Origin of the sequence: Paraburkholderia sediminicola (assembly GCF_046026895.1) — a bacterium.
GTDB classification, from domain to species: domain Bacteria; phylum Pseudomonadota; class Gammaproteobacteria; order Burkholderiales; family Burkholderiaceae; genus Paraburkholderia; species Paraburkholderia sediminicola_C.
Genome location: NZ_JAQQEU010000012.1, coordinates 113,862 through 162,310, shown reverse-complemented (window position 1 = coordinate 162,310; position 48,449 = coordinate 113,862). Strand labels below are relative to the sequence as shown.

Annotated in this window: 40 protein-coding genes and 5 pseudogenes (1 of these 45 only partly in view); 22 read left to right on the top strand and 23 right to left on the bottom strand. The window is 62.3% G+C overall.

Annotated features, from left to right (window positions below):
- From PQR02_RS11735 to PQR02_RS11715, 5 genes and pseudogenes are all read right to left on the bottom strand, one after another.
- Positions 1-938 (bottom strand): YihY/virulence factor BrkB family protein (locus tag PQR02_RS11735; RefSeq protein WP_408230054.1); only part of this gene is annotated, 938 nt, incomplete at its 3' end.
- Between the two features lie 647 nt (positions 939-1,585).
- Positions 1,586-1,759, bottom strand: a complete 174-nt coding sequence (locus PQR02_RS11730; protein ID WP_408230051.1) for a hypothetical protein — start codon at positions 1,757-1,759, stop codon at positions 1,586-1,588.
- Positions 1,760-1,903: 144 nt separating this feature from the next.
- Positions 1,904-2,356, bottom strand: coding sequence for a DUF3597 domain-containing protein (locus PQR02_RS11725; protein WP_408230048.1), 453 nt, complete (start codon positions 2,354-2,356; stop codon positions 1,904-1,906).
- 610 nt (positions 2,357-2,966) lie between these two features.
- Positions 2,967-3,884, bottom strand: a complete 918-nt coding sequence (locus PQR02_RS11720; protein WP_408230045.1) for a DUF72 domain-containing protein — start codon at positions 3,882-3,884, stop codon at positions 2,967-2,969.
- Between the two features lie 153 nt (positions 3,885-4,037).
- A pseudogene (locus PQR02_RS11715) lies at positions 4,038-4,756 on the bottom strand (haloacid dehalogenase type II); the annotation flags it as partial.
- A gap of 1,011 nt (positions 4,757-5,767) precedes the next feature.
- Here PQR02_RS11715 and PQR02_RS11710 point away from each other — a divergent pair.
- A complete protein-coding gene (locus PQR02_RS11710) occupies positions 5,768-6,202 on the top strand; it encodes a hypothetical protein (RefSeq protein ID WP_408230042.1) in 435 nt (144 codons plus the stop codon).
- Between the two features lie 19 nt (positions 6,203-6,221).
- Here the strand turns inward: PQR02_RS11710 and PQR02_RS11705 are convergent, their stop codons facing one another.
- Positions 6,222-6,590 (bottom strand): hypothetical protein, encoded by a 369-nt coding sequence (locus PQR02_RS11705; RefSeq protein WP_408230039.1) that lies wholly within the window; start codon positions 6,588-6,590, stop codon positions 6,222-6,224.
- A 300-nt stretch (positions 6,591-6,890) separates the two neighbouring features.
- Entirely contained in the window at positions 6,891-7,601 is a 711-nt protein-coding gene (locus PQR02_RS11700; RefSeq protein ID WP_408230036.1) for an IclR family transcriptional regulator, read from the bottom strand.
- Positions 7,602-7,767: 166 nt separating this feature from the next.
- Between PQR02_RS11700 and PQR02_RS11695 the strand changes: the two genes are divergently transcribed.
- From PQR02_RS11695 to PQR02_RS11635, 13 genes and pseudogenes are all read left to right on the top strand, one after another.
- Positions 7,768-8,466, top strand: a complete 699-nt coding sequence (locus tag PQR02_RS11695) for an RraA family protein (protein ID WP_408230033.1) — start codon at positions 7,768-7,770, stop codon at positions 8,464-8,466.
- The gene (locus PQR02_RS11690) at positions 8,466-9,413 is read left to right on the top strand and encodes a hydroxyacid dehydrogenase (RefSeq protein WP_408230030.1); all 948 of its coding nucleotides are present in this window, start codon (positions 8,466-8,468) and stop codon (positions 9,411-9,413) included. Before PQR02_RS11695 ends, PQR02_RS11690 begins: the two co-directional genes overlap by 1 nt.
- A gap of 25 nt (positions 9,414-9,438) precedes the next feature.
- A complete protein-coding gene (locus tag PQR02_RS11685; RefSeq protein WP_408230027.1) occupies positions 9,439-10,368 on the top strand; it encodes an SMP-30/gluconolactonase/LRE family protein in 930 nt (309 codons plus the stop codon).
- A 79-nt stretch (positions 10,369-10,447) separates the two neighbouring features.
- Positions 10,448-11,821, top strand: a complete 1,374-nt coding sequence (locus PQR02_RS11680; RefSeq protein ID WP_408230024.1) for an MFS transporter — start codon at positions 10,448-10,450, stop codon at positions 11,819-11,821.
- A 54-nt stretch (positions 11,822-11,875) separates the two neighbouring features.
- A complete protein-coding gene (locus tag PQR02_RS11675) occupies positions 11,876-13,024 on the top strand; it encodes a porin (protein WP_408230021.1) in 1,149 nt (382 codons plus the stop codon).
- Between the two features lie 15 nt (positions 13,025-13,039).
- A pseudogene (locus PQR02_RS11670) lies at positions 13,040-14,085 on the top strand (amidohydrolase family protein).
- Entirely contained in the window at positions 14,082-15,377 is a 1,296-nt protein-coding gene (locus PQR02_RS11665; protein WP_408230018.1) for an MFS transporter, read from the top strand. The pseudogene PQR02_RS11670 and the gene PQR02_RS11665 overlap by 4 nt, the downstream one beginning before the upstream one ends.
- The gene (locus PQR02_RS11660; protein ID WP_408230015.1) at positions 15,374-16,615 is read left to right on the top strand and encodes an MFS transporter; all 1,242 of its coding nucleotides are present in this window, start codon (positions 15,374-15,376) and stop codon (positions 16,613-16,615) included. The genes PQR02_RS11665 and PQR02_RS11660 overlap by 4 nt, the downstream gene beginning before the upstream one ends.
- 15 nt (positions 16,616-16,630) lie before the next feature.
- The gene (locus PQR02_RS11655; protein WP_408230012.1) at positions 16,631-17,956 is read left to right on the top strand and encodes an MFS transporter; all 1,326 of its coding nucleotides are present in this window, start codon (positions 16,631-16,633) and stop codon (positions 17,954-17,956) included.
- A 2-nt stretch (positions 17,957-17,958) separates the two neighbouring features.
- Positions 17,959-18,891 (top strand): amidohydrolase family protein, encoded by a 933-nt coding sequence (locus PQR02_RS11650; RefSeq protein WP_408230009.1) that lies wholly within the window; start codon positions 17,959-17,961, stop codon positions 18,889-18,891.
- Positions 18,892-19,076: 185 nt separating this feature from the next.
- Positions 19,077-19,163 (top strand): annotated as a pseudogene (locus PQR02_RS11645) ((R)-mandelonitrile lyase); the annotation flags it as partial.
- 195 nt (positions 19,164-19,358) lie between these two features.
- Positions 19,359-19,565: pseudogene (locus tag PQR02_RS11640) on the top strand (IS256 family transposase); the annotation flags it as partial.
- Between the two features lie 1,239 nt (positions 19,566-20,804).
- Entirely contained in the window at positions 20,805-21,074 is a 270-nt protein-coding gene (locus tag PQR02_RS11635) for a hypothetical protein (protein WP_408230006.1), read from the top strand.
- 562 nt (positions 21,075-21,636) lie between these two features.
- Here the strand turns inward: PQR02_RS11635 and PQR02_RS11630 are convergent.
- The 3 genes and pseudogenes from PQR02_RS11630 to PQR02_RS11620 form a co-directional block, all read right to left on the bottom strand.
- Positions 21,637-22,248 (bottom strand): annotated as a pseudogene (locus PQR02_RS11630) (glutamate synthase-related protein); the annotation flags it as partial.
- A gap of 278 nt (positions 22,249-22,526) precedes the next feature.
- Positions 22,527-23,696, bottom strand: coding sequence for a tRNA 2-thiouridine(34) synthase MnmA (gene mnmA / locus PQR02_RS11625; protein ID WP_408230003.1), 1,170 nt, complete (start codon positions 23,694-23,696; stop codon positions 22,527-22,529).
- Between the two features lie 78 nt (positions 23,697-23,774).
- On the bottom strand, positions 23,775-24,266 hold the full coding sequence (locus tag PQR02_RS11620; protein WP_408230000.1) for an NUDIX hydrolase: 492 nt from the start codon (positions 24,264-24,266) through the stop codon (positions 23,775-23,777).
- Positions 24,267-24,470: 204 nt separating this feature from the next.
- Here PQR02_RS11620 and PQR02_RS11615 point away from each other — a divergent pair, with 204 nt between their 5' ends.
- The 3 genes from PQR02_RS11615 (at position 24,471) to PQR02_RS11605 (ending at position 27,472) form a co-directional block, all read left to right on the top strand.
- On the top strand, positions 24,471-25,613 hold the full coding sequence (locus PQR02_RS11615) for a Re/Si-specific NAD(P)(+) transhydrogenase subunit alpha (RefSeq protein ID WP_408229997.1): 1,143 nt from the start codon (positions 24,471-24,473) through the stop codon (positions 25,611-25,613).
- A gap of 78 nt (positions 25,614-25,691) precedes the next feature.
- The gene (locus PQR02_RS11610; protein WP_149672885.1) at positions 25,692-26,018 is read left to right on the top strand and encodes an NAD(P) transhydrogenase subunit alpha part 2; all 327 of its coding nucleotides are present in this window, start codon (positions 25,692-25,694) and stop codon (positions 26,016-26,018) included.
- A complete protein-coding gene (locus PQR02_RS11605; protein ID WP_408229993.1) occupies positions 26,018-27,472 on the top strand; it encodes an NAD(P)(+) transhydrogenase (Re/Si-specific) subunit beta in 1,455 nt (484 codons plus the stop codon). The genes PQR02_RS11610 and PQR02_RS11605 overlap by 1 nt, the downstream gene beginning before the upstream one ends.
- A 70-nt stretch (positions 27,473-27,542) precedes the next feature.
- Here the strand turns inward: PQR02_RS11605 and PQR02_RS11600 are convergent, their stop codons facing one another.
- The 8 genes from PQR02_RS11600 to PQR02_RS11565 all read right to left on the bottom strand — a co-directional run bounded on the left by PQR02_RS11600 (position 27,543) and on the right by PQR02_RS11565 (position 36,811).
- Positions 27,543-28,283 carry a helix-turn-helix transcriptional regulator gene (locus tag PQR02_RS11600; protein ID WP_408229990.1) on the bottom strand — a complete coding sequence of 247 codons (741 nt, stop codon included), beginning with the start codon at positions 28,281-28,283 and terminating at the stop codon, positions 27,543-27,545.
- 102 nt (positions 28,284-28,385) lie between these two features.
- Entirely contained in the window at positions 28,386-28,769 is a 384-nt protein-coding gene (locus tag PQR02_RS11595) for a VOC family protein (RefSeq protein ID WP_408229987.1), read from the bottom strand.
- A 216-nt stretch (positions 28,770-28,985) separates the two neighbouring features.
- Positions 28,986-30,275, bottom strand: a complete 1,290-nt coding sequence (locus tag PQR02_RS11590) for a THUMP domain-containing class I SAM-dependent RNA methyltransferase (protein ID WP_408229984.1) — start codon at positions 30,273-30,275, stop codon at positions 28,986-28,988.
- A 120-nt stretch (positions 30,276-30,395) separates the two neighbouring features.
- Positions 30,396-32,561 (bottom strand): site-specific recombinase, encoded by a 2,166-nt coding sequence (locus tag PQR02_RS11585; RefSeq protein WP_408229981.1) that lies wholly within the window; start codon positions 32,559-32,561, stop codon positions 30,396-30,398.
- Between the two features lie 430 nt (positions 32,562-32,991).
- A complete protein-coding gene (locus PQR02_RS11580) occupies positions 32,992-33,723 on the bottom strand; it encodes a PqiC family protein (protein ID WP_408229978.1) in 732 nt (243 codons plus the stop codon).
- The gene (locus PQR02_RS11575) at positions 33,720-35,381 is read right to left on the bottom strand and encodes a PqiB family protein (RefSeq protein WP_408229975.1); all 1,662 of its coding nucleotides are present in this window, start codon (positions 35,379-35,381) and stop codon (positions 33,720-33,722) included. The genes PQR02_RS11580 and PQR02_RS11575 overlap by 4 nt, the downstream gene beginning before the upstream one ends.
- Entirely contained in the window at positions 35,374-36,024 is a 651-nt protein-coding gene (locus tag PQR02_RS11570) for a paraquat-inducible protein A (RefSeq protein WP_408229972.1), read from the bottom strand. Before PQR02_RS11570 ends, PQR02_RS11575 begins: the two co-directional genes overlap by 8 nt.
- A 7-nt stretch (positions 36,025-36,031) precedes the next feature.
- Positions 36,032-36,811 (bottom strand): paraquat-inducible protein A, encoded by a 780-nt coding sequence (locus tag PQR02_RS11565; protein WP_408229969.1) that lies wholly within the window; start codon positions 36,809-36,811, stop codon positions 36,032-36,034.
- A gap of 421 nt (positions 36,812-37,232) precedes the next feature.
- Here PQR02_RS11565 and PQR02_RS11560 point away from each other — a divergent pair, with 421 nt between their 5' ends.
- From PQR02_RS11560 to PQR02_RS11545, 4 genes are all read left to right on the top strand, one after another.
- A complete protein-coding gene (locus PQR02_RS11560; RefSeq protein ID WP_408229966.1) occupies positions 37,233-37,793 on the top strand; it encodes a cytochrome b in 561 nt (186 codons plus the stop codon).
- An 8-nt stretch (positions 37,794-37,801) separates the two neighbouring features.
- Positions 37,802-38,365 carry a YceI family protein gene (locus PQR02_RS11555; RefSeq protein ID WP_408229963.1) on the top strand — a complete coding sequence of 188 codons (564 nt, stop codon included), beginning with the start codon at positions 37,802-37,804 and terminating at the stop codon, positions 38,363-38,365.
- Between the two features lie 85 nt (positions 38,366-38,450).
- Positions 38,451-39,017 carry a YceI family protein gene (locus PQR02_RS11550; protein ID WP_408230066.1) on the top strand — a complete coding sequence of 189 codons (567 nt, stop codon included), beginning with the start codon at positions 38,451-38,453 and terminating at the stop codon, positions 39,015-39,017.
- A 288-nt stretch (positions 39,018-39,305) separates the two neighbouring features.
- Positions 39,306-40,583 carry an MFS transporter gene (locus tag PQR02_RS11545; RefSeq protein WP_408229960.1) on the top strand — a complete coding sequence of 426 codons (1,278 nt, stop codon included), beginning with the start codon at positions 39,306-39,308 and terminating at the stop codon, positions 40,581-40,583.
- Positions 40,584-40,670: 87 nt separating this feature from the next.
- On the opposite strand, the gene secF is transcribed toward PQR02_RS11545, so the two are convergent.
- The 5 genes from secF to queA all read right to left on the bottom strand — a co-directional run bounded on the left by secF (position 40,671) and on the right by queA (position 46,750).
- Positions 40,671-41,621 carry a protein translocase subunit SecF gene (gene secF / locus PQR02_RS11540; protein WP_408229957.1) on the bottom strand — a complete coding sequence of 317 codons (951 nt, stop codon included), beginning with the start codon at positions 41,619-41,621 and terminating at the stop codon, positions 40,671-40,673.
- An 18-nt stretch (positions 41,622-41,639) separates the two neighbouring features.
- Entirely contained in the window at positions 41,640-43,700 is a 2,061-nt protein-coding gene (secD, locus tag PQR02_RS11535; RefSeq protein WP_408229954.1) for a protein translocase subunit SecD, read from the bottom strand.
- A gap of 118 nt (positions 43,701-43,818) precedes the next feature.
- Positions 43,819-44,148: a preprotein translocase subunit YajC gene (gene yajC, locus PQR02_RS11530; protein WP_149672900.1), complete on the bottom strand. Its 330-nt coding sequence runs from the start codon at positions 44,146-44,148 to the stop codon at positions 43,819-43,821.
- 197 nt (positions 44,149-44,345) lie between these two features.
- Positions 44,346-45,539, bottom strand: coding sequence for a tRNA guanosine(34) transglycosylase Tgt (gene tgt, locus PQR02_RS11525; RefSeq protein ID WP_408229950.1), 1,194 nt, complete (start codon positions 45,537-45,539; stop codon positions 44,346-44,348).
- A 161-nt stretch (positions 45,540-45,700) separates the two neighbouring features.
- Positions 45,701-46,750: a tRNA preQ1(34) S-adenosylmethionine ribosyltransferase-isomerase QueA gene (gene queA, locus PQR02_RS11520; RefSeq protein ID WP_408229947.1), complete on the bottom strand. Its 1,050-nt coding sequence runs from the start codon at positions 46,748-46,750 to the stop codon at positions 45,701-45,703.
- Between the two features lie 148 nt (positions 46,751-46,898).
- On the opposite strand from queA, the gene recG reads away from it, so the two are divergent.
- On the top strand, positions 46,899-48,449 hold the 5' portion of the coding sequence (gene recG / locus PQR02_RS11515) for an ATP-dependent DNA helicase RecG (RefSeq protein ID WP_408229944.1). Its footprint extends 810 nt past the window's final position; 1,551 of the gene's 2,361 nt are visible here — the first part of the coding sequence; it begins with the start codon at positions 46,899-46,901; the stop codon falls past the right edge of the window.

The window sequence follows — 48,449 nt, the reverse complement described above, 5'->3', positions numbered from 1 at the left end:
TTGCGACCGGCGTGATTGAACGTGCTTGCGCCGTGCTTCGGCGGGGAATGTTCAGCAGTATTTTCGCCCCTTACTTGCGACGCGTCCCTGATACAGGCGGAAATTTCCGAGCCGAACAAGAAAACGATGGCTGAAAAATATAGCCACATCATCAGCACGGCAAGAGAGCCGGCCGCACCGAACGAGTTAGCGGTGCCGGCGTGAGCAAGATAAAACCCGAAGAGATGCCTCCCGGCCGTGAAGAGCACCGATGCGGTCATGCCGCCGATGAGCGCGTGACGAAAATGCACCTTTGCATCTGGCAGCCACTTAATAAGGGCAGCAAACCCAATCGCGAGTATCACCAGTCCGAAGACTGATTCACCTACCGCCGCGAGCACGACCAGCTTGGAATCACCAAAAACGGCATGGCCGGCAAACTGTATGGCCGCGTCCAGTACAAGAGACACGACCAGCAGGAAACCCAGTCCCATGACCATCCCGAAGGAAACGAGACGCGCGCGCAGCAGGAGCGCTAGTCCGGCGATACCTTTGGGCGACTCGGCGGCAAACACGACATCCAGAGCGGTATTGAGCGACGAAAATGTTGCCGACGCACCGACAGCTACAAGGACAAGGGATAGTGCAGCCGCGACACCGCTTCCGTTCGCCCGATGCGCGTGCTCAACAAGGGTCTGCATTGCGCTCGCAGCATCGCTGCCAAGGACGCCTTTGACCTGGTCAAAGAGCCTTCCCCTGGCAGCGTCCGGACCGAAGAACCAACCGGCGACGGCAAGAACGATAAGAAGGGTTGGGGCGAGCGAAAATGCGGAAAAGAAGCCAATACTTGCGCCCATCATGGAGCAGCGGTCATCCGAGAATTTGCTGATTGCGGTCCGCACAATAGCCATTAACGTTGGCTTGCGCGGGACGGCCTGATTCTTCACTTCACGCAACATATACAACCTCTCACGCTAAACCTACCAGGCTGCCAGAAGAAGTTTGACCAACCAGGCTCCTGCTCGACCAGCAGTCAGCGGATTCGGCTCATCGCAATCATCGCGCTATCAGCATTCCGATAATGATGCCGCCGAGCGCCGCAAAGGTAATGGACTTCCATGGACTGCCGTGCGCGAATTCGTCGGTAGAGGCGGAGACGGTTCGGTATCCGCTGGATACGGCCGATATAGCGCCGGTGAACGCATCCTTCACTAGGTCGAGCGCCGGTTTGGGAGCTTCGACAGCCGCTCGAGACTCTGTACTTCCGGAACGCGCTTCCGGAACTGAGTTACTAAGGACAGGCGGTTGCGCGAGCACGACCGGCCCGTCGAGCAAATCATACTTCGTGGATGGGGATAGGGCCGGCACACTACTAGGCACTGAGCTCGACGTGTCCGATGCTTGCGGCGGTGCGAAACCACTCGGCGTGTTTTCGTTGCTTCCATTTGTGTCCATGACTGTTTCCGTGTACTACCTGTCAAAGCTGCCCGCGAACGCTGCCTACTAATCCCCCGAGGCTTGGTGATGTACGGGACCGGCGCATCGCCCCGCTTACCAGCAGTATTCAGAGTTCAGAGCGTCGACACATGTTCTCGCCTGTATGCGATTACTGCGGATTAGGCCCGTCTTCGTCAGCTTCTTCGCCGTCCTCCGACTCAATCCGGGTTGTTCCACCTGTTGCAGGTGGGTCGCTGGCCGGAAATGTGTCTTCAACCGCCTTGTCAAGGTCCTCCTCGGACTTATCACTTGCGGGGTTCTGCTGCTTTGGGGTGGTAGCCATGCGAGTCTCCGGCTGGGTGGAATGATTTGATACGAGCAAGGGGTATTCCGCGAGCGGGGGAGCGGGCGCAAATTTCTTGCGATGGCGTAGCGAGCCGCAGACCCATCTGCGGCATCGCTCTCGTGAGCCCCCTTCCTACGCAGTTCAATTCTTGAGGTTCTCGGGCACCTTGCCGCCATTCTGTGCGAGCTTTTGCATGACCTCCCGATGCAACCAGACATTCATGGCCGCAGAGTCCTCGGCGTTGCCGGTGTAATGTAGCTCGGCGGCCAATTCCTTTCGCGCCTCGAGACTACTGTCGAGTCCCAGCAGCTTGAGCAGGTCGACAATGGATGTTCGCCAGTTCAGCTGTTGGCCGTTACCTGCCTGCATCTGGGTCAGGACGGCCTCAACGTCCACCTCCGGCATCGCAGTAGCCGCTGGCTGCGATGGTTGTGCCCCGGCGGTGGATGGCCTCGATGCAGGTCCTGCGGGTATTGCCGCGCTGCCCGGCGCGGGCGATGCAGGTGCCGTCGGCGACGCTGTCATGCCGGCGGTCGCATTGGCCGGATGGTCATGAGGAAAAATTTTGTTCAGGATGGTCGAAAATATGCTCATTTGTCGCTCCTTGGGCCGAACCGCCCACGCAGGCGGCATTGGGTCGGCGCAACGGCCATGCCTAGGGAGAACGCGTCCTACAGGCGCCCCGCATGGCGCCGCGTCCCGTAAACGAATTCCCAGCGCGGTGTTTGTAGGATAGGGAGATTCATGAGTTCGCGCGCCTGTTCTTCGAACGTGCGGAGGGCGGGAAGAGGGCAAAGATACCGGAGGCGATAGAAGACTCTTTTGCGGAGCCGTAAACGGACGCAGAGCGCGAAATCAGCACTCTCATCGACCGGTTCGATGCCGAGCAAATATCCAAGCTTGAACAAGAGCTGTTCAAGCAGCGGAAACGTCTTGCGGACGCTGACCGGTCACTTCAGTCAAAAAATGACCAAGCCGCAACGGAGAGTCAGCGAATAGCCACCAGCAAAATCGCGTGCACCCTCGGCAAACTTGATGACATCCAACGAACAGAGACTAAACAGCGCGACTCGCGGATTTTTCCGGGTCACTACGCGGCCGCGATGGTCATGGAGAACGGCCGGCGCGTCGTTAAGCCAATGCCAATGCCGCATTGCTCGACCGCACACGAATCGATTGTCGGCCATCGCGGCCGATAAATTTTTTAACATTCAGGATGCCGCTGATTGAATTTCCCAAGTATATCCATAAGAGTGCGCGCGTTTCGCTGGCCCTGGTCTTCACGGCAGTTATTGAAAATCACGTGCGTCTTTACCACCCGGCTCGAGATGTCGCGGATTGGTTCAGATAACTCCGTCAGTTCGTCGTCGCTGTAGTCGTAGTCGAAGCGCGCCGAGGCAGCTGCGCCCCCGGCCGCACTCCATGTATCTGCATTGCGACCATGCAGTCGCACGAACGCCAAGTCGGGATTGGTCACTTCCCACACCGTGTGCGCACGGTTGGTGACCCCTCCAGGAGCATCCATGATTACGTGTACGAGCCTATATTGCCTGAGCAACTCCAATGTACTGGAGGCTTGCTTGTCATTCAGCCACGAACTGTTGCGAAACTCTACCGCGACCGTGTATCCCTGCATTCGGTTTGCGCACTCTTCGACATGGGCGTTTCCTTCAGGGCCGCAGGTCAGCCACGGAGCAAACTGAAAAAGAACTGCACCAAGTTTGCCGGCGTGCCGTAATGGCTCAAGCGCCTCGCGGTAACGCCGCCAGAGTTCATCAAGGACCTCAGCCGGGATATCGCGGTAGTAAAGGTTCTTTTTGCCGGTCTCCGGAATCGCCATCGCGATGTCCTTCGGCAGAGCCTCTCGCACGGTCTGATGGGCCGTCAGCAGTCGGAACGCCTTGATATCGAACGTGAAGTCGCCAGGCGTGCGTTCCGCCCACAACGCTGAATTCGACGCAGAAGGCATTCCGTAGTAGCTGGAGTCGACCTCAACCAGTGGGAACTGCGAAGCATAGAACCGTAGCCGCGCCTCGGCGCTCCTGCAGTCTGTCGGATAGAAACGCTTGCACGCGATAAGCGTCTTGTCAGTCCAGCCGGCGGACCCGCAGAGTATATTCACGACGCCTCCGAATCCGAGCAGACTACACCCTTATAATCTATTCACACTCGCGCGCAAACTAGCCCAGTGCCCCAACTGCGGAATAGTCGTCTGGATGTCGCTGAACACAGCCCCGAGAGCGAGGCCGTAGTGATTGGCTCCGAACCAGGTCTGGCAACCGAGCCTTGTGGCCAATTCATTCAGGTCCACAACCTCATAATCCCAAGCTTGCTCAGCATGTAGGTCGCTCTGTTGTGCCGGCCCACGTTCGACTGGTCTGACGACGAATGCGGTTTTAAGCCCGCACCGACGTGCTGCTGCCAGGTCGCCGTTACGGGCGGCAACCATGCAAACCTCTGCGGGGTTTAGACCAAGGATTTGACCGTGTCGACGCAGACCCAGGGTGACGGTTTGTATGCCCGAACGACTTCAGCACCGAGGATGGCGTCCCAAGGAAGCGCGGCCCTTTTGGCCATGTTTAGCATCAGCTTGATGTTTCCGTTCGATAGCGGGGCAACTATGAACTGACGCTTGAGTCGCAACAGCCCTTCAACGGAGTCGGGCCACGGGTCAAGGCGATGCCAAGTGTGATTCAGCTCGTCGAGTTCGTACCCAGAAATTGAACCGATATCGACACCGTAGTCAGTCAAGACCTTGAGCAGGTTTTCTTTATGCAGCACGTCAAGCCGGGCAAATGGTCGCCGCCCGCTACGAATCTCCTCCGTTGCTGGTGAGTATTTGCGGCGCCATGCGTCAGCGAACTCGAAAGCGTCAATCGACACAGCATGGCGGTTGAGAAATTGACCTACATCGCGAGCGACACCGATTCGCCAATCAACGACTGTCCCAAAGACATCGAACAGCAGAGCTTTGATTCGGGAGCTATCAGGCATGTCACAAACCCATAAATAACCTGTTGCGGTGCGGAACGTGCCAGTTGACCAGCGCCGGGCAGCGCCTCCCCTCTAGTCCCGAGTGTTGCAAATCGCAAAATGCCAAAACTACGGCGCATTTGTCTGATTTTCCTGCTGTCATTGGTCTATAACTGACTGAGCAACGCAATCTTTTTGCCGTTGCAGACCCACAAGGTCATAACGTGCAGACTTCCGTGCGACCCTTCAGCACCTATCTGCCAGCGCTAATCAGCTACATACGTATTTAGCGACGCAGCACCCTCATCCACACGGTCGAACTCGTGTCGCGGCAATCTCGCGTCGATTCACCGACAACATTGCTCCGCATTCCCCCACAAGACCGCGTTTTCGAGTTTCTTCCCCCTTCACCGACGGGTGGGTGGCATGCCGATGTTCAGAACGGCACCGGGCGGCCGAACACGATACGGTGCGCCCTGTAATGGGGGGACGTTCTGTGATATTTACCACGGAAATTAACCGGGCCGCCGTGCCTGGTGCTTACGAGAAAGAGGTGACGAGATGAAAGTGCAACTTTTCGCTGTAATCAGTGCGGTATCACTGCTCGCTGCGGGAGCCGCCCATTCGCAGGACATGCAACCTTCGGGCACCGGCGGCCCCTCAGCTTCCCCGCAACCCCTGACAACTGCACAGCCGGCCACGACTATGGACCGCACCCCTGACCTGGGATACGGACCCCAGCCCGGCGGAAGCAGCGGCAGTGGCAGAGCGAGAAACGGTGCCCCGTGCGTGGTGGGGCTGTCCTGCGATATCTATCAGGGCAGCTAGCCTGCATGAATTTTCATGGCCAATCGACGGCGCCCAGTTACCTACATCGATAGGTAACTGGGCCTCCGCAGCTGCCGGTGGGCAACGGCGAATGTTCCGCTTGCGCCAGCATGAGGCTACAAGGCAGCCCCGCCTATTTTTTAAGCGACTCGTCCCGGCCGCCAACCAAAACAGTGATGCAAACTCATCGCGGAGGTGCGCATCATGGAAACATGGCTAGACAATTACTTTGACAATCCTCAGCAGGTGGGCATGCGGCTGGCAGCAATGACAGCGACGTTCGGACATGAACTGGACGAGCCGCAGTTCCTCTTCTACCTCCAGGCGAACATGAGTTATCACCCTCGGCAAGCGCGTCGAGGGCCACCTTGGATACTACTGGCGCCGCGCTATGCGACTCAAAGCATTCAGTGGGAAAAGAAGATTGACCTCGTGAACGGTGGGTTCGAATTGTCGAACCTCATTCAGCACGTTGAAATTGTCCGAAACTTTGATGGCGGTTATCTCGTGAAGGTAGGCATTCAAGGCAGCCCACGGGTCTTTGTGCCCAATTTCACGACGGACATGCGATTTTCCGGACTCGACGAGGGCGCGTGGCATTACGACGTTGTCGTAAGCCAACCATTCACGGAGCCTTGAGGTGATTGCGTCGAGACAGTTACTGTGGCGACAAATCCTCGACCATCTTTGGCCACGTCAGAGCCCTTTGACGCGTATCGCCGACGATGCTGCTGACGAGCAGAATTGCTAGCGAGCTTGCTTCGTGCCACCAATGATTTCCGATTTTAGCGAGTCTGTCTGTGTCTTTTTCGCGTAGCGGGACTGACAGGGGGAGACTGTGCATCGTGCTGAACGTAACCTGAATCGCGGTGCCGGTTCGGGCGGTCCAGTTTTCGGGCACGTAACGCTTGTCCTTCCGATAACGGCCGAGAACAAAAACAGTGAGCTTGCCGTCGCGCCCGGGCGGAATCGTCCCGTCGCGCAATCCACGGTACAGTTCTGCGAGGTAATGATGGATGCGTTTCACCGGCGCAGCTCGTCGCCGCCGCGCATAACAATGACGCATCCATTACGTAAGCCTGAGAACGTCGACCGACGGTTGAGTCCAGATTGTTCGTGTTAGTGGCACAGGCGCGATACTCGACAACAAGTTCGACGGGCCATCCTATGAGCGCAGGATGCCTGCGTGAGCTGCATTGAACGCTGCACCCCGACTGTACCAGGGCAGCACAATCAGGGGTCTTCGTCAGCGGGCAGTATCAGGCTTTGCTAACGGCAGGCGAACTTTCCGTAGATGCGATATTTTCGAACCAAGGTGTCAGCCAAATCAGGCGCCATACATCTTTTCGCAAAAAGCAGCACTTGCGCCAAGTTTCCGAGACAACTCGGAAGCAGCGTCCAACTGGAGACGGTCGAGTGCACCCGATGTCCGCGCGGCGTCGAGCCTAGACCGTACGCCAGTCAAGCTAAGTGCTGCTTTAAACGTATCGCCCTCGCCAAATACCGGCGTAGCAAAGCCCGCTGTGTGTTGGTCGCGAGCACCGGAAGTAAATAGCGGCAGCGACGGAGGGGTGTCGAACAAGTGCTCCCTCAGCCCCCAAAACCGGAGCACCTGGCTGATAGCCGCGTCATCAAGCGGAAATGACGTCCCTGGCAGGCGGGTTTCCCTCAGTCCTTCGGATGGCTCAGCCCTGAACAGGCACAGACGCTGACCGTTGTCGATAACGTAGTACGATGCGCTTTCTCGCGTCTCGGAAGCCAGCTTATGCAGTATCGGTTCAACGAGCGACGCAAGATGAAACGATTGCTCGTACAGTTTGCCGAGGTAGAGCACTCGCGGTCCGAGCGAGTACATACCGGTCTCCGAGCGTACGACGTAGTTCATCCGCTCGAGCGAATTCATCAAGCGGTACACCGTCGTCTTGTGCATCCCGGACAACTGAGCGAGTGCAGCCAGCGGTAATGCCTCGGCCCCCGGCTTGAAGCAATCCAGCAACGACAGCGCCTTTTCCACGGCCGCCACCCCTTCATTTCCCATTCTTGTCTCCCGTTTGTCCGTCCGGGAAATTGTACACAGTAAAACGGTGGTTTACCAGATAAAAGGGCAAACGCCAGTGGATTTCATCGCTCCTTGCAAGCTATAGTGATTTCACACAGTACACCACAGTTGTACATAATACAACGCAACTTGCAGAGGTAACGTCATGAGCACCACTTCGAATGGTTCATCGCCGGTCTCCCGTGACATCGAGCGCGTGTCGCCCGAACTCGTCGCGCAGGCTTTCAAATTCCAGGCAGCCATCCTCGCGGATGTCGGTGGTCGTCGCGGCACGCTGAACGGGCGGGTAAAGCCGCTGTCGCCCAAGATGAAAGTGGCGGGTCCTGCCATCACCGTTGAAGTGCGTCCGGGCGATAACCTGGCAATCCACGCGGCACTCGCCATCGCCAAGCCGGGTGACGTGATTGTGGTCGATGGCAAGGGCGACCAGACCTGCGCACTGATTGGCGAAATCATGGCCACGCAAGCCCACGCTACGGGCATCGCGGGCTTCGTTATCGATGCGGCCGTGCGCGATTCACATGAGCTCGCAAGCGGCGACTTTCCGGTTTTCTCGGCTGGACTTAACCCATGCGGCCCGACGAAGAGCGTAGCCGGTCGTGTGAACTTTCCCATCTCCGCCGGCGGGACGACCGTCAACCCCGGTGACCTCATCGTGGGTGATGCCGACGGAGTTGTCGTCGTGCCGCGGGCTGACGTGGCGAGGATTCTCGAACTGGCGCAAAGAAAGGTCGATGCCGAGGCGAAGCGCATTGCAGCAATCAAGAGTGGCGACACCCGTGCCACCTGGCTCGAAAAAGAACTGCGTGCAGTCGGCATGCTGGCTGAAGGCGAGGCACTGTGATGCAAGCTAACCAGCAAAAGCCAGTTGTTCTGGTCACCGCTGCCGACCTGGCTCCTCAGGCGCTAGAGATGTTGAGCAGCTTTGAAGTGGTATTCGCAGGCAAGCAGCCCACCGAGGACGAGGTCGTGGCGCTCTGCGCTGCGCACAGGCCCGTGGCTATCATCGTTCGCTACGGCAAGGTCAACGCGCGAATCATGGACGCCGCCGGCCAGCTTCAGGTCATCTCTAAACATGGCAGCGGCATTGACGTCATCGACCAGGACGCGGCGGCGCAGCGCGGAATTGCCGTACGCGCGGCAGTTGGTGCCAATGCAGCAGCTGTCTCCGAACACGCGTGGGCTTTGATACTTGCGTGTGCCAAGTCAGTTAATCAACTGGATGTCCGCATGCGCGCGGGACATTGGGACAAGGCAACTCACAAGTCCGTGGAACTTGACGGACGGACGCTTGGTCTCGTCGGCCTCGGTTCAATCGGACGGCGGGTAGCGGCTGCTGGCGTCGCATTCGGAATGAAGGTTATTGCCTACGACCCGTTCGCGAACGTGGCCCCAGACGGTGTGACGCTTGTAGAGCTTGACGCGCTCTACTCGAGTTCGGACATTGTCTCCCTTCATTGCCCGCTGACTGCGGAAAACCGCCAGATGCTGAACCGCGAGACTTTTGCGCGCTTCAGGCGTGGGGCGATTCTGGTGAATACGGCACGCGGTGGACTCATCGATGAAGCGGCCCTCGTTGAAGCACTCGCTGACGGTCAACTGCGCTGTGCCGGCCTCGATAGCTTTGATGTTGAACCTATGCCGTCCCCCCATCCGTTCCAAAGCCTCTCCAATCTCATCCTGTCACCGCATATTGGCGGTGTTAGCGACGCCGCCTACGTGAACATGGGTAAGGGCGCCGCAGCCAATGTACTGGCCGTGCTCGAAGAGCTGGCTCGGACAGCAGCTTGATTTGTCTCGGAAGCTAGAGGTCGACATGTTTTTGCTTAACTCACCTGAAGTGCGCTCAGCGGAAGTCTTCGCGCGCATGCCCGAGAAATACAGAAAGCCGAACGTCCAGACGGACTGGGCGCGAGCGAACCGAGGTGGTCAGAGCACAGACTCGTTTCTCGAAGGGCCAGTGTGGAGTCCGGACGGGTTTCTTTACGTGACGGACATTCCTCACGGCCGGGTGTTTCGTATTGCACACACGGGCAATTGGGACCTTGTCGTTGAGTACGACGGCGAGCCAAATGGGATGAAGCTTGCAGATGACAGTCACCTGCTCATTACCGACTATCGCAATGGATTAATGTTGCTCGACATAGAACGAGGTGAGGTCCGCCCATATCTTGAGCGCCGGAATACCGAACGCTTCCGCGGCGTCAACGACCTGACCTTCGATTCCGCCGGCAACCTGTACTTCACGGACCAAGGCCAGACGGGCCTGCATGACCCGACGGGGCGCGTCTACCGGCTGAACCGGGAAGGCAAGCTCGACATGCTGCTCGGTAATTGCCCCAGCCCAAACGGGCTGGTGCTTTCGCCCGACGAGAAAGTGCTGTACGTCGCCATGACGCGCGGCAACTGCGTGTGGCGAGTTCCGTTGCAGGCCGACGGCTCGGTCAGCAAGGTCGGCCAGTTTTTCACCTCGTACGGACCGAGCGGCCCCGACGGTTTAACCATTGACACAGAGGGGCGCCTCTTTGTTGCCAACCCTGGCCTTGGCCGCGCCTGGGTCCTCAATCACCGTGCAGAGCCTGTCGTGGTGTTGACGAGTCCGGAGGGTGCGTCACTGACGAACCTCTGTTTTGGCGGTGCCGACATGAAGACTCTGTTTATGACCGAATCGGTCAGTGGCACCGTCCTCGTCGCTCATATGGATGTTGCAGGCGTGCTTCCCAAGCAGGCGAGACCCCGCATCTGAAGCGCGGACCCGCGCGGTGGGATTTGCCGCGAACCAGATTACGAGTCGCGTTCCATGAAACGCGATGGAGGAGCACATCATGCAAATCTCTCACACCCTGACCGGCGTGACATTAAAGGCGGAGGCACAAGACGTCGCCGATGCGGCAGCACTTTCTGAAGAGCACGCCGCTAGCGAACGCACGCTTGCCAAGGTGTTTCGTCGCATCCTGCCGTTCATCTTCGCATGCTATGTCATCAGTTATCTGGACCGCACGAACGTAGGCTTTGCCGCGCTCACCATGAACCATGACCTGGGACTGACCGCCGAGCAGTTCGGTTGGGGCGCAGGGCTCTTCTTCATCGGGTATTTCATATTCGAAATACCGAGCAATCTGATTATGCAGAAAGTTGGTGCACGCGTATGGATTGCGCGAATCATGATTACCTGGGGCGTTTTCTCGATGCTGACGGCTTTCGTGGTTGGCCCCAAAAGTTTTGCAGCAGCCCGTTTCATGCTTGGCGTCGCTGAGGCTGGCTTTACGCCCGGCATTTACCTCTACTTCACGCACTGGTTTCCTGGCAAATGGCGCGCGAAGGTGACGGCTGCATTCCTTGTCGGTATTCCTGTCGCGAACATGATTGGTTCGCCCGTTTCGGGTGCCCTGCTTCAACTCGGCGGGATGCATGGCTTGCATAGCTGGCAGTGGCTCTTGCTGATTGAAGGTGTGCCCGCAGTCATCCTCGGCATTGCGTGTCTCTTTGTGCTGGCTGACCGTCCAGAAAAAGCAAAATGGCTGAGCGACGAAGAGAAGGCCATTCTGGCTCGCCGTCTCGCTGCAGAGCAGAAAGGCATCGCTACAAAGCACGGGGCGAAGCTGCGCGATGCAATGACCAACTGGCGCGTGTTCGTTCTCGCATTCGTTAATTTCTGCGGAATCGTTGGCTCCATCGGCGTCGGACTCTGGATGCCGCAAATCATCAAACAGTTCGGAGTTAGCCATGCCGTGGTTGGCGGACTGACTGCTGTGCCCTACGCCATCGGCGCGGTGGTGATGCTCCTGTGGGCACGACTAGCTAATCGAGCAAGCAATCGCATTCCTTATGTCGCAGGAGCGCTTGTCATTGCCGCAGTAGCGCTGACGGCAAGTGTGATGACTGAGGTTCCGGCGCTCAAGCTGGTCGCGTTGTGCTTCACGGTCAGTGGAATTCTCGCATTTCAGGCCACCTACTGGGCTATTCCCTCAAGCTTTCTGACCGGCCGGGCAGCTGCTGGTGGCCTCGCGCTCATCGTATCGGTCGGCAATCTTGGGGGCTTCGTTGGGCCCTCAATGATTGGTGTCATCAAGCAGATGTCGAACGGCTTCACCGCGCCGCTGATGGCGGTGTCCGCTGTGCTGCTGGTTGGGGCCGCGACGATTGCTTGGCTCGGTGACCCCGGCGCGGACACGGAAGAGACAGTCGCGGGCCACTAAAGGTCCGATTACAAAAGCTGTACCCCAACAACTACAACTCAGTTTGGAGCCGTCATGTTGTTCAACAAAACCAATAAGAATTTTCGCATCAAGCCGCTGGTTGCATTCGGCGCAACAGCAGCGGTCGGAATGTCGCTTGCAACCGCATCGCATGCGCAGAGCAGCGTGACGTTGTACGGCATCGTTGATGTCGGAGTGGAGCACATCAACAACACGACTACCGGTGGCGGGCAGACCCGGGAAGTGTCCGGCAACCTGTCCGGCTCGCGTTGGGGACTGAGGGGCGTGGAAGACCTCGGCGGCGGGCTGTCTGCCATCTTCGTGCTCGAAAACGGCTTCAACGTTAACGACGGCACTACCGGACAGTCCACTAAGGGTATCGGTGCGAATGCGACGACGACTTCGCGCCTGTGGGGACGCCAGTCATTTGTTGGTCTTGCCGGCAAAGGCCAGCAGCTCACGTTAGGCCGGCAGAACTCTCTGCTGTATGACCAGGCTGTTCCGTTCGACCCGATGGGTGCCTCGTCGCGCTACTCGACACTGTCGCTCGACTACGCGATGGCTGCACGAATTGATGATTCCGCGAAGTACGTCGGTACTTTCGGTCCCGTGACGGCTGCTGCCATGTATAGCACCCGTTACGACACCGGCTATGGCACTGAGGTGCCGGGTGCCCAAATCACGGGGCGTTTCTACAGTGGGTCACTGACATACGGAGCCGGCCCGCTTGCGGCGAGCATGTCCTTCGAGCAGCGCAACAGCAACACGGTTGCGACGAATACCGCGAGCGAGAGGCGGGTCACCGCCGCCGCGACGTATGTCATCGGTAACGTAAAGGCATTTGCCGGCTACCGCTTCCTTCGCGCATCGCGTGCCTTCCTTCCGGCCAACCCGGTCGTTACGGCCAACGGGGCCGATGCGGGTTACGCCAATATGTACTGGACCGGTGCGCAGTATCGCGTGACGCCCGCGCTCCAGCTCACCGCTGCGGCTTATTACCAGGACGTGCACGCCAGCAGCGCTGACCCATGGATGGCAGTGCTCAGTGCCGACTACGCGCTGTCGAAACGCACCGATGTGTACGCCACTGGCGCGTTCGCCCGCAACAAGAGCGGTTCGGCACTGGGTGTCAATGGTTACGGCACCGTGGCAGCTGACTACAACCAGACTGGCTTTACGGTTGGCATGCGCCAGAAGTTCTGACGCCAGGAGGCACTGATGCAAGTCGTGAACGCCCCTCATCTGCCTGTTCGAACGGACTGGCTTGCTCTTCGCGACGAGCCAGTGCTGGAACCGGACTGGCCCATTGTCGATGCCCACCATCATCTCTGGGACCGGCAGAGCGGACGTTATCTCACGCATGAGTTTCTCGAGGACACGGGTTCCGGTCATCGGGTCGTTTCGACGGTGTACGTCCAGTGCCGCTCGATGCTCCGGGCGGATGGCCCCGCTGAGATGCGCCCCGTCGGCGAGGTTGAATTTGCGAACGGCATCGCTGCAATTTGCGCGAGCGGCACGTATGGGCAGACGCGGTGTTGCGAGGCTATTGTCGGCGGGGCCGATTTAACGCTCGGTGTAAATGTCGCCGGCGTGCTCGAGGCAATGCTTGAGGTCTCAGGAGGTCGCTTGCGTGGCATCCGGAACCCGCTTGCGTGGCATGAAAGCGATGCTGTTAGTTCAAGCCCCGTAACGCCGCCTTGCAACCTGATGCAGAGCGCCGAATTCAGGATGGGAGTCGCAACATTGGCGAGATACGGTCTGTCGCTTGACGTCTGGGTCTATCACACGCAACTCGATGAGCTCTACGAGCTTGCACGTCGAGTCCCCGACGTTACGGTCGTCATCGACCACTTCGGTGGACCGGTCGGCGTAGGGCCGCACGCGGGGCGCAGCGCCGAAGTGATGAACGCCTGGCGCGGCAGCCTTCGGCGACTCGCGACGCTCCCGAACACCCGCATGAAGCTCGGTGCGCCGGCATGTCGGTCTTCGGGTACGAGTTCGCTGGCGCCGAGTTACCACCTTCGTCGCAACAGCTCGCCGACGCGTGGCGACCCTATGTCGAGGGTTGCATCGACCTGTTTGGCGCGGACCGCTGCATGTTCGAAAGCAACTTTCCTGTCGATAAGGGGATGTTCAGCTATCGGGTTCTTTGGAACGCGTACAAGCGACTGGCCGCGCGCGCATCAGTGGCCGAGCGTGCAGCACTCTTCAGTGGCACAGCGACACGAACCTACCGCTTGCGCGGAGCAGGAGACACAGCATGAAATCATCTATCAGCATGACGACGCCTGAGAGTGCCGCGGCGCTGGACGCAGAGGCGCGCCGTTACAGGAGTATCACGCGTCCCGAGTGGCGCTCATTGACTCTCGCAGGACTCGGATGGACATTCGAGAGCTACGACTCTTTCCTTCTATCGCTGCTGCTGCCGGTCCTTGCGCTTCAGTTCGGCTTGTCCAAGGCTCAGCTCGGGCTGTTCACCAGTATCACGGCAGCAGGGCAAATCACAGGCGGAATCATTTTCGGATGGGTGTCTGACCGGCTCGGGCGGGTACGAACGGCGATGCTTTGCATCGGTATCTATTCGCTCTTCTCGGGTTTGCTGTCCATCGCGCCGAACGAACAGTGGTTCGCAACTTTTCGGTTTTTTGGTGCCCTCGGCATGGGCGGCATGTGGACTTCGGGTGCAGCGCTAGTGGCCGAAACATGGCACGCGAGTCGTCGCGGCAAGGGTGGCGCATTGATGCAGATGGGACTGCCTGTCGGTGCGATTCTGGCCATTACCATTGCTGGCATCGTAAGCAGCTCGTACGGTGGGCTCGCTGGCAATGGATGGCGCCTGCTGTTCCTCATCGGCGCGTTGCCATTCTTTATTCTTTTCTTCGTCGCACGGAAGACTCCTGAGTCACCTATCTGGCTGGGCCGCCGTGCGTCGAAGAAGCAGATTGCCGCTGCCAAATCGGAACTGGCGGCACCGCTGGCCACGACGAATGTGCGCGGACTGCTCCTCGCGTTCACTTTCATCTTTTTCCTGCAATACCTGTACTGGGGTGTGTTTACGTGGACGCCGACGTTTCTGCTGACGGTCAAACACCTGGATTTTGTCCACAGTCTGAAGTTTGTCTTTGCGCTTCAATTCGGTGCTATTGCCGGTTTCCTGCTCTTTTCGGCGTTGGTCGACCGGCTGGGAAGACGGCCGATGTTCATCGCGTATCTGCTGGTCGGCGCTGTGGCAGTCGGCGTATACATCGTCTCGACGGACCCGCTGGCGCTGATGGTTGCAATCTTTCTGACCGGCTTCGGCGTGAACGGCATCTTCGCGGGTGCGGGTCCTTTCCTCGCCGAAGTTATCGGGAATACCGCGTCACGCGGGTTGTTGATGGGACTCGCCTATAACGGCGGCCGGCTTGGCGGATTCATCGCGCCGCTCGTCATCGGCGCTCTGGCGTCGACGGCGGGAGGCTTCACGCTCGGTCTTGCGACGACCATCGTTGCGTTCGTTGCAGCTGCAATCGTGGTTCTGCTCGCGCCGGAAACACGCGGCAAGACGCTCGAATGAGCACCGCTGACAAACGAGCGGGGTTTCACGCGCGCGTATTCCCCGCGCTCGCGGAGCCTGCCTTGCGCCGCTACCTCGGCGGTCAGGTTGCCTCGGTATTAGGCAGCTGGACGCAGAACGTCACTTTGAACCTGCTCGTCTATCACCTGTCCGGCTCTGCGGCCATTTTGGCCCTGCTGAATTTCCTGCTCTACGGGCCGCAGCTCATCGTCGCGCCGCTTGCCGGCTCTCGTATCCGCTCGACCAACGCGAAACGGGTGACGCTCTGCGTACTGACGAGTTCGCTGTTGTTGACTTCCAGTCTCTTCACCTTGTCAATACTCGGCGTCTTGGGCGTGCAGCTGATTCTCGCGCATGCGCTTGCAATCGGTATATGCAGCGCGGTGGAGACCCCCGCGCGTCAGGTGTTGCTGCTGACCAGCCTGCGAGACATCCGCCTGACGTCTAACGCGGTTGCCATGAACACGATGGTTTACAACGTGGGTCGGAGGGTTGGGCCGACCATAGCCGGGTTTGTGTATCCAACGCTTGGTCCGACCACATCGTTCGTGATTTACGCGGTGGCGCTCTGTTTCATGGCGACTTGCGTCCGTTCGATAAACGCGGCGTCGGAGGCTAGACCGTCACGTTCGGACAGCGGATTGAGGGATGCAGTCGGATACGTTATGTCTGACGGGTTCTCCGCGCGTTACCTGCCCATTCTTGCGTGCATTGGACTTTTCGCAGGCAGCTACCAGACGCTCGTGCCGCTGCTCGCTGACCACGCATTCCATGACGCGGCGAGGTTTACCGGCGTGTTTTTCGCCTGTGCGGGCGCAGGCTCCTTATGCGCTGCCATTCTGCTGTCGTCAGCTTTCGGACCGCGTGCTTCGGTCCGCTTCATCGCCTGGGCACCGTGGACAGCCGTCCTGGCGCTCGCAGTGCTGGCAGGTACCACGCGAATCTTCGCGTCAGTACCGGCGTTCTACGCACTGGGTTTCAGCCTGACATTCGCCGCGACGTCGACCAACGCAACCATTCAACGGCAGTGCCCGGAGCACGTGCGCGGCGGCCTCGTCGGCATGTATGGCAAGGCCTACAACGGAACGATGCCGTTCGGCTATCTGCTGGTGGGTACCGCATCGGAGGCGCTGGGCGTGCGCGACACGTTCGGCGCGATGGCCTTCGTGCTGGCAGCCGGAATTTTGTCAATCACCGCATTACACCAATTCAGAAAGCAGCGCTCAGGCGCACAATAGACTGTGGAGACACCTATGCAACTTACTAACGGCAGCACTTTATCCGCCGTCGAACGGAAGACGGTCCGGAAGGTCGTCTGGCGGCTCGTGCCTTTCCTCATGGTTTGTTACCTGCTCGCTTTCATCGACCGGGGCAATGTGGGAATGGCGTCGCTTCAGATGAACCACGACCTTGGCATGTCGGCGAAGGTCTTTGGGTTCGGCAGCAGCCTGTTCTTCGTTTCCTACTTCATCTGCGAGGTGCCGAGCAATCTGGCGCTCGAGAAGTACGGTGCGCGAATCTGGATTGCCCGCATCATGATTACGTGGGGCATCGTTTCGGCAGCAACGGCGCTGGTGCATAACGCCACTTCGTTTTACATCCTTCGCTTCCTGCTCGGTGCGGCCGAGGCCGGTTTCTTTCCTGGTGTTTTGCTCTATCTGTCGTACTGGATTCCAGCGACATATCGTGCGCGCATTGTCGCCACATTCATGGTCGCGATTCCCGCGGCGAGTTTCATTGGCTCACCTATTTCGGCATTGCTTCTCCAGATGGATGGTTTCGCTGGCCTGCGAGGTTGGCAGTGGTTGTTCATTCTTGAAAGAATTCCGACGGTCCTGCTCGGAATCGCCTGCCTGTTCCTCTTGACGAACAAGCCGGGAAACGCCACATGGCTCGATGACGACGAGCAGAAATGGCTGGTGGGCGCGCTGGCAAGCGAACAGAAGGGCCCGAGGAAAGTCCTGTCGATGCCATTGATGAAGCTGTTCCGCAACAAGTACGTGTTGTGCCTCGCGCTCGTGGACACGTGTGCGTCTGCGGCCGGTAGCACGCTCTCTGTCTGGCAGCCGCAGTTGCTCAAGTCATTCGGCCTCACGGTCATGGAAACCGGGTTGCTGAACTCGGTCCCCTACGCGGCTGCTTCCATACTGATGGTGTATTGGGGCCGCCGTTCCGACCGCCTCGGCGAACGCCGCTGGCATACCGTGGTCCCGATGCTGCTGATTGGCGTGGGGCTTTTTGCGACTTCGCTGAGCGGGTCGCTGGTGCCGACGGTTTGCATGCTCTGCGCGGTGCTGGTCGGTGCCTATTCCTTCAAAGGCCCGTTCTGGGCGTTGGCCACCGACATGCTGTCGAACAGCGCAGTCGCTGCAGGCCTCGCGATGATTAATGCCATCGCGAATTTGTTAGGCGGCGGCCTGATGGTGAACGTCTATGGGTGGGTCAAAGATGCGACGGGCAGTTATGCGCTTGCGCTGATGCCGCTCGCCATTCTCACGCTCCTGAGCGTAGCGACTTTACTGTTGCTCACTCGCGCCAACCGTACAAAGCAATTGACCAATAAGACGGAGACTGTCTGAGAATGTGGAACAAAAGAAGACGCCAGTTCCTGCACCATGCGGGCGCTGTGGTGGCGGCTTGTGCGCTGCCCGGGATGGCAGTCGCTGAAGAGACATGGTCGAGTGGTACCGAGCTACCTTCGTTCAAACTGCCTGAGGGAGCTATCGATTGCCACATGCATATATATGACGACCGGTTTCCCGTCGCACCTGGCACGACTCTTCATCCGCCGAACGCCACGGTCGACCAATACAGCCTTGTACAGAAACGACTGGGAGTGCGCAGAAACGTTGTGGTGACGCCGTCGACCTATGGGACGGACAATCGTTGCACATTGGATGCACTCAAGCGGTTCGGCGCAAACGCTCGCGGTGTCGCCGTCGTTGACTCGTCCGTGACTGATGACGAGCTTCGCAATTTGAACGATGGCGGCATCCGCGCGATTCGCTTCAATCTCAGCTATCCCGGCGCAACGACGCTCGACATGCTCGCGCCGCTGGCGGCCCGAATTTCGGCTCTTGGCTGGCACATGGAACTGGTCGTACAGGGCGCCCGTCTTCCTGAACTCGAAAGTCATCTCGCAGCGTTGCCGTGTCCGCTGGTTATTGACCACATCGCACACGTTCCTCAGCCAGGCGGCTTGTCGTCCGACGCCTTCCGTACCGCAACGCGACTGGTGGACAGGGGAAGTACCTGGATTACCTTGTCGGGTCCATACGTAGACAGCAAGACAGGCGCGCCCGCGTACGAGGACGTCGCGCCCGTCGCAAAGGCGTTTATCGGCATGGCACCGGAGCGGATGCTCTGGGGGTCGGACTGGCCGCATCCGACTGAAAAGTCCCATAAGCCCGACGATGCGATTCTGCTTGACGTCATCGCGAGCTGGATTGGGCGACAAGATTGGCAGCAAATGATTTTTGTAACGAATCCGTCGAAGCTTTATAGCTTTGTCTAGTCGGCGAATTGAAGGGAGTCTTTTACGACCCCTCAAAACTGCTTGTGGCGCGGGCCGAGCCGTGTGTTGTGCGCGCCATCTTTAGTCTGCCGTGACGAAGCTCAAAGAGCTCCCTCCAAAATCAACGGAATAAGGAGTAACATATGCTTTTGAAGCGACCTGGTTCGCAGCCGTCGATAAAAGGAACCTCGATGACGCACATAGCGATTCAGGAAGCACTGGACGGTAAAAACGTCGACTGGCTGGAGCCGGTCACGGACGAGCAGTATCTGATTGGTCCGCGCCGATGCAGCTGGTCATCGCCATGGGTGCCCGTGGACATTGGAAGCGTAGGCAGGAAGAAAAACGACAAGTTTCACGGTTTTTGTGAAGTATCAAGCTTGATGAAACTTTCTTGATACCAGAGGGTGTAAAAAGTTTTGTGTAAACGGTCATTTGGCAGGAGACTGCCAGCAACAGGAGCATAGATGACCGTAGCGAAACGCAATAAAAGAGAGCAACCCGATGCTGAGCTCGTCAAGCTGGCAGACAGCCTGCTGGCGAATTATCAGAAGCCGGAAGACCTGATAGGCGAGAACGGCCTGCTCAAGCAGCTTACCAGGATGCTGGTGGAGCGTGCGTTAGAGACGGAGATGTCCGAACACCTGGGCCATGGCAAAGGCGAAACGGTGTCAGTGGCTCCTCGGTTGCGTCCCGCGGAGCATCTATCCGTCTGCACGCGGCTGAGTTCCCAAATTCATCAGTTGCGCTCGGTTGATTTGACTGCGGTCAGCGGCAGCACAATATCCTTCCGTTGGTGCTACATCGGCAATCCGATTCGTCAGGCGAGTAAGAAGTGGAAGTTGCCGGCCAAGATGTCGATTGTGCTGCATGCAGCAAACATGGCGCATCTTAGACGCGCAATCTCTCTGCTTTTCGTTATAACGCCCTTACGCTAACGGCAGGCGGAGTGCTTACTTGAGAGCACGCTGCAGGATGGCAATGATTATCTCTTGCCACCAGATGGTGTCGCATCTCCTCGATTGCCACCAGATTTTGCGCCGGTGGTGCTTGGCCAGTTTCCGCCTGGAAACCCATTGGGACCACGGCCGCCACCGGGACTTCCAGCCTTCGAACTACTCCCCGCAGCCCGGCCGCCGCCGGTCTGACCTCCGTTGTTGCCGCCACTCTTGGTCATATTTCACCTATTGCACGTTGACGATGTTCGACTGAAAGCAACCGCCTGACATAAATCTAAGGTCATTTGCGCCTTGCAGTCAAAGACAGTTCGTCCGAAAGCATCCTTCGGCCGTTTCGGACCGGTCAGTCTGAGGTGGGACGCCGCCGTTTAAATGGCGTCGCTTTACAGGCTATGGATTCCACGAACACCGACATGCGCACATCAGAAAGTGCTCTTGCACCCATTTACATTCAGCGCAGGGCCGCCGAGCTGCTAGCGATTTTGCTGACAGACGTCGTCATGGACGCATAGGTAGCGGCGCGAGATGCGGGCATAACCTTGGCGCGTGCCCGCGAGTTCGCGTGGACTGACACCTTCTACGTAGAAGCCGCATGCAATTCTGTCTATTCCTGCGCCAGCGAGCGGATAGCCGCATTGGACGGAGCCAAATGACTTCGATGGGATTCTCCGCGTAGATTTTTTCTGAATTCATCGCGATGTCTCAAGGCTGAACGGCCATCGAAAAATTGATAGACGGGCATGGATACGCCTCGATTGCTGCTCTTGAGACAGGTAGTTCCGTTGCCCGCCTTGTCGCCGGCATCCTTAAGTTTCCTACGGAAAGGCCGATATCCCCATCGGGGGACCGTGGACTTTGGGTGGGGTGAGATGGATGAGGTGCGCCACTCCCTTTGACCCACCATGGGCAAACCGGTGGTACCGCTTCTATAACACCAAGTAAGGAAATGCCAATATGGAATTGAACGACGTGCTCACTCAAGCCGAGGCAAAAGATGCCGAACTCAGCAAGCGCATTCGCCAGGAAGGCGATTTTGTTGTTGTCAGAGTCGCAGAAACTGCTGTTGCCAAAAATATTCCGGTGTCTGAGCTTCAGACGGCAGAGGGTCTGCTTCGCTGGACATACGAATTGACAGAAAAGACGTGGATGGATGTTGCGCAGCTTCGCAAGTTCATGGAAGTTGCGGGAGCCGCCGCCGGTATCCCGCTGTACGGCAATCTGTAACTCAGTGTGGGCGCGAGGCGCGTCTGATGTGCAAGACTTCGATGCGGATTCGATAGTCTGGATTTGGTCGCACTTCGTCACCTTGCGATTCAACCACCATTTCGCTGCGTTTCCTGTGGCGCAGATGCATGCACTCCAAATGCGGCAGTCGAGGCTTGCATGGGCTCTTCGTGCGTTTAAATGGGCTCGAGACAGCAGCACAATTCCTGCGGAATTGTGATACATGAACGCTCCCCACCCCTAGCCCCGCCCAAGGGCGGGGAAGTCCTCTCCGCCGGACGGGCTCAGGGGCCGGCGCGAAAGTCTCCGCCGACCCCAAGCCCGCTAGCGTATCCGGGCGAATGAGCGCGTCAATGGTTCGCTGCGCCGGACGTTCCGTCCGCCATTGACCCGCACATTCGCCCGTGGCAAAAACGTTTGACGCCCGTCCGGTGGCCGTGCCGGAGCCAGTTTCTGCATAAAAGGGGGTCTTTACATGCCCGTGACAAGGTTCCGTAAAGGGCGCGTGAGCGATGAGACTTGCGGATAACGTTTTTGCCCGTTTTCAGTGCACGGCGCAAAACCAGATGATGTCGCCGCCATGCTCGCGGTGATACTTCGACATCGAGCCTTCGCCGGTGTCGTGCGCAAAGTTGCCTTTCTTCGCGCCAAGGTTCAGCGCCATGATCGCGTTCGCCGACAGCGAGCCGAAGCTCATCGCCGAGACGTTGAAGATCGACATCGAGTAAGGCTGCGCGCGGTCCGGTCCGACGACGATGCGGAAGTCGTGGTTGTCGAGCGTGGTCGGCGCGAGCGAGTGGCTGATCCACTCGTGCGCGATCGCTTTGACATCGACTTCGGTCCCGTACGGGCGGCTGTCGACGTCGTTCTTCGCGCGCTGGTAGACGATGCTGCGCTGCGCGCGCGAGAACGGTCTTTCGTCGGTATCGTTTTCAACGAAATACTGGCGGATTTCCGGGCGGATGAACTCGAACAGGAAGCGCAAGTGACCCCACAGCGGATAGTTGCGCAGAATCGCGTGGCGCTGCTGCGTCAGATCGAACAGACCGAGCGCGACGAGCGCGAGCGGCACGATGAGCCAGAACCAGGCGAGGTGATGCGTAACGGCGAGCGCCGCCCAGATGGCGAGCAGCACGACTGCGCACCACATGGCCAGATAACGTCGAGAAAACATGGGGACTCCAGTGCAGTGAAGGTCGTCGCGGGGGATCGCCGGCGCCTTCGGCGCAGACGGAATCCATCGCGAGGGAAAACTGACGGCTGCTTGTGATGGTGAACAGCGTGAAGCTCGCGTGGGCTGTGTGAGCCGGCGCCTGGGTGCGGCGTGACGGCCGCAACGGGCAGGCGCGACCCGAAGATGTCACGTGAAGCGGCAGCGCACGGCGCAAGCGTGAAAATGAAGCAGGCGCGCCGGCGAGGGTGCTTCGTGCACGGCTCGCGTGCGCCTGCCGCTTAGCGCGCGCTCAGCAGTGCCGCCTTTGGTTGCTGGCGCGCGGCCGGCTGCCCGGTCACCGCATGTTCGATGATGCCGCCGCCCAAACACACGTCGCCATCGTAGAGCACCGCTGATTGCCCGGGTGTGACAGCCCATTGCGCGGTGTCGAAAGTCAGTTCGAAGAGGCCTTCGCCCGCCGCACGGTTGCCCGTCGCACGATTGCCCGCCGCACTGAACGTGCACGCCGCATCCGCTTGCCGGTAACGCGTTTTAGCGCCGCACGCGAAGCCTTCCGGCGGCGGGTCGCCCGCGACCCAGCTCGTATTGCCCGCACTCAACGTATGGCTGAGCAGCCACGGATGATCATGGCCCTGCGCGACATACAGCGTGTTCGACGGGATATCCTTGCCGGCCACGAACCACGGCTCGCCGCTGCCTTCCTTGCTGCCACCGAGGCCGATGCCCTTGCGCTGGCCGAAGGTGTAGAACGCGAGGCCGATATGTTCGCCGACCACCTTGCCGTCGGTGGTCTTCATCGGGCCTGGTTTGGTCGGCAGATAGCGGTTCAGAAAATCGCGGAACGGCCGCTCGCCGATGAAGCAGATGCCGGTCGAATCTTTCTTCTTCGCGTTCGGCAACGCGATCTGCTCGGCGACTTCGCGCACTTTCGTTTTGGGAATCTCGCCCAGCGGAAACAGCGTCTTCGACAGTTGCGCCTGGTTCAACCGGTGCAGGAAATACGACTGGTCCTTCGTATGGTCGAACGCCTTCAGCAATTCGAAGCGGCCATTGTTCTCGCGCACCCGCGCATAGTGGCCGGTGGCGATGGTTTCCGCGCCGAGCGACATCGCGTGGTCGAGGAAAGCCTTGAACTTGATTTCGGCGTTGCACAGCACGTCCGGGTTCGGCGTGCGGCCGGCCGAGTATTCGCGCAGGAACTCGGCGAACACGCGGTCCTTGTATTCCGACGCGAAGTTGACCGCCTCGACGTCGATGCCGATCAGGTCCGCCACCGACACCACGTCGATCCAGTCCTGCCGGGTCGAGCAGTACTCGCTGTCGTCGTCGTCTTCCCAGTTTTTCATGAACAGGCCGACCACGTCGTAGCCTTGTTCCTTCAGCAGCCACGCGGTGACCGACGAATCGACGCCGCCCGACATGCCTACTACAACTTTCTGCTTGCTCATAAGGTGCTCACTGGGTGCTGCATCACTGCATGGATCATTGATTCGCGAAACAGCCGCTCGTGACGGCTACCGCGATGGTCACCGTTGCGGCCCGACCGAATGCGTATGCACGAAGTCGAGCGGGAAACGCCGGCCTGCGAGGTAGTCGTCGACACATTGCATGACGAGCGGCGTACGGTGCCGTTCGGGACAGGCGCGCAATTCGTCGGCGCTCATCCACAGCGTGCGGACGATATCGGGGTCGAGCGCGCGGGTCGCGTCGGGCGCGCCGCTCGTGCCGCAATAGGTGAAGCGCAGATAGGTGACACCCGCGGTCACGCCCTCGCTGCCGGGCCGCTCGAAGTGGGTCATGTACATGCCGACCAGCGCCTCGGGTGCGAACGGATGGGCGGTTTCTTCGAGCGTTTCGCGGATCACCGCCTGCAGAAGCGTTTCGCCCGCTTCCAGGTGGCCGGCGGGCTGATTCAGGCGCAAGCCGTTGGCGGTATGTTCCTCGACCACGAGAAAGCGCCCGTCACGCTCGACGATCGCCGCGACGGTGACGTGCGGCAGCCAAGTTTCCGGTTTCATGGCTGCGCATTTTACCGGTTATGAGCCCGGGCTGCCGGCGAAGGGCCCAGAGCGGGCCGCACGGGCACCCCCGGATTGTCCCCGATTTTTGCGTCCCCCCCTGTTTCGGTTAAAGTGAGGCGTTAGCCGTTGCAGTTGCAGTTGCAAGCCGGCGTGCCTCGTCGGCCGCTCTGTCGTCAAACAGGAAGTCGAGGAGAAACCACGATGCACATCGGAGTGCCAGCCGAGACGCGCGCGCACGAAACCCGCGTTGCCGCCACGCCCGAAACGGTCAAGAAATACGTGAGCCAGGGCCACCGGGTCACGATCCAGAGCGGCGCCGGCGCCGGCGCGAGCTTTCCTGACGAGGCCTTTACGGCTGCCGGGGCGGAGATCGTCGACCCGGCCACCGCCTTCGGCGCCGATCTCGTCCTCAAAGTCCAGTCCCCCACCGATCCCGAGCTGCCGCTGCTCAAGCGCGGCGCGACCCTGGTCGGCATGCTCGATCCGTTCAATGCCGACAACGCGCAGAAGCTGGCCGAGGCCGGCGTCACCGCGTTCGCGCTCGAAGCCGCGCCGCGCACCACGCGCGCGCAGAGCCTCGACGTGCTGTCGTCGCAGGCGAACATTGCCGGCTACAAGGCGGTGCTGCTGGCGGCGACGCTCTATCCGCGTTTCATGCCGATGCTGATGACCGCGGCGGGCACCGTGAAAGCCGCGCGGGTGCTGATTCTCGGCGCGGGCGTGGCCGGTTTGCAGGCGATCGCGACCGCCAAGCGCCTGGGCGCGGTGATCGAGGCGTCGGACGTGCGCCCGGCCGTGAAAGAGCAGATCGAGTCGCTCGGCGCCAAGTTTCTCGACGTGCCCTATGAAACCGACGAGGAGCGCGAAGCCGCACAAGGCGTCGGCGGTTATGCGCGGCCCATGCCGCCGTCGTGGCTCACGCGCCAGTCGGCGCTGGTCCACGAGCGGGCGAAGCAGGCGGACGTGGTGATCTCCACCGCGCTGATTCCGGGGCGGCCCGCGCCGACGCTGATCTCGGTCGACACCGTGCAGGCGATGAAGCCGGGCTCGGTGCTGGTCGACCTCGCCGCCGGCCGCGGGCCGGAGTACGAAGGCCAGCGCGGCGGCAACTGTCCGCTGACCGAGGCGGACAAGGTGGTCGTCAAGCATGGCGTGCAGATCGTCGGCTATACGAACCTGGCTTCAATGGTGCCCGCCGACGCGTCGTCGTTGTACGCGCGCAACCTGCTCGACTTCCTCAAGCTGATTATCACGAAGGAAGGCGCGCTGAACATCGATCTCGCGGATGACATCGTCGCGGCCACGCTGCTGGCCCGCGACGGCGCAGTCACACGCAAGGCCTGAGCAATTAATTGCATGGGACCAGAGTAAGCACTGAAGCGCTAACTCAGGCCGACAGCGAACCCTTTAAGGAGAACGGCGATGGAAGTCATCAACCACACCGTCATTAACCTGATCATCTTCGTGCTGGCGATCTACGTCGGCTACCACGTGGTCTGGAACGTCACGCCCGCCTTGCACACGCCGCTGATGGCCGTAACCAACGCGATTTCGGCGATCGTGATCGTCGGCGCGATGCTCGCGGCCGGGCTGACGCTCGGCGGCCCCGGCAAGTTCTTCGGCACGCTCGCGGTCGCGCTTGCGGCGGTCAACGTGTTCGGCGGCTTTCTCGTCACGCGACGAATGCTGGAGATGTTCAGGAAGAAAGAGCCTAAGAAGCTTCCCGCAGCCGCCAAGGAGAACGCGTAATGAGCCTGAACGTCGTCACGCTGCTTTATCTGGTCGCGTCGGTCTGCTTCATTCAGGCGCTCAAGGGGCTCTCGAATCCGAAGACGGCGCGCGTCGGCAACACCTTCGGCATGGTCGGGATGGCGATTGCGATCCTCACGACCATCGCGCTGATCGCCAAACAGGCTTCGGCACTGGGCTCGAACCTCGGTCTGGGACTCGGGCTGCTGCTGGTCGCGCTGGTGATCGGCGGCGCGGTCGGCGCGTTCGTCGCCGCGCGCGTCGAGATGACCAAGATGCCCGAACTGGTCGCGGCGATGCACTCGCTGATCGGTCTCGCGGCAGTCTGCATCGCGTATGCGGTGGTGTCGGAGCCGGCCGCGTTCGGCCTTGTCGATCCCGAATATCCGATTCCGGGCTTTTTGCCTTTCGGCAACCGCATCGAGCTGTTCATCGGCACGTTCGTCGGCGCAATCACGTTCTCGGGTTCGGTGATCGCGTTCGGCAAGCTCTCGGGCAAGTACAAGTTCCGCCTCTTCCAGGGCGCGCCGGTGGTGTACGGTGGCCAGCATCTGATCAACCTGATGCTGGCGATCGCGATGCTCGGCTTCGGCATCATCTTCTTTCTCACGCAGGCTTGGCTGCCGTTCATCATCATGACGATCATCGCGTTCGTGCTCGGCGTGCTGATCATCATTCCGATCGGCGGCGCGGACATGCCGGTGGTCGTGTCGATGCTGAACTCGTATTCGGGCTGGGCGGCGGCGGGCATCGGCTTCTCGCTGAACAATCCGATGCTGATCATCGCGGGCTCGCTGGTGGGTTCGTCGGGTGCGATCCTGTCGTACATCATGTGCCGGGCGATGAACCGTTCGTTCTTCAACGTGATCCTCGGCGGCTTCGGCAACGAGCCGGGCGCGGCGGCGGCCGGCGGTTCAGCCGAGCAGCGTCCGGTGAAATCCGGTTCGGCGGATGACGCGTCGTTCATGCTCGGCAATGCGGAAACCGTGGTGATCGTGCCGGGTTACGGGCTCGCGGTGGCGCGTGCGCAGCATGCGTTGAAGGAGCTGACCGACAAGCTGGTCGAGAAGGGCATCGAGGTGAAGTACGCGATTCACCCGGTGGCCGGCCGGATGCCGGGACACATGAACGTATTGCTCGCGGAAGCGGAAGTGCCCTACGACATGGTGTTCGAAATGGACGACATCAACGGCGAGTTCGGCCAGGTCGACGTGGTGCTGGTGCTCGGCGCGAACGACGTGGTGAATCCGGCCGCGAAGAACGATCCGAAGTCGCCGATCGCGGGCATGCCGATCATCGAGGCGTATAAGGCGCGCACGGTGATCGTCAACAAGCGTTCGATGGCGGCGGGCTACGCCGGGCTCGACAACGATCTGTTCTACATGGACAAGACGATGATGGTGTTCGGCGATGCAAAGAAGGTGATCGAGGATATGGTGAAGGCAGTGGAATGAGTGCGCGAGAGTCGCGGGTCGCGCGATGGCGCGCCCGCGATTTTCATTTGCTTCGCTTTCTTCACCCGCTTCACTTCGGCTTGGCATTCACGTGCCGCAGCAAGTCCGCGAGCCGCCGGCCTTCCTCGTCCGGATACGCTTCGAGCACCTGCAGATTGTCGATCTTCTCCAGACTGAAATTGCGGAAATCGCCGCGCAATTCGCACCACGCGCCGAGTGTCCAGCGCGCGCCCCAATAGGCTAGCGCGAGCGGCCAGACGCGGCGCTCGGTCGCCGCGCCGTTCGCATCGGTGTAGGCGAAGCCCACCACGTGCCGCGTGTCGATTGCACGATGCAGCGCATCCAGTTGCGCCGAAAAATTCCCTTTGATGTGAAACGACGGCGCGAAGATCGCCAGCCTCTCGAGCGTCGCGCGTTTGTCGGCGGGCATTGCCGAGGCGATCTTGGCGAGCGCCCCGCGCGCGCCGCTCGCGAAGCCCGCGCCGCCCCACGATTCGAGCATGCGCGCGCCAGCGGCGAGTGCGGCCAGTTCGTCGGCGGTGAAGGTGAGCGGCGGCAGGCTCGCCGCGCGGCTCAGCCGGTAACCGATGCCGGCCTCGCCTTCGATCGGGACCCCTGATAATTGCAGATCGCGCACGTCGCGATAGACGGTGCGCAGCGAAATGTTCAGCCAGTCGGCCAGTTGTTGCGCGGTGGTCAGACGCCGTCCGCGCAGTAGTTCGGCGATCTGGAACAGGCGGTCGGCGCGGCGCGTCATCGTGGGCGTCTTGTAGAAAAGGACGGGAACGGTCCCGCGATGATAGCGCCGCATGCCGCGCTCCGCTCGAGGTTCAACGTGGCGCGCGCTGCCGCGTCGCGCGCCGCGTTCCGAATGTGTTGCGTGGTACCGCGCCGCGTTGCGCTGCGGCGGGCTTCAGCCGTTGGTGCGCGAATGCAGGCCGAGGCGGTTGCCTTCCGTATCGGTGAAGAACGCGATGTAGCCGATGTCCTGCGGCAGCTTGATGACGGGGCCGTCCACCTTGCCGCCGGCTTGCTCGACGCGCGCGAGAGCGGCGTCGACGGTCGGCTGCGCGGTCAGATAGACGAGCACGCCGTCGCCGGCCGGCGTCATCGACGGGCTGTGGACGATCGCGCCGCCGGTGGCCGGTTCTTCGTAGCCGAATACGGCGATGGGCTGGCCGCCGATCTCCTGACGATCGAGTTTGACGTCGAGCGCGGTTTCATAGAAGCGGACGGCGCGATCGAAATCGACGGACGGAATCTCGAACCATGCAACAACCTTGGATGACGTGGACATGACACTCTCCTGTGGGTGGCGGGTAAGCCGTGCAAAGCGCCGGATGGCGTGAGAAGAAGTGTGCGGGGGTGCTGCTGACAGCGTGGTGGCAGTAGGGTGTGGCAGTAGCGGGACGACAAGCGGCCGGCGCGCGAGCCTTGATGACGAAAAAAAACCGCGCAACCCAAAGGTCCGCGGTTTTTCATTGCCGTGCTACGGCGCGTATCAAGTGCCTGCTCAGCCTGCCGGCGTATCGCCCTGCTGCGGGCGCTGACGCACGCTGCCCGCGATCAGATCGAAGCGGAACAGCCGGCATTCGAGCGCGCCGTTAAAGAGCGGCGTCTTGGTCGATTCGCGCAGCCGCAACTGCCCCGGCAGCTTGCGATCCGATGTCAGGATGAACGCATGCCAGCCGGTGAAGCGCTGCTTCAGCGCATCGCCGAGCGACTGAAAAAACTCGCTGTCCGGTGTTTCTTCCTGCGCGCGGCGGAAGCTGTCGTCGTCGCGACTGGCGCGGCCTTCGCGCAGTTCGCCGCGCGCGTTGCGGCCGCGCACTTCGATCCGCTCGCCATACGGCGGATTCGCGACGAGGATGCCCGCCGCCGCCGACGTCGGCGGCGTCATACCGCGCGCGTCGACCTGCTTGAGCGGGATCGTCGGTAATCCGGCGCGCTGGAAGTTCGCGCGCGCCTTGTCGAGCATGTCGCCGGAAATATCGCTGCCGAAAATTTGCAGATCGGCGCGCGAGCTGCGCGCGGCGTGCTTGGCGTCGAGCGCGGCCGCCTTCAGCGTCTGCCAGGTCTTGGCCTCGTATTGCTTGAGCTTTTCGAAGCCGAAGCGGCGTTCCGCGCCCGGCGCGATATTCAGCGCCACTTGCGCGGCTTCCGCGAGGAACGTGCCGCTGCCGCACATCGGATCGTACAGCGGCGTGCCGGCGCTCCAGCCGGTCAGCCGCAGAATGCCCGCCGCGAGGTTCTCGCGCAGCGGCGCCGCGCCCTTGTCCAGACGCCAGCCACGCTTGAACAGCGGGTCGCCGGAGGTGTCGAGGTAGAGCGTGCAGTCGGTGGCGGTGAGAAACGCGAACACGCGCACATCGGGCATGCCGGTGTCGATGCTCGGCCGCGCGCCGCTCACTTCGCGCAGACGGTCGCAGATCGCGTCCTTCACACGCAGCGTCGTGAATTCGAGGCTGCGCAGCGGCGACTTGATCGCGGTGACATCCACGCGCAGCGTTTCGTTCGCCGAAAACCACTGTTCCCAACGCTGTTCGACAGCGAGTGCGTAAATGTCCTGCTCGCTGCGATACGGCCGATGCGCGATCTTCAGCAGCACGCGGCTCGCGAGGCGCGAATGCAGGTTGGCGGCCATGCCGGCGGCCCAGCCTCCGCAAAAATGCACGCCGCCCGGCACTTGTGCGCCGGCCGTAAATGGCGCGCCGTCCAGATGTCGGGCGGCAATTTCGGCGAGTTCGGCAGCAAGCGAGGCTTCAAGGCCGCGCGGGCAAGGTAGGAAGAAATCAAAGGACATTGAGGTTGCCGGAAGGCGTTGGATAAGGCGCTATTGTACGCGGTCGGGGTAGGCCGCCATGCGGGATCGCATGGCGGCTGCCGCCGCGCGCACTGGCCAGGCTCGCGTGGCGAGCCGCGGTTAGCCGGCTTCGCGCGACGTTTTCGCCGGCCACACCAGTTCGAGCGGATGGCGGCGCACGCGCTGCCAGATCGCGCCGCGCAGCGAGCGCACGGCGTTGCGCCGCAAGTCGCGCGACTTCACGGCCATGTAGAACGCGAGCGCGAAACTCACGGTGACATTGAGTATCGCCATGCTGCCGACCCCCGCCACTGCCCACCACAACTCCGGCCATTTCAACGCGCTCTCGCCGAGCACGCCGAGCGCAATACCGATCGAGCCGGCGCTGAGCGTCACGTGACGCACTTCGAACGAGAACGCCAGCGCGCTGACGATTGCCGGCACGAGGCCGAGCATCAGCCCGAGCGTCACATTGCCGACCACCCCGGCCACGTTCGAGCGACACCACTGCGCGAGCCGGTTGGCGGCCGCCGCGCCGAGCGTGAGGCGCAGGCGGCGGTTATAGGCGAGCGCGTCGGCTACGCGATGCAGCACGAACCAGTTGTCCGCCCAACCCGCCAGCAGGCTCGACGACCACAGCAGCACGCCGGTCAACGCGGCGTAAAACGGCGTCGGCCCCAGCAGCGAGAACGAGACCAGCGTCGCGTGAGCCTTCTGCGGCGAAATGACGTCGGCGTGAAACAGCGCGTGCCACAGCAGCTGCACGGCGAGGCATACCGGAAACACCAGCAGCACGTTGCCAAGGACAGCGGCGGCCTGGGTGCGCATCAACGCGGTCACCGAACTCACGAAACTGTCGACGCCCGCCGGTGTGCCGACGCCGTCGAGTTCGCGCGCGAGGGTGGGCGCGGTCATCGCCGGCTGCTTGGTGGCGAGCGAGAAATGCAGGAAGTGCATCAGCAGGAAACTGGCCGCGTAGTTGATGCCGGCCAGCACGCCTTCGAGCGTCGCTTGCAGATGCGCGCCGGTGATCGCGAACTTCACGCAGACTGTGACGACGGTGACGAGTCCGCCGCCGGCCGCCATGCGCAGCATCTTCAGATATTCGGCGCGATCGCGGGCGATGTAGTGCTCGCCGGTATCCGCGCTGTACTCGACGACCTTGCGCGCCAGCAGCGAGAAATTGCTGCGCAGCAGATGCGCGACGCTCTGACTCGCGTGATTCGCCCTGATGAGTTCGGCGCTCAGGCGCGCGCCGGCGTGCGGATCGTCGTGCGCCATCCAGGCGTTCAGCAGATTTTCGGCGCGCACGATGCGCATGCGCATCCGCTCGACCTGGAACACGATGTCGACGCTCACGCCGTTGCGGTAGAGGTGCGCGAACACGTTGTCGGTGGCGGCGCGGCAATCGTCGAGCAGGAGCCGCAGGTAGTTGACTTCGCGCAGCAACTGATCTTGCGGCGCGCCGGTCTCGAACGCGTGATGCGCGGCTTCGACGGCCAGCATCGCGCGCGTGAGCCGGTAGAACGGCTGCTTTTCCATCGCCACGCGCACGTCGCTGGCGTCGTGGGGGGCGTTGTCGCCGGCGTCGTCGGAACCGGCGCCGCCGAGGCGGCTGCGCACCGTTTGCGACAGCCCCGTCGAACTGATCTGGCAAGTGAGGTTGTGCAGCGCGGCCAGCAGATCGAGCGAGAACGGCGTGCTGTCGCGCGGCCGGTCTTCGTGCGCGGCGTAGTCGAACAGTGTGTGGATGCGGACCAGCAGGTCGGCGGGCAGCGTGGCGATCCAGTCGGCGTCGCGCTCCGAGTCGAACATCAGCGTGACGATCGCGGTGAGGTCGCGCCGGTTCGGCGCGGGCGGGATCAACGACGCTTCGATGCGCTCGAACAGCGCGCCGAAGAAGCCCGAATGCACCGGCATGCCGGCGTCGCACAGAAGGGAGAGACCGTCGCTTTCACGCAGCAGCGCGCGCAGGATGCCGGCGACGTTGGCCTTCCACGCGGGGTTGCGATCCAGCATGTGCAGCAGATAGCGGACTCGCTTGTGCGCGGGAGGCGTGCGGGATGCGGCGGGTTCGGCGTGGGGGTCGCCGGGGTCGCCGGGGCCGAGCGCGCCGGGCTGCACCGTGCGGCCACGGCGAATCCAGTGGGCGAGTTCGATCAGCCATTCGCTGCGCTCCGGATACGGGGCACTCTGGTCGGCGATGGCGAGCAGCGCATCGAGCTGATGGCCGCCGTCGCGTGACGCGCGCCATTTCTTGATGAGTCGTTTGAGCGAGTCGAACATTTTTATCCTGCGTGACGTGTGCGACGTGTCAAAGAATCGCTTAGTTTTCCCTGGCTTTCCCTGATGACGCCAGTGCGAGCGTTGATTGTGACTGGGGCGATTTCGGGAACGGTGTCGGCGCTTGAGCCGCTGGTGACGCGTGGTCTGAATGTTCAGCTGATGGAAGCCAGACGCAACGGATTAAGCTATACGTGCGAGCGCCAGGTGGGAAGGAGGTTGTGGTTCGCAGGCATGATTGCGCGAGCCAAGCGGCGGGTTTGCATTTGCTCGTGCTTTCGACCCCCGGCTCGCGTGGACGATGGGGTCCGTTGGCGACGCGCGAGGGCGGACTCATCGACTCTCCCTGTTTGGCGCGTCATTGCCCTCGCGGTTTGCTGCGTGGCGGCGGGCGCTTCGTCTTTGCACCGCTCCCCGCCCCGCCTCAGCCCGTTCAGCCGCCAGCCGCTGCCGTCGTTGCAGCCGCAGAAGGACACGCCGGCACAACCACGCTGGTCCCCTTGCCCCAGGCGCCACTCGCCGCGCGGGCAGGATTCGCCGCCGCCATGGCCTGCACCGCCGACGCAATCTGCGCGGAAATCTGCGCCAATGCCTGCCGATGCCCTTCGACCAGCGCGTCATAGCCGCCGCCGACCGGTTCGCTCACCACGCTGCGGCAAGTCATCACCGCGTTGCTGCGCACGGCACGCACGCTCCACACCGCATCCATCAGCGCATGCGAGCCGGGCCACGACTCGAAGCGCTGCACGTTCATGCTGACGCGATACACGGGCGTCGCATCCGGATGCGCGGTGCCGTACACGTCGATGGTGCGAAGCTGCTGCGTCAGACTGGTCGACAGCGCGCGCCGGATTTCGTCACCGGGCAGCGAGGCCCAGCGTTCCTCTTCGAGGACCTTGACCTGGGTCGGGCCCGTCTGCACGACCAACTGATTCTTCGCCACCTGCGGCGGCACGTCGATTGGCGCGACCTCGATCAGCCAGGCCGGCGCGGCCGTGCTCGCGCTGAACGGCGCGGCGGACCCGGCCGCATCGGCGCCGAGCGTGTAGAAGCGGCTCGGCGGCGACGCACACGCCGCGAGTGCCACCGCCGCGGCCAGCGCGCCGGCGTACACAGCCCCGCGCACGAGCACGCGCGGCGGGCGGGGGAGCCGGGCAAACATCATGGTTTATCTCCTGATTTACCGCGCAACAGCGATTCGGGGTGACGCTCCAGATAATCCGACAGCGCGTTCAACGACTGCAGCGTGCGCGTCAGTTCCTGCAACGCCTGATGAACATCCGACTGCAGCGGCGAATCCTGCTGCAAGGTCGCCTCGGCCGAGCCGAAGGTCTGCTTCGCCGCCGCGAGCGTGTCGCGCGCCTGCGGCACGACTTCCTTGTCGAGACGCGTGAACAGCTGATCGGCGTTCTTCAGCGCGTTGTTCAGGTTGTCGCCGATCTGGTCGAACGGCACCTTGTCGAGCTTCTTCGCGATATCGGCGACCTGCACCTGCAACTCGTCGAGCGTGTTCGGGATCGTCGGCAGTTCGAGCGGATCGCTCGCCATGTCGACGGTGGCCGGCGGCGCCTTCGGGAAGATATCCAGCGCGACGTACAGCTGGCTCGTGATCAGATTGCCGGTGCGCAACTGGCCGCGCAGTCCATGCTTGACCAGTTGCTGCAACAGGGTCTGGCCGGCTAGGCTGCCCGGCTGCGGCGCGGTTTCGCGGAAGCGCTTGCCGAGGCGGTCCGGGTACAGGTTCATCGTGACCGGCATCGTGAAGCTGCGCGTCGTCGGATCGTAGTCGATCCCGATGTTGGTCACTTGGCCCAGCACGATGCCGCGGAAATCGACCGTCGCGCCGACCGACAGCCCGCGCAGCGACTGATTGAAGTTCATCACCACGCGCAGCGGCACGCCGTCCGGGTCGCGCATCGCGTCCGATTCATCCGACGCGAGGCGGAACGTCATGTTGTTCGGCGCTTGAGCGCCCACGCCCTGGCCGGGCGGCGACTGGAACGACAGGCCGCCGACGATTACCGTCGCGAGCGACTGCGTGTTCAGCTTGAAGCCGCTCGAATCGAGCCGCAGGTCGACGCCGCTCGCATGCCACCAGCGCGAGTTGGTGCCGACGTACTGGTCGAACGGCGCGGACACGAACACCTGCATGGTCACGCCGGTGCCGTCCTTGTCGAGCGAGAAGCCGACCACCTGGCCGACCTGCACGCGCCGGTAGAAGATCGGCGAGCCGATGTCGATCGAGCCGAGCGAGTCGCCGTGCAGGATGAACTGATGACCCTTCTGGTCGCCGGTGATCGGCGGCGGTGTTTCGAGACCGACGAAGTTCTTCTCGGTGTCCGTCGAGCGGCCGGCGTCCGCGCCGATGTACGCGCCCGAGAGCAGCGTGGTCAGACCCGACACGCCGCTCGCGCCGACGCGCGGCCGCACCACCCAGAAGCGCGAATCCTTGACCGCGAATTTTCCGCCTTCCTTGGTCAACTGCACCTCCACCAGCACGTGCGACAGATCCTGCGACAGGGTGATGGTCTTCACCGAACCGACGTCGACGTCCTTGTACTTGACCTTGGTCTTGCCCGGTTCGAGGCCTTCGGCGCCGATGAAGGTGATCGTGATGGTCGGGCCTTTCTCGGTCACCGATTTGATCACGAGCGCGAGGCCGATCAGCGCGGCGATGAGCGGAATCACCCAGACGAGCGAAGGCAGCCAGCGGCTGCGCGGCTCGATCTCGGGGTCGGGGATGTGCGGCGGCAGTCTGGGTCCGTTCGAATCGTTGCGCGGCGCATCGTCGGAAGCGGGCGTCGGTCCTTGCGGGCTATTCATGTTCAAGATCCTGAGTATTTTGAGTGTTGCCGTCCACGGGGTCCCAGATGAGCCGTGGATCGAATTGCATCGACGCCATCATGGTCAGAACCACCACCGAGCCGAACGCGATCGCGCCCGGTCCGGCCGTGATCACGGCGAGCGATTTGAAGCGCACCAGCGCGACCGTCAGCGTGACGACGAACACGTCGAGCATCGACCAGCGGCCGATCCGCTCGACCATGCGGTACAGCGTGATGCGCTGGTCGGGCCGCCAGCGCGAGCGGCGCTGCGCCGTGACGGTGAGCAGCACGAGCACGCTCAGTTTGAGCATCGGCACCATGATGCTGGCGATGAACACGATCACCGCGAGCGGCCAGTCGCCCGAGGTCCAGAAGTACACGACGCCGCTCATGATGGTGTCGTCTTCGGAGCCGAGCAGCGACGAGGTGTGCATCACCGGCAGCAGGTTCGCGGGAATGTACAGCAGCGCGGCGGCGATCAGCAGCGCCCACGTGCGCATCAGGCTGTCGGGGATGCGCGAGTGAAGCCGTGCGCCGCAGCGTCCGCAGTGCTGCGGCGTGACCGAGCGGATGCGCGGCTCGACTCGGCCGCATGCATGGCAGGAGACGAGGCCCGCGCGTTTCGCGGTGACGTATTTCATCGTCGGCTCATCCCTGACGCGGCGCGGGCGGCACGCCCGGCGGCAACGCGGGTTGCGCTGCGCCCGGCAGGGCTGTCGACACCGCCGCCTGCACGTCGGCCGGCGCGGGCGGGCCGGCCTGCGAGCCGACGGCCGCCGCCGCGCTATCGGAGGAAGTGCGCGGCAGCGGCCGCTGGTCGAGGCCGCCGAGTTCGTCGGCGAGATCCCACAGCACGCGCGGATCGAACGTGACGACCACCGCGAACATCAGCGTCAGGGTGCCGAACGCGAACAGCGCGGCTTCGGGAATCACGCGCGCGAGGCTGACCATTTTCACGATCGTGATCAGTACGCCGAGCATGAACACTTCGATCATGCCCCACGGGCGCACGAACTGGATCGCGCGCAGCACGCGGTTGAACGCGCTCGGCACGTAGCCGGCGCGCAGCGGCACCAGCACGTAGAGCAGCGCGACCAGCTCGGTCAGCGGGAACAGGATGGTCGAGCAGAACACCATCACCGCGACGATCTGCATGTCCTCGTCCCATAGCGCGACGAGCGCGCCGAACAGGGTGGTCTGCGAGGTGATGCCGTTGGCTTCGAGTTCGACGATCGGAAAGCCCTGCGCGATCACGAAGGTGATCAGCGCCGCCAGCGTCATCGCGCAGATGTTGTCGAGCTTGCGCGACACGCCGCTATAGAGCGTCGCCCGGCAGCGCGGACAGCGCGCGGCCACGCGCCCGACAAGCCGTGGCTTGCGGAACAGCGTATCGCATTCATGGCACGCGATCAGGTTGTCATGTTCCATATGGCAGAAGGGCTAACGGAGTGAGAGGCGGCGGGCAACGTCGAATCTTGGGGCCGGTCCGGCGGAGTGCGGACCAATAGTACCAAACGCGGCTTCGCGGCCGCGCCGACCAACGCACGGGACGTGTACCGCCAGCCCCGATCCGGGCGGCCTCGCCACTCGGAAGTCTTACACCACTTGGCATAGATCCGACAGTATCCGTCCCTTATTGTTCAGCGGCGGTCCGCACTGTCGCAAAATTCGGACCCGCCTCGCTCGACTCCACCGCAGCCAGCTTTGCGCGCATGGGGTAGCATGGCGGCCTTGGCGTGTACCGCAGCGGACATGTCCTGGCCGGAAGGACCGATGCCGGTCGCATCGAGGCCCGGGAATAGCACGGCAAGCTGCGCCGTTAACCTCTCTTAGCTTGCGTTGATCTGTCATGGCACTCAATCCTTCATTCGGCAGTCGGGAGTCGTACACGCGCACCGCGATCGCCTTTCACTGGCTGATCGCGCTCCTGATCGTGTGCGGCTTCGCGCTCGGCTGGGTGATGACCGATATCCCGGGCTTCACGCCTACCAAGCTGCGCTATTTCTCCTGGCACAAATGGATCGGCGTGACGGTGTTCGCGCTCGCGATCCTGCGCGTTCTGTGGCGCGCGACTCACTCGGCCCCGGCGATGCCGCGCCGCATGCCCGCCTGGCAGCGCGGCGTCGCGCATCTCGTGCATCTGTTGCTGTACGTGCTGATGATCGTGATTCCCGCCTCCGGCTACCTGTATAGCTCGGCGGCGAACGTGCCGGTGGTGTATCTCGGGCTGATTCCGCTGCCGCGTCTGATCGCGCCCGACCCGCACCTCAAGGAGCTGCTGAAGAACGTGCATATCGCGCTGAATTACACGTTGCTCGTGCTGGTCGCGCTGCATGTGGCCGGTGCGCTCAAGCATCAATGGCTGGATCGCGACGGCTTGCTGTCGCGCATGCTCCCTTTCCTCAAATAAGGACAAACATGAAGGTCTCGTTTTATCGCTACATGCTCGCCGCGTTCGCCGCGGCCTCGCTGACCGCGGCCGGCAGCGCGCTCGCGCAAGTGGAGGTCGCGAAGAGTTCGGTGACGGCCACTTCGAAGCAGATGAACGTGCCGGTGGAAGGCAAGTTCGGCAAATTCACCGCGCAGGTCAAGTTCGATCCGGCCAAACCCGCCGAAGGCAGCGCGCAGCTCAGCATCGACGTGGCGAGCTACGATCTTGGCGACGAGAGCTACAACGACCAGGTGCGCGGCAAGGAGTGGTTCGACGCGAAGACCTATCCGAGCGCCACCTTCGTGTCGAGCGCGATCGCGCCGGCCGGCGGCAATCAGTTCAAGGTGACCGGCAAGCTGACCATCAAAGGCAAATCGCAGACGGTGGTGGTGCCGGTCACGGTGAGCCAGCAGGGCGCGACGCAAACCTTCGACGGCTCGTTGCCGATCAAGCGCTCGCAATTCGACATCGGCACCGGCGAATGGAAAGACACGTCGGTGGTCGCCGATGATGTCGTGATCAAGTTTCATATCGTCGCCGCGCACCAGTGACGCGTGCGAGGATCTTGATGTCCGCCGCGCCGCTCGGGCGCGCCCATATTTTCACCGGAACTAGGAGCATGAATTGAAAACATCCATGTTGATCGCGGTTGGCGCACTGGCTTCTTCTGTCTCGCTCGGCGCGTTTGCCGCCGACACCTATCAGCTCGACCCGACCCACACGTATCCGAGCTTCGAGGCGGACCACTTCGGCGGCCTGTCGACGTGGCGCGGCAAGTTCACGAAAAGCTCCGGCACGGTGACGCTCGACCGCGCGGCGAAGACCGGCACCGTGGACGTGACGGTCGATCCCGCTTCGGTCCAGACGGGCAACACCAAGCTCGACGACCATCTGAAAACGGATGCGTTCTTCGACGTCGCCAAGTATCCGGCGGTGACCTACAAGGGCACGGACATCAAATTCGACGGCGACAAGCCGGTGGAAGTGGTCGGCAACCTGACGATGCGCGGCGTGACCAAGCCGCTGAATCTGAAGATCGATTCGTTCAAGTGCATGCAGCACCCGTTGCTCAAGCGCGAGGTGTGCGGCGTCGAGGCGAGCGCGCAATTCAACCGCGCCGACTACGGGATGGATTTCGGCACCAAATACGGCTTCAGCATGGAGACGAAGCTGCATATCCAGTCCGAGGGCATCAAGCAATAAGCGCTTGAGCGTGTCGCGCGTCGTCGAGTATCGGTATCGAATCGCGTAAGGGCCTTGCGCCGCGATGCAAAAACCGCTTCGTTCGCTTTGCGACGAAGCGGTTTTTTCTTGCGCGCGTGATACGGCGGACGCCTTATGCGGCAGCGCATCCAATTTGCCGCTCGCGTCGAATTTATTTTCCAGTTAAATAGAGCGCTGGCATCGTACCGGCTATGCGCGTATCCGGTCCGGCAATATCGGGCGCACCAAGCCCGCATCGAGAATATTTCGCGCGAACAGGAGATCTGGATGAATGCAACGACCGCAGCAGGCCTCGTGGGAAGCCGGCGCAATTCGTGGCGGGCGGTGATCGCCGCGTCGATCGGCAATGCGCTCGAATGGTTCGACCTGGTGGTGTACGGCTTTTTCGCGGTGACCATCGCGAAGCTGTTTTTTCCGGCCGGCAATGACACGGTCTCGCTGCTGCTGACGCTCGGCACCTTCGGTGTGTCGTTCTTCATGCGGCCGCTCGGGGCGATCGTTATCGGCGCATACGCGGACCGGGCCGGGCGCAAGGCGGCGCTCACGCTGTCGATCCTGCTGATGATGGGCGGCACGCTGATCATCGCGATCTTGCCGACCTATCAGAGCATCGGCCTGGCCGCGCCGGTGATCCTCGTGATCGCGCGTCTGATGCAGGGCTTTTCGGCCGGCGGCGAGTTCGGCAGCGCGACCGCTTTTCTGGCAGAGCACGTGCCGGGGCGGCGCGGTTTCTTCGCGAGCTGGCAGGTGGCGAGCCAGGGGCTCACGACGCTGCTGGCCGCCGGCTTCGGCGTGCTGCTTACCGGCAGTCTCGCGCCGGAACAGATGGCATCGTGGGGCTGGCGCGTGCCGTTCGTCTTCGGTCTGCTGATCGGGCCGGTTGCCTGGTACATTCGCACGAAGCTCGACGAGACGCCTGAGTTCCTCGCGGCGGAAACGACCACGACGCCGTTGCGCGACACCTTCGCGAGCCAGAAGCTGCGGCTTCTGATCGCCATCGGCGTGGTGGTGCTCGGCACCGTGTCGACGTATCTGGTGCTGTTCATGCCGACTTATGGCGTGAAGCAATTGGGGCTGGCGCCGTCGGTGGCGTTCTCGGCGATCGCGCTGACCGGCGTGATCCAGATGGTGTTCTCGCCGCTGATCGGTCATCTGTCGGACCGGCATGGGCGTACCACGATCATGCTGGTGCCGGCGCTGCTGCTGCTCGTGCTGATCTATCCGGCGTTTCTGTATCTGATCGCGCATCCGAGCTTCGGCACACTGATGGCGATGCAAATCGTGTTCGGCTTTCTGATGACCGGCTACTTCGCGGCGCTGCCGGGTTTGCTGTCCGAGATGTTCCCGGTGCAGACGCGTACGACCGGCATGTCGCTCGCGTATAACATCGCCGTGACGATCTTCGGCGGCTTCGGGCCGTTCATCATCGCGTGGCTGATCAGCGCGACGGGTTCCAAGGCCGCGCCGAGCTACTACCTGATTTTTGCCGCGGTGGTGAGTCTCGCCGCGTTGATGGCGGCGCGCCGCAAGCTTGGGTTTCGCTGACGCAAGGCCCAGGCGGTGGTAAACGCAAAAGGCCGGTTCACGAAGAACCGGCCTTTTGCATTAGCGAAGTCCGCTGCTATAGCGGAATCAAACTTGCGCACCCGCATTCGGATCGTTCGGATCGGTGCGGTCTTTCTTGTCCTTCAGCAGATCTTCGCGCTTCACGCCGAGCCACATCGCGAGCGCGGCGGCCACGAACACCGACGAATAGATACCGAACAGAATACCGACCGTCAGCGCCAGAGCGAAGTAGTGCAGCGTCGGGCCACCGAACAGGAACATCGACAGCACCATCATTTGCGTACAGCCGTGCGTGATGATGGTTCGCGACATCGTGCTGGTGATCGCGTGGTTGATCACCTCGATCACGGTCATCTTGCGTTCGCGGCGGAAGGTCTCGCGAATCCGGTCGAAGATAACGACCGACTCGTTCACCGAATAGCCGAGCACCGCGAGCACCGCGGCCAGCACCGACAGCGAGAACTCCCACTGGAAGAACGCGAAGAAGCCGAGAATGATCACCACGTCGTGCAAGTTCGCGATCACGCCGGCCACCGCGTACTTCCATTCGAAGCGGAACGACAGGTAGATCACGATGCCGATCACCACGCACGCGAGCGCGAGCAGGCCGTCGGTGGCGAGTTCCTTGCCGACCTGCGGACCGACGAACTCGACGCGCTGCAACTGCACCTGCGGGGTGTCGGCCTTCAGCGCGCTCATCACCTGGTCGCTCTGTTGCGCGGACGTGTAGCCCTGCTTGAGCGGCAGACGGATCAGCACGTCGCGCGAGGTGCCGAAGTTCTGCACCTGGGCGTCCGCGTAACCGAGCTTGGCGAGCGTGCCGCGCACCGGGTCCAGCGGCGCCGCGCCCGGATACTGCACTTCGATCACGGTGCCGCCGGTGAACTCCACCGACAGATGCAGCCCGCGATGCACGAGGAAGAACACAGCGGCAAGGAACGTCAGCAGCGAGATTGCGTTGAAGATCAACGCACGCTGCATGAACGGAATGTCTTTGCGAAAACGGAAAAATTCCATGGTCTTGTTCTCCGGGACTCAGCGGGATGAACCCGGTTTCTGCGGCGTGTTCGATGAACCCGGCGACGACCCCGACGCATTGCGGCGGCGCACGGTCGGCTTGCCGGCGCGCGCCTGCGCGCCGGCCGGGGCCTTCGGCCTGGCGGCGGCCGCCGCGACGGCTCGCGCGGTGTCGGTTGCGGCGTCGTTGCTGCCGAGGTAGGCGGAGGAGCCCGCGGGCGCCGTTTCCGGGCGCCACACCTGGCCGATCGCCAGCGTCTTCAGCTTCTTCTTGCCGCCGTACCACCAGTTGACCACGCCGCGCGAGAAGAACACCGCCGAGAACATCGACGTCAGAATGCCGATACAGTGGACCATCGCGAAGCCGCGCACCGGGCCGGAGCCGAACGCGAGCAGCGCGAGACCGGCGATCAGCGTGGTGACGTTCGAGTCGAGAATCGTCGCCCAGGCGTGCGCGTAGCCGTTCTGGATGGCCAGCTGCGGCGGCGCGCCGTGGCGCAGTTCTTCACGCACGCGTTCGTTGATCAGCACGTTCGCGTCGATCGCCATACCGAGCGCGAGCGCGATAGCGGCGATACCCGGCAAGGTGAGCGTGGCCTGCAGCATCGACAGCACCGCGATCAGCAGCAGCAGATTCACGGACAGGCCGATCATCGAGATCACGCCGAACAGCATGTAGTACGCGATCATGAAGACGGCGATCGCCGCGAAGCCCCACACCACCGAGTGGAAGCCCTTCTTGATGTTGTCGGCGCCGAGGCTCGGGCCGATCGTGCGTTCTTCGATGATTTCCATCGGCGCGGCGAGCGAACCCGCGCGCAGCAGCAGCGCGAGGTCGGCGGCGGCTTGCGGCGTGGGCTGGCCAGTGATCTGGAAGCGGTCGCCCAGTTCCGACTGGATGGTCGCCACCGTCAGCACTTCGCCCTTGCCGCGTTCGAACAGCACCATCGCCATCGGCTTGCCGATGTTGTCGCGCGACACGCTGCGCAGCGCGCGGCCGCCGGCCGAGTCGAGGCGCAGGTTGACCGACGGACGTTGATGTTCGTCGAAGCCCGCCGACGCGTCGATGATCCGGTCGCCCGTGAAGATGACCTGCTTGCGCAGCAGCACCGGCGTCTGGTTGCCTTGCGTGAACAGCTCGTCGCCCGGCGGCACCGGGTCGGACGGATTCGGATGCGTGTTGACCGGATCGGCGAGGCGCGCTTCGAGCGTCGCCGTGCGGCCGATGATGTCCTTCGCCTTGGCCGTGTCCTGCACGCCCGGCAGCTCGACCACGATGCGGTCCGCGCCTTGCTGCTGGATCACCGGCTCGGCCACGCCGAGTTCGTTCACGCGGTTATGCAGGGTGGTGATGTTCTGCTTGAGCGCGGCGTCCTGCACGGCGCGTTGCACCGCCGGCGTGAACGTGCCGACCAGTTGCAGACCGCCGTCCTGGCCAGGCTGCGTGGCCCACTGGAGTTCGCTGATGCTACGGCCGAGCAGCTTGAGCGCCGCGTCCGCCGTGGCCTGATCGGCCACGTTGACCACCACCGACTGGCCCACGCGGTTCACGCCGCCGTCGCGCACGTTGTTGTCGCGCAGCAGGGTGCGCACGTCCGAGGCGTCCGAGTCGAGCTTCTTGTTGAGCGCGCCGGCCATGTCCACTTGCAGCAGGAAGTGCACACCCCCGCGCAAATCGAGACCGAGGTACATCGGCAGCGCGTGCAGCGCGGACAGCCAGCCGGGCGACGCGCTTTGCAGGTTCAGCGCGACGACGAACTGCGGATCGGTCGGATCGCTGTTCAGCGACTTCTGCAGCAGGTCCTTCACGCGCAATTGCGTGTCGGTGTCCGTGAGCCGCACGCGAATGTTCGCGTTGGTCGCCGAGTTGTCGAACGTGACGGCGGTGGGCTTGATCTGATTGGCGGCAAGCGCGGCTTCGACTGCGGCCAGCGTGGTCGAGTCGAGCTTCACGGTTGCCTTGCCGCTCGACACCTGCACCGCCGGCGCTTCGCCGAACAGGTTGGGCAGCGTGTACACGAGGCCGATGACCAGAGCCACCAGCATCACGGCGTATTTCCAGAGGGGGTAGCGATTCATGAGTAGTCCAACGGGAAAGTTGGCTTGGAAGCGATGCGTCCGGCGATGAGCGCGGGCGATTCAGCAGCGGATTGCGTGGATCGCCGGCGAGGCCGCGCCGGACGCGAGAGAGCAGGCCTTACAGCGACTTGATCGTGCCCTTCGGGAGAATCGTCGTGATCGACGCTTTTTGCACGGTGATTTCCGTGCCTTCCGAGATTTCGACGCCGACGTAAGCTTCGCCCACCTTGGTCACCTTGCCGACGATGCCGCCGTTCGTCACCACTTCGTCGCCCTTGGCCATGGCGGAGAGCATGTTGCGGTGCTCCTTCTGGCGCTTCATTTGCGGGCGAATCATGATGAAGTACAGCACGCCGAACATCAGGATCAGCGGCAGGAAGCTCATCAGGTTCGATTCAATGCCACCTGTTGCTGCGCCTTGGGCAAAGGCATTGGAAATGAACGACACGTTGGTCTCTCCGTTATCAGTCAAACGATCAAAAAAATCAGCCGATTATTCTACCACCGGCCAGACGCGCGTCGACGCGGCGAATCGGCTTTGCGATCAACCGTTTAAAGCCTTTTGCGCCGGCTCGCGAAAGTTGATTGTAAGGTTTTCGTCGCGCGGCGCGCGGATTCTTCGGTTGAATCGGCCGCCGGAGCCCGTCACGGCGCCTGTTCGACGCCCCGCGCGCGGTTCTGGTGGAAGCGTTTGCGGAACGGCTCGAACATTTTTGCGTCGATCGCGTCGCGAATTTCCTGCATCAGTTCGAGGTAGTAGTGCAGGTTGTGGATCGTGTTCAGCTGCGCACCGAGGATTTCGCCGACGCGGTGCAGGTGATGCAGATAGCCGCGCGTGAAATTGCGGCAGGTGTAGCAGCCGCATTGCTCGTCGAGCGGGCGCAGCGAATTCTTGTGCGTGGCGTTGCGGATCTTGATGTCGCCGAAGCGCGTGAAGAGCCAGCCGTTGCGCGCGTTGCGGGTCGGCATCACGCAGTCGAACATGTCGACGCCGGCCGCCACGCCCGCCACCAGGTCTTCCGGCGTGCCGACGCCCATCAGGTAGTGCGGCTTGTCGGCCGGCAGCTTCGGGCCGATGTGGTTCAGCACGCGCATCATGTCTTCCTTCGGCTCGCCGACCGACAGCCCGCCGATCGCGAGGCCGTGGAAGTCCTTTTCCGCGAGGCCCGCCAGCGACTCGTCGCGCAGGTCCTCGAACATGCCGCCCTGGACGATGCCGAACAGCGCATTCGGATTGGCGAGCCGCTTGAACTCGTCGATCGAGCGCTGTGCCCAGCGCATCGACATGCGCATCGAATCGCCGGCTTCCGTGTGCGAGGTCGGCACGTTGTTGCTCGCGTACGGCGTGCATTCGTCGAACTGCATCACGATATCGGAGTTCAGCACCTTCTGAATCTGCATCGACACTTCCGGCGACAGGAACAGCTTGTCGCCGTTGATCGGCGACGCGAACGTGACGCCGTCTTCGGTGATCTTGCGCAGATCGCCGAGCGAGAATACCTGGAAGCCTCCGGAGTCCGTCAGGATCGGCTTTTTCCAGCCCATGAAGCCGTGCAGGCCGCCATGCGCCTCGATGGTTTCCAGACCCGGGCGCAGCCACAGGTGGAAAGTGTTGCCGAGGATGATCTGCGCGTGCATTTCGTCCAGCTCGCGGGGCTGGACCGCTTTCACCGTGCCGTAGGTGCCGACCGGCATGAAGATCGGCGTTTCCACCACGCCGTGATTGAGCGTGACGCGGCCGCGGCGCGCCGGGCCGTCGGTGCCGAGCAGTTCGAATTTGAGGCCGTTGGCGGGGCGCTCGGCGGTGGTCGTTTGTTGCGATTGATGACCGAAGGTCATTGATAACTCCTGGGCTACCGGAAAGAGCTTCGCATGGGACCGGAGTAAGCGCTGAAGCGCTAACTCCGGATCGGCAAGTCCGGCGCAAATGTTGAAACGCCGCCGGAAGGGTTCGCCGCGGCTCAGGGAACTGCAAAAACTTTACAACGGAGGGGCCGGTTTCAGACGTCACGCCGTCTGAGCAGCATCGCGTCGCCGTAACTGAAGAACCGATAACGCTCTTCGATCGCATGACGATACGCCGCGCGAATCGTCTCGACGCCGGCGAATGCCGACACCAGCATCAGTAGCGTCGACTTCGGCAAATGGAAATTGGTCACCAGCCGGTCGACCACGCGAAACCTGTAGCCCGGCGTGATGAAGATGTCGGTTTCCGTGCTCGCCGCGGCAAGCGGGCGCCCGGCGGCTTCGGCGTCGCGCGCGGCGGCTTCGAGCGCGCGCATCGAGGTCGTGCCCACCGCGATCACGCGATTGCCGCGCGCCTTCGTCGCCACGATCCTGTCGGCAAGCGACTGCGGCAGGTGATACCACTCGCTGTGCATCTTGTGTTCGGCGAGATTCTCGACCCGCACCGGCTGGAACGTGCCCGCGCCGACGTGTAGCGTCAGCGTCGCGCGTTCCACGCCGCGGGCGTCGAGTCGCGCGAGCAGCGCGTCGTCGAAATGCAGGCCGGCGGTGGGCGCGGCCACCGCCCCGGGGTTCTGCGCGAATACGGTCTGGTAGCGGGTCTCGTCGGTCGAGTCGGGATCGTGCTCGATGTACGGCGGCAGCGGCAGACGGCCGAATTGCTCGATCAGCGTCAGGCAGTCGTCGGGGAAGTGCAGCGTGTAGAACGGTTCGACCCGCTCGCCGACCGTGACGTCGAATGCGTCCGCGAGACGGATCGTGGTGCCCGGCGGCGGGCTCTTGCTCGCGCGGATCTGCGCGAGCGCCGTGCGCTCGCCGGTGAGGCGCTCCACCAGCACTTCGATCTTGCCGCCACTGGCCTTCTGGCCGAGGAAGCGCGCTTTCAGGACTTTGGTATCGTTGAAGACCAGCAGATCGCCCGGTGCGATGCACTCGGGTAGTTCGGCGAAGCGGCGGTCGATCAGGCGCGCGGCGTCGCCGGTGTTGTCCACTTCGAGCAGGCGGCTGGCGCTGCGCTCGGGCAGCGCGACTTGCGCGATCAGTTCGGGCGGCAGATCGAAATCGAAATCGGAAAGCGTAAACATGCGAACGACTGGAAGCGAATTGAGACTGAATTGAGCCGAAGCCGGAGCCGGGCGGCTATGATTGCGGGACGCCAGAGCGGCCCGCACGCCCGCGCGCTGTATGGCGGCGATACCTTTGACAGCCGATATTGTACTTGCGAAGCAGCCCATGCCTTTGTCCGACCGCCGATTGTCCTCCGCCACCGATGAAGCGGGCGCCGAACCTAGGCGCCGCGTCGCGCGGGGCAGCGCGGCGGCACAGGTGAGCGAGGCCGGCGCGGACGTGGTGGCGACGCAAAGGGCGAGCGCCGCGGCCGAAGGCGAAAACGCGGGCGAGAACTCCGGTGAAAAGCCCGCTGAAAAGCCCGCTGAAAAGCCCGCTGACCCCTTCGGTGACAAGCCCGCCGGCAAGTCCGCTGGCAAAGCCACCGCGAAGCCCGCCGTCAAAACCGCCGACAAACTCGCCAAACTCGGCCTCACCCGCGACATCGACCTCGTACTGCATCTGCCGATGCGCTACGAGGACGAAACCTCGCTGACGCCAATCGGCCAGTTGCTGCCGGGCGGCATCGCGCAAACCGAAGGCGTCGTGTTCGACAACGAGATTGCGTACCGGCCGCGCCGTCAGCTGCTGGTGAAGCTGCACGACGACGCCGGCGACGAACTCGTGCTGCGCTTTCTGAACTTCTACGGCTCGCAGGTCAAGCAGATGGCGATCGGCGCGCGGCTGCGGGTGCGCGGCGACGTGCGCGGCGGCTTCTTCGGGATGGAGATGGTGCACCCGGCGGTGCGCGTCGTCGACGAAGACACGCCGCTGCCGCAGGCGCTGACGCCGGTCTACCCGAGCACCGCGGGCGTCACGCAGGCGTATCTGCGCAAATCGATCGACAACGCGCTCGCGCGCACGTCGCTGCCGGAGTTGCTGCCCGAGCCGGTCGCGCGCGCGTTCCTCGCGCCGCTCGGCGTGCCGTCGCTGATGGACGCCGTGCGCACGCTGCATCACCCCGGCGCGCAGTCCGACGAGACCGCGCTGATCGACGGCACGCATCCGGCGTGGGTGCGCATCAAGTTCGAGGAACTCCTCGCGCAGCAGATGTCGCTCAAGCGCGCGCACGAAGAGCGCCGCACGCGCGCCGCGCCGGCCATGCCGCGCCGCAAGCTGGGCGACGAGTCGGCGCTGGTGGCGCGCTTGCTGAAGGCGCTGCCGTTTTCGCTGACGGCCGCGCAGGAGCGCGTCGGCGGCGAGATCGCGCTCGATCTGACGCAGCCGCATCCGATGCAGCGGCTGCTGCAAGGCGACGTCGGCAGCGGCAAGACGATCGTCGCCGCGCTGGCCGCCGCGCAGGCCATCGACGCCGGCTACCAGGCCGCGCTGATGGCGCCGACGGAAATCCTCGCCGAGCAGCACGCACGCAAGCTGCGCGGCTGGCTGGAGCCGCTCGACGTGAGTGTCGCGTGGCTGGCGGGCAGTCTGAAGACCAAAGAGAAGCGCGCCGCGATCGAGGCCGCCGCGCTCGGCACCGCGCAGCTCGTGATCGGCACGCACGCGATCATCCAGGACACGGTGGAGTTCGCGCGCCTCGGGCTCGTGATCGTCGACGAACAGCATCGTTTCGGTGTCGCGCAACGGCTTGCGCTGCGCGCCAAGGCGCGTCGTCCCGGGGGAGATCCTGCGGAGCAAAGCGCCGCCGATGGCGCGCGCGACTTCCAGCCGCATCAG

What these genes read in the sequence shown, in the direction of transcription:
- PQR02_RS11730 (WP_408230051.1), bottom strand. Translation starts at nt 1,759, where the DNA reads ATGGCTACCACCCCAAAGCAGCAGAACCCCGCAAGTGATAAGTCCGAG.
- PQR02_RS11725 (WP_408230048.1), bottom strand. Translation starts at nt 2,356, where the DNA reads ATGAGCATATTTTCGACCATCCTGAACAAAATTTTTCCTCATGACCAT.
- PQR02_RS11710 (WP_408230042.1), top strand. Translation starts at nt 5,768, where the DNA reads ATGGAAACATGGCTAGACAATTACTTTGACAATCCTCAGCAGGTGGGC.
- PQR02_RS11700 (WP_408230036.1), bottom strand. Translation starts at nt 7,601, where the DNA reads ATGGGAAATGAAGGGGTGGCGGCCGTGGAAAAGGCGCTGTCGTTGCTG.
- PQR02_RS11695 (WP_408230033.1), top strand. Translation starts at nt 7,768, where the DNA reads ATGAGCACCACTTCGAATGGTTCATCGCCGGTCTCCCGTGACATCGAG.
- PQR02_RS11690 (WP_408230030.1), top strand. Translation starts at nt 8,466, where the DNA reads ATGCAAGCTAACCAGCAAAAGCCAGTTGTTCTGGTCACCGCTGCCGAC.
- PQR02_RS11685 (WP_408230027.1), top strand. Translation starts at nt 9,439, where the DNA reads ATGTTTTTGCTTAACTCACCTGAAGTGCGCTCAGCGGAAGTCTTCGCG.
- PQR02_RS11680 (WP_408230024.1), top strand. Translation starts at nt 10,448, where the DNA reads ATGCAAATCTCTCACACCCTGACCGGCGTGACATTAAAGGCGGAGGCA.
- PQR02_RS11675 (WP_408230021.1), top strand. Translation starts at nt 11,876, where the DNA reads ATGTTGTTCAACAAAACCAATAAGAATTTTCGCATCAAGCCGCTGGTT.
- PQR02_RS11665 (WP_408230018.1), top strand. Translation starts at nt 14,082, where the DNA reads ATGAAATCATCTATCAGCATGACGACGCCTGAGAGTGCCGCGGCGCTG.
- PQR02_RS11660 (WP_408230015.1), top strand. Translation starts at nt 15,374, where the DNA reads ATGAGCACCGCTGACAAACGAGCGGGGTTTCACGCGCGCGTATTCCCC.
- PQR02_RS11655 (WP_408230012.1), top strand. Translation starts at nt 16,631, where the DNA reads ATGCAACTTACTAACGGCAGCACTTTATCCGCCGTCGAACGGAAGACG.
- PQR02_RS11650 (WP_408230009.1), top strand. Translation starts at nt 17,959, where the DNA reads ATGTGGAACAAAAGAAGACGCCAGTTCCTGCACCATGCGGGCGCTGTG.
- PQR02_RS11635 (WP_408230006.1), top strand. Translation starts at nt 20,805, where the DNA reads ATGGAATTGAACGACGTGCTCACTCAAGCCGAGGCAAAAGATGCCGAA.
- mnmA (WP_408230003.1), bottom strand. Translation starts at nt 23,696, where the DNA reads ATGAGCAAGCAGAAAGTTGTAGTAGGCATGTCGGGCGGCGTCGATTCG.
- PQR02_RS11620 (WP_408230000.1), bottom strand. Translation starts at nt 24,266, where the DNA reads ATGAAACCGGAAACTTGGCTGCCGCACGTCACCGTCGCGGCGATCGTC.
- PQR02_RS11615 (WP_408229997.1), top strand. Translation starts at nt 24,471, where the DNA reads ATGCACATCGGAGTGCCAGCCGAGACGCGCGCGCACGAAACCCGCGTT.
- PQR02_RS11610 (WP_149672885.1), top strand. Translation starts at nt 25,692, where the DNA reads ATGGAAGTCATCAACCACACCGTCATTAACCTGATCATCTTCGTGCTG.
- PQR02_RS11605 (WP_408229993.1), top strand. Translation starts at nt 26,018, where the DNA reads ATGAGCCTGAACGTCGTCACGCTGCTTTATCTGGTCGCGTCGGTCTGC.
- PQR02_RS11600 (WP_408229990.1), bottom strand. Translation starts at nt 28,283, where the DNA reads ATGCGGCGCTATCATCGCGGGACCGTTCCCGTCCTTTTCTACAAGACG.
- PQR02_RS11595 (WP_408229987.1), bottom strand. Translation starts at nt 28,769, where the DNA reads ATGTCCACGTCATCCAAGGTTGTTGCATGGTTCGAGATTCCGTCCGTC.
- PQR02_RS11590 (WP_408229984.1), bottom strand. Translation starts at nt 30,275, where the DNA reads ATGTCCTTTGATTTCTTCCTACCTTGCCCGCGCGGCCTTGAAGCCTCG.
- PQR02_RS11585 (WP_408229981.1), bottom strand. Translation starts at nt 32,561, where the DNA reads ATGTTCGACTCGCTCAAACGACTCATCAAGAAATGGCGCGCGTCACGC.
- PQR02_RS11580 (WP_408229978.1), bottom strand. Translation starts at nt 33,723, where the DNA reads ATGATGTTTGCCCGGCTCCCCCGCCCGCCGCGCGTGCTCGTGCGCGGG.
- PQR02_RS11575 (WP_408229975.1), bottom strand. Translation starts at nt 35,381, where the DNA reads ATGAATAGCCCGCAAGGACCGACGCCCGCTTCCGACGATGCGCCGCGC.
- PQR02_RS11570 (WP_408229972.1), bottom strand. Translation starts at nt 36,024, where the DNA reads ATGAAATACGTCACCGCGAAACGCGCGGGCCTCGTCTCCTGCCATGCA.
- PQR02_RS11565 (WP_408229969.1), bottom strand. Translation starts at nt 36,811, where the DNA reads ATGGAACATGACAACCTGATCGCGTGCCATGAATGCGATACGCTGTTC.
- PQR02_RS11560 (WP_408229966.1), top strand. Translation starts at nt 37,233, where the DNA reads ATGGCACTCAATCCTTCATTCGGCAGTCGGGAGTCGTACACGCGCACC.
- PQR02_RS11555 (WP_408229963.1), top strand. Translation starts at nt 37,802, where the DNA reads ATGAAGGTCTCGTTTTATCGCTACATGCTCGCCGCGTTCGCCGCGGCC.
- PQR02_RS11550 (WP_408230066.1), top strand. Translation starts at nt 38,451, where the DNA reads ATGTTGATCGCGGTTGGCGCACTGGCTTCTTCTGTCTCGCTCGGCGCG.
- PQR02_RS11545 (WP_408229960.1), top strand. Translation starts at nt 39,306, where the DNA reads ATGAATGCAACGACCGCAGCAGGCCTCGTGGGAAGCCGGCGCAATTCG.
- secF (WP_408229957.1), bottom strand. Translation starts at nt 41,621, where the DNA reads ATGGAATTTTTCCGTTTTCGCAAAGACATTCCGTTCATGCAGCGTGCG.
- secD (WP_408229954.1), bottom strand. Translation starts at nt 43,700, where the DNA reads ATGAATCGCTACCCCCTCTGGAAATACGCCGTGATGCTGGTGGCTCTG.
- tgt (WP_408229950.1), bottom strand. Translation starts at nt 45,539, where the DNA reads ATGACCTTCGGTCATCAATCGCAACAAACGACCACCGCCGAGCGCCCC.
- queA (WP_408229947.1), bottom strand. Translation starts at nt 46,750, where the DNA reads ATGTTTACGCTTTCCGATTTCGATTTCGATCTGCCGCCCGAACTGATC.